At 72.0% G+C, this 55678-nt stretch carries 58 protein-coding genes (1 of these 58 only partly in view); 38 read left to right on the top strand and 20 right to left on the bottom strand.

The window, feature by feature from the left end; all coding sequences use genetic code 11:
• Positions 1-163 precede the first annotated feature (163 nt).
• Together AB0C87_RS25745 and AB0C87_RS25750 are read right to left on the bottom strand one after the other, a co-directional pair.
• The gene (locus tag AB0C87_RS25745; protein ID WP_360579913.1) at positions 164-943 is read right to left on the bottom strand and encodes an ABC transporter permease; all 780 of its coding nucleotides are present in this window, start codon (positions 941-943) and stop codon (positions 164-166) included.
• A gap of 68 nt (positions 944-1011) precedes the next feature.
• The gene (locus AB0C87_RS25750) at positions 1012-1968 is read right to left on the bottom strand and encodes an ATP-binding cassette domain-containing protein (RefSeq protein ID WP_353835874.1); all 957 of its coding nucleotides are present in this window, start codon (positions 1966-1968) and stop codon (positions 1012-1014) included.
• A 93-nt stretch (positions 1969-2061) separates the two neighbouring features.
• Between AB0C87_RS25750 and AB0C87_RS25755 the strand changes: the two genes are divergently transcribed.
• A complete protein-coding gene (locus AB0C87_RS25755) occupies positions 2062-2811 on the top strand; it encodes a TetR/AcrR family transcriptional regulator C-terminal domain-containing protein (RefSeq protein ID WP_353835875.1) in 750 nt (249 codons plus the stop codon).
• Here the strand turns inward: AB0C87_RS25755 and hrpB are convergent.
• On the bottom strand, positions 2798-5305 hold the full coding sequence (gene hrpB / locus AB0C87_RS25760) for an ATP-dependent helicase HrpB (protein WP_360579915.1): 2508 nt from the start codon (positions 5303-5305) through the stop codon (positions 2798-2800). The genes AB0C87_RS25755 and hrpB overlap by 14 nt on opposite strands.
• A gap of 287 nt (positions 5306-5592) precedes the next feature.
• On the opposite strand from hrpB, the gene AB0C87_RS25765 reads away from it, so the two are divergent.
• A complete protein-coding gene (locus AB0C87_RS25765; RefSeq protein ID WP_345183554.1) occupies positions 5593-6360 on the top strand; it encodes an NERD domain-containing protein in 768 nt (255 codons plus the stop codon).
• A gap of 55 nt (positions 6361-6415) precedes the next feature.
• Here AB0C87_RS25765 and AB0C87_RS25770 read toward each other — a convergent pair whose 3' ends face one another.
• Both AB0C87_RS25770 and AB0C87_RS25775 read right to left on the bottom strand, forming a co-directional pair.
• Positions 6416-6823, bottom strand: a complete 408-nt coding sequence (locus AB0C87_RS25770; RefSeq protein WP_345183670.1) for a hypothetical protein — start codon at positions 6821-6823, stop codon at positions 6416-6418.
• A 190-nt stretch (positions 6824-7013) separates the two neighbouring features.
• Positions 7014-7379 (bottom strand): hypothetical protein, encoded by a 366-nt coding sequence (locus tag AB0C87_RS25775; protein ID WP_345183556.1) that lies wholly within the window; start codon positions 7377-7379, stop codon positions 7014-7016.
• 99 nt (positions 7380-7478) lie between these two features.
• Here AB0C87_RS25775 and AB0C87_RS25780 point away from each other — a divergent pair, with 99 nt between their 5' ends.
• Positions 7479-8201: a histidine phosphatase family protein gene (locus tag AB0C87_RS25780; protein ID WP_360579917.1), complete on the top strand. Its 723-nt coding sequence runs from the start codon at positions 7479-7481 to the stop codon at positions 8199-8201.
• Here AB0C87_RS25780 and AB0C87_RS25785 read toward each other — a convergent pair.
• Positions 8185-9675, bottom strand: coding sequence for a GAF domain-containing protein (locus AB0C87_RS25785; RefSeq protein ID WP_345183560.1), 1491 nt, complete (start codon positions 9673-9675; stop codon positions 8185-8187). The two genes, AB0C87_RS25780 and AB0C87_RS25785, sit on opposite strands and share 17 nt — an antisense overlap.
• A gap of 228 nt (positions 9676-9903) precedes the next feature.
• Here AB0C87_RS25785 and AB0C87_RS25790 point away from each other — a divergent pair, with 228 nt between their 5' ends.
• From AB0C87_RS25790 to AB0C87_RS25815, 6 genes are all read left to right on the top strand, one after another.
• On the top strand, positions 9904-10089 hold the full coding sequence (locus tag AB0C87_RS25790; protein ID WP_345183562.1) for a hypothetical protein: 186 nt from the start codon (positions 9904-9906) through the stop codon (positions 10087-10089).
• A 74-nt stretch (positions 10090-10163) separates the two neighbouring features.
• Positions 10164-10727 (top strand): hypothetical protein, encoded by a 564-nt coding sequence (locus AB0C87_RS25795; RefSeq protein ID WP_353833162.1) that lies wholly within the window; start codon positions 10164-10166, stop codon positions 10725-10727.
• 34 nt (positions 10728-10761) lie between these two features.
• Positions 10762-11820 carry a low specificity L-threonine aldolase gene (locus tag AB0C87_RS25800; protein WP_360579920.1) on the top strand — a complete coding sequence of 353 codons (1059 nt, stop codon included), beginning with the start codon at positions 10762-10764 and terminating at the stop codon, positions 11818-11820.
• Between the two features lie 100 nt (positions 11821-11920).
• Positions 11921-13114, top strand: a complete 1194-nt coding sequence (locus tag AB0C87_RS25805) for a beta-ketoacyl synthase N-terminal-like domain-containing protein (RefSeq protein WP_345183568.1) — start codon at positions 11921-11923, stop codon at positions 13112-13114.
• A 201-nt stretch (positions 13115-13315) separates the two neighbouring features.
• Positions 13316-14236: an oxygenase MpaB family protein gene (locus AB0C87_RS25810; protein ID WP_345183570.1), complete on the top strand. Its 921-nt coding sequence runs from the start codon at positions 13316-13318 to the stop codon at positions 14234-14236.
• A gap of 91 nt (positions 14237-14327) precedes the next feature.
• Positions 14328-15374, top strand: coding sequence for a lysylphosphatidylglycerol synthase domain-containing protein (locus AB0C87_RS25815; protein WP_360579923.1), 1047 nt, complete (start codon positions 14328-14330; stop codon positions 15372-15374).
• 108 nt (positions 15375-15482) lie between these two features.
• Here AB0C87_RS25815 and AB0C87_RS25820 read toward each other — a convergent pair whose 3' ends face one another.
• The 3 genes from AB0C87_RS25820 to AB0C87_RS25830 form a co-directional block, all read right to left on the bottom strand.
• The gene (locus AB0C87_RS25820; protein ID WP_345183574.1) at positions 15483-16256 is read right to left on the bottom strand and encodes a hypothetical protein; all 774 of its coding nucleotides are present in this window, start codon (positions 16254-16256) and stop codon (positions 15483-15485) included.
• Positions 16257-16393: 137 nt separating this feature from the next.
• Entirely contained in the window at positions 16394-17203 is an 810-nt protein-coding gene (locus AB0C87_RS25825; RefSeq protein WP_345183576.1) for an amidohydrolase family protein, read from the bottom strand.
• On the bottom strand, positions 17193-17765 hold the full coding sequence (locus tag AB0C87_RS25830) for a TetR/AcrR family transcriptional regulator (protein WP_345183578.1): 573 nt from the start codon (positions 17763-17765) through the stop codon (positions 17193-17195). The genes AB0C87_RS25825 and AB0C87_RS25830 overlap by 11 nt, the downstream gene beginning before the upstream one ends.
• Before the next feature lie 270 nt (positions 17766-18035).
• Between AB0C87_RS25830 and AB0C87_RS25835 the strand changes: the two genes are divergently transcribed.
• The gene (locus tag AB0C87_RS25835) at positions 18036-19205 is read left to right on the top strand and encodes a Cmx/CmrA family chloramphenicol efflux MFS transporter (RefSeq protein WP_345183580.1); all 1170 of its coding nucleotides are present in this window, start codon (positions 18036-18038) and stop codon (positions 19203-19205) included.
• Here the strand turns inward: AB0C87_RS25835 and AB0C87_RS25840 are convergent.
• Both AB0C87_RS25840 and AB0C87_RS25845 read right to left on the bottom strand, forming a co-directional pair.
• Positions 19151-19966, bottom strand: coding sequence for an SGNH/GDSL hydrolase family protein (locus AB0C87_RS25840; protein WP_360579926.1), 816 nt, complete (start codon positions 19964-19966; stop codon positions 19151-19153). The genes AB0C87_RS25835 and AB0C87_RS25840 overlap by 55 nt on opposite strands.
• A gap of 374 nt (positions 19967-20340) precedes the next feature.
• Positions 20341-20646 carry a PGPGW domain-containing protein gene (locus tag AB0C87_RS25845; protein WP_345183584.1) on the bottom strand — a complete coding sequence of 102 codons (306 nt, stop codon included), beginning with the start codon at positions 20644-20646 and terminating at the stop codon, positions 20341-20343.
• A gap of 146 nt (positions 20647-20792) precedes the next feature.
• Between AB0C87_RS25845 and AB0C87_RS25850 the strand changes: the two genes are divergently transcribed.
• Positions 20793-21287: an NUDIX domain-containing protein gene (locus AB0C87_RS25850; protein ID WP_353833155.1), complete on the top strand. Its 495-nt coding sequence runs from the start codon at positions 20793-20795 to the stop codon at positions 21285-21287.
• A 17-nt stretch (positions 21288-21304) separates the two neighbouring features.
• Complete coding sequence (locus tag AB0C87_RS25855) at positions 21305-21697, top strand: PPOX class F420-dependent oxidoreductase (protein WP_345183588.1); 393 nt, start codon at positions 21305-21307, stop codon at positions 21695-21697.
• 17 nt (positions 21698-21714) lie between these two features.
• Here the strand turns inward: AB0C87_RS25855 and AB0C87_RS25860 are convergent, their stop codons facing one another.
• Complete coding sequence (locus AB0C87_RS25860; RefSeq protein ID WP_360579927.1) at positions 21715-22278, bottom strand: hypothetical protein; 564 nt, start codon at positions 22276-22278, stop codon at positions 21715-21717.
• Between the two features lie 239 nt (positions 22279-22517).
• Between AB0C87_RS25860 and AB0C87_RS25865 the strand changes: the two genes are divergently transcribed.
• Positions 22518-23456, top strand: coding sequence for a hypothetical protein (locus tag AB0C87_RS25865; protein ID WP_360579929.1), 939 nt, complete (start codon positions 22518-22520; stop codon positions 23454-23456).
• A 26-nt stretch (positions 23457-23482) separates the two neighbouring features.
• On the opposite strand, the gene AB0C87_RS25870 is transcribed toward AB0C87_RS25865, so the two are convergent.
• Positions 23483-23743 (bottom strand): hypothetical protein, encoded by a 261-nt coding sequence (locus AB0C87_RS25870; RefSeq protein ID WP_360579931.1) that lies wholly within the window; start codon positions 23741-23743, stop codon positions 23483-23485.
• A 143-nt stretch (positions 23744-23886) separates the two neighbouring features.
• On the opposite strand from AB0C87_RS25870, the gene AB0C87_RS25875 reads away from it, so the two are divergent.
• Positions 23887-25311, top strand: a complete 1425-nt coding sequence (locus tag AB0C87_RS25875; protein ID WP_345183596.1) for an alpha/beta hydrolase — start codon at positions 23887-23889, stop codon at positions 25309-25311.
• Positions 25312-25395: 84 nt separating this feature from the next.
• Here the strand turns inward: AB0C87_RS25875 and AB0C87_RS25880 are convergent, their stop codons facing one another.
• Together AB0C87_RS25880 and AB0C87_RS25885 are read right to left on the bottom strand one after the other, a co-directional pair.
• Complete coding sequence (locus tag AB0C87_RS25880; protein WP_360579933.1) at positions 25396-25962, bottom strand: hypothetical protein; 567 nt, start codon at positions 25960-25962, stop codon at positions 25396-25398.
• Positions 25959-26384, bottom strand: a complete 426-nt coding sequence (locus AB0C87_RS25885; RefSeq protein WP_360579934.1) for an ATP-binding protein — start codon at positions 26382-26384, stop codon at positions 25959-25961. Before AB0C87_RS25885 ends, AB0C87_RS25880 begins: the two co-directional genes overlap by 4 nt.
• Positions 26385-27075: 691 nt before the next feature.
• Between AB0C87_RS25885 and AB0C87_RS25890 the strand changes: the two genes are divergently transcribed.
• The 7 genes from AB0C87_RS25890 (at position 27076) to AB0C87_RS25920 (ending at position 32557) form a co-directional block, all read left to right on the top strand.
• Positions 27076-29043: a hypothetical protein gene (locus tag AB0C87_RS25890; RefSeq protein ID WP_360579936.1), complete on the top strand. Its 1968-nt coding sequence runs from the start codon at positions 27076-27078 to the stop codon at positions 29041-29043.
• On the top strand, positions 29030-29476 hold the full coding sequence (locus AB0C87_RS25895) for a hypothetical protein (RefSeq protein ID WP_360579938.1): 447 nt from the start codon (positions 29030-29032) through the stop codon (positions 29474-29476). The genes AB0C87_RS25890 and AB0C87_RS25895 overlap by 14 nt, the downstream gene beginning before the upstream one ends.
• A complete protein-coding gene (locus AB0C87_RS25900) occupies positions 29476-29982 on the top strand; it encodes a hypothetical protein (protein ID WP_360349944.1) in 507 nt (168 codons plus the stop codon). The genes AB0C87_RS25895 and AB0C87_RS25900 overlap by 1 nt, the downstream gene beginning before the upstream one ends.
• 404 nt (positions 29983-30386) lie before the next feature.
• A complete protein-coding gene (locus AB0C87_RS25905) occupies positions 30387-31268 on the top strand; it encodes a helix-turn-helix transcriptional regulator (RefSeq protein WP_360579940.1) in 882 nt (293 codons plus the stop codon).
• On the top strand, positions 31265-31459 hold the full coding sequence (locus AB0C87_RS25910; RefSeq protein ID WP_360579942.1) for a DUF397 domain-containing protein: 195 nt from the start codon (positions 31265-31267) through the stop codon (positions 31457-31459). Before AB0C87_RS25905 ends, AB0C87_RS25910 begins: the two co-directional genes overlap by 4 nt.
• 294 nt (positions 31460-31753) lie before the next feature.
• Complete coding sequence (locus tag AB0C87_RS25915; protein ID WP_360579944.1) at positions 31754-31921, top strand: hypothetical protein; 168 nt, start codon at positions 31754-31756, stop codon at positions 31919-31921.
• Between the two features lie 153 nt (positions 31922-32074).
• Entirely contained in the window at positions 32075-32557 is a 483-nt protein-coding gene (locus AB0C87_RS25920; RefSeq protein ID WP_360579946.1) for a GtrA family protein, read from the top strand.
• Positions 32558-33612: 1055 nt separating this feature from the next.
• Here the strand turns inward: AB0C87_RS25920 and AB0C87_RS25925 are convergent.
• On the bottom strand, positions 33613-34275 hold the full coding sequence (locus AB0C87_RS25925; protein WP_360579948.1) for an NUDIX hydrolase: 663 nt from the start codon (positions 34273-34275) through the stop codon (positions 33613-33615).
• Between the two features lie 390 nt (positions 34276-34665).
• On the opposite strand from AB0C87_RS25925, the gene AB0C87_RS25930 reads away from it, so the two are divergent.
• From AB0C87_RS25930 to AB0C87_RS25940, 3 genes are all read left to right on the top strand, one after another.
• Positions 34666-35226: a hypothetical protein gene (locus AB0C87_RS25930; protein WP_345183615.1), complete on the top strand. Its 561-nt coding sequence runs from the start codon at positions 34666-34668 to the stop codon at positions 35224-35226.
• Positions 35227-35240: 14 nt separating this feature from the next.
• Positions 35241-35768: a hypothetical protein gene (locus AB0C87_RS25935; RefSeq protein ID WP_353833140.1), complete on the top strand. Its 528-nt coding sequence runs from the start codon at positions 35241-35243 to the stop codon at positions 35766-35768.
• 199 nt (positions 35769-35967) lie between these two features.
• On the top strand, positions 35968-37092 hold the full coding sequence (locus tag AB0C87_RS25940; RefSeq protein ID WP_360579950.1) for a methyltransferase domain-containing protein: 1125 nt from the start codon (positions 35968-35970) through the stop codon (positions 37090-37092).
• Positions 37093-37232: 140 nt separating this feature from the next.
• Here AB0C87_RS25940 and AB0C87_RS25945 read toward each other — a convergent pair whose 3' ends face one another.
• Complete coding sequence (locus tag AB0C87_RS25945; RefSeq protein WP_360579952.1) at positions 37233-38195, bottom strand: zinc-dependent alcohol dehydrogenase family protein; 963 nt, start codon at positions 38193-38195, stop codon at positions 37233-37235.
• Between the two features lie 153 nt (positions 38196-38348).
• Between AB0C87_RS25945 and AB0C87_RS25950 the strand changes: the two genes are divergently transcribed.
• From AB0C87_RS25950 to AB0C87_RS25960, 3 genes are all read left to right on the top strand, one after another.
• Entirely contained in the window at positions 38349-38987 is a 639-nt protein-coding gene (locus AB0C87_RS25950; RefSeq protein WP_360579954.1) for a helix-turn-helix domain-containing protein, read from the top strand.
• Positions 38984-39892 (top strand): hypothetical protein, encoded by a 909-nt coding sequence (locus tag AB0C87_RS25955; protein ID WP_360579956.1) that lies wholly within the window; start codon positions 38984-38986, stop codon positions 39890-39892. Before AB0C87_RS25950 ends, AB0C87_RS25955 begins: the two co-directional genes overlap by 4 nt.
• A gap of 154 nt (positions 39893-40046) precedes the next feature.
• Positions 40047-40412: an Mth938-like domain-containing protein gene (locus AB0C87_RS25960; protein WP_360358101.1), complete on the top strand. Its 366-nt coding sequence runs from the start codon at positions 40047-40049 to the stop codon at positions 40410-40412.
• A gap of 30 nt (positions 40413-40442) precedes the next feature.
• Here the strand turns inward: AB0C87_RS25960 and AB0C87_RS25965 are convergent, their stop codons facing one another.
• Positions 40443-41888, bottom strand: a complete 1446-nt coding sequence (locus tag AB0C87_RS25965; protein WP_360579958.1) for a serine/threonine-protein kinase — start codon at positions 41886-41888, stop codon at positions 40443-40445.
• Between the two features lie 105 nt (positions 41889-41993).
• Complete coding sequence (locus AB0C87_RS25970; protein ID WP_345183631.1) at positions 41994-42446, bottom strand: hypothetical protein; 453 nt, start codon at positions 42444-42446, stop codon at positions 41994-41996.
• A 300-nt stretch (positions 42447-42746) separates the two neighbouring features.
• Between AB0C87_RS25970 and AB0C87_RS25975 the strand changes: the two genes are divergently transcribed.
• The 9 genes from AB0C87_RS25975 to AB0C87_RS26015 all read left to right on the top strand — a co-directional run bounded on the left by AB0C87_RS25975 (position 42747) and on the right by AB0C87_RS26015 (position 52666).
• A complete protein-coding gene (locus tag AB0C87_RS25975) occupies positions 42747-43304 on the top strand; it encodes a hypothetical protein (RefSeq protein WP_353833133.1) in 558 nt (185 codons plus the stop codon).
• 260 nt (positions 43305-43564) lie between these two features.
• Entirely contained in the window at positions 43565-44086 is a 522-nt protein-coding gene (locus AB0C87_RS25980; RefSeq protein ID WP_360579960.1) for a hypothetical protein, read from the top strand.
• A gap of 242 nt (positions 44087-44328) precedes the next feature.
• Entirely contained in the window at positions 44329-44697 is a 369-nt protein-coding gene (locus tag AB0C87_RS25985) for a hypothetical protein (RefSeq protein WP_360579962.1), read from the top strand.
• Between the two features lie 289 nt (positions 44698-44986).
• A complete protein-coding gene (locus AB0C87_RS25990; RefSeq protein WP_360579964.1) occupies positions 44987-48073 on the top strand; it encodes a BTAD domain-containing putative transcriptional regulator in 3087 nt (1028 codons plus the stop codon).
• 68 nt (positions 48074-48141) lie between these two features.
• On the top strand, positions 48142-49680 hold the full coding sequence (locus tag AB0C87_RS25995; protein WP_360579966.1) for an MFS transporter: 1539 nt from the start codon (positions 48142-48144) through the stop codon (positions 49678-49680).
• Between the two features lie 126 nt (positions 49681-49806).
• Entirely contained in the window at positions 49807-50721 is a 915-nt protein-coding gene (locus AB0C87_RS26000; protein ID WP_345183672.1) for an SPFH domain-containing protein, read from the top strand.
• Between the two features lie 12 nt (positions 50722-50733).
• Entirely contained in the window at positions 50734-50976 is a 243-nt protein-coding gene (locus AB0C87_RS26005) for a hypothetical protein (protein WP_360353632.1), read from the top strand.
• A 94-nt stretch (positions 50977-51070) separates the two neighbouring features.
• Positions 51071-51760, top strand: coding sequence for a lysophospholipid acyltransferase family protein (locus AB0C87_RS26010; protein WP_345183648.1), 690 nt, complete (start codon positions 51071-51073; stop codon positions 51758-51760).
• A gap of 63 nt (positions 51761-51823) precedes the next feature.
• On the top strand, positions 51824-52666 hold the full coding sequence (locus AB0C87_RS26015; RefSeq protein ID WP_360579968.1) for an ATP-binding protein: 843 nt from the start codon (positions 51824-51826) through the stop codon (positions 52664-52666).
• A 4-nt stretch (positions 52667-52670) separates the two neighbouring features.
• Here AB0C87_RS26015 and AB0C87_RS26020 read toward each other — a convergent pair whose 3' ends face one another.
• Positions 52671-54101 (bottom strand): MFS transporter, encoded by a 1431-nt coding sequence (locus tag AB0C87_RS26020; protein WP_345183652.1) that lies wholly within the window; start codon positions 54099-54101, stop codon positions 52671-52673.
• A 107-nt stretch (positions 54102-54208) separates the two neighbouring features.
• Here AB0C87_RS26020 and AB0C87_RS26025 point away from each other — a divergent pair, with 107 nt between their 5' ends.
• On the top strand, positions 54209-54823 hold the full coding sequence (locus AB0C87_RS26025) for a TetR/AcrR family transcriptional regulator (protein WP_345183654.1): 615 nt from the start codon (positions 54209-54211) through the stop codon (positions 54821-54823).
• Positions 54824-54892: 69 nt separating this feature from the next.
• Positions 54893-55678, top strand: the 5' portion of a protein-coding gene (locus tag AB0C87_RS26030; protein ID WP_360579970.1) for a lipase. The gene runs 459 nt beyond the window's last position; the window shows 786 of its 1245 coding nt (coding positions 1-786); the start codon lies at positions 54893-54895; the stop codon falls past the right edge of the window.

Genomic DNA, 55678 nt, shown 5'->3' on the forward strand with positions numbered 1-55678 from the left:
CTCCTGTCTTGTTATTGTTTAACACACCGTACGGGGCGGGCTGGGGGCCGTGGGGCGCCCCGTCTTCGGGGCCGGGGGGGTGTTGTTCGCGGCGCCCGGAGCCCCTGCCCGAGGCGTGCTACCCGGCGCTGGCGCTGGCCCGGCACCGGGCGTCCCTCCTGCCCTAGCGGCCGAGGGCGCGGTAGCGGCGGACCGACAGCGGGAAGAACACCGCCGCGATCACCAGCGGCCACACGACCGCCATCAGCACGCTGTGCTGCGCCGCCCACGACCCGCCGGCCACGGGCTCGCCGAACAGCTCCCGGCACGCCGTCACGGTCGCCGACATGGGGTTCCACTCGGCCACCGCGCCGAGCCAGCCCGGCATCGTGCTCGGCGCCACCAGGGCGCTGGACAGGAACCCGATCGGCCACACCAGGATCTGCACGGCCGCCACCGACTCCGGCCCCTTGGCGACCAGGCCGAGGTAGACGCCGAGCCAGACCAGCGAGAAGCGCAGCAGCAGCAGGAGGCCGAGCCCCGCGAGGGCCCTGCCCGCACCGTCGTGGACGCGCCAGCCGATCAGCACGCCGCAGGCCGCCATCACGGCCAGCGCGACGACCGAGTGCAGCATGTCGGCGGTGGCCCGGCCCACGACGACCGCGGACGAGGCCATCGGCATCGACCGGAACCGGTCGGTCACCCCCTTGTTCGCGTCGCTGGCTATCGCGGCGAACGTCGTCTCGACCCCGAACGCCATCGTCAGCGCGAACATGCCGGGGACGATGAACGCCCGGTAGCTGCCGCCGCCCGGGACGTCCATCTGCCCGCCGAACAGGTAGCCCATCATCAGCACGACCATCACCGGGAACAACAGCCCGACGGCGACCTCGCCCGGCTTGCGCGCCCAGTGGGCCAGGGCGCGGTTGGTCAGCACCCACCCGTCGGCCGCGGCCCACCTCATCGTCCGGACGCTCAAAGAACGGCCTCCTTGTGGGGGGACGACCCCCCACGCCCCCCGGCTCGCTTCGCTCAAAGAACGGCCTCCTTCTTCTCCGTGAGGTGCAGGAACACCTCGTCCAACGTCGGGCGGCGAAGGCCGATGTCGGCGACCGCGACGCCCGCCTCGTCCAGGGCCCGGACGGCCTCGGTCAGCGCGGCGGCCCGCCCCGACACCGGCGCCCCGACCCGCAGGGCCTCGGCGTCGACGTCCGCCTCGCCGTTCGCGACCCGGCCGACGATCTCGGCGGCGGCGGCGAGGTCCCCGGGGTCGTCCACGACGACCTCGACGCGGTCGCCGCCGAGCCGCGCCTTGAGCTCGTCGGGGGCGCCCTCGGCGATGACGCGGCCGTGGTCGATCACCGAGACGCCGGAGGCGAGCCGGTCGGCCTCCTCCAGGTACTGGGTGGTGAGCAGGACGGTCGTGCCGCCGTCCACCAGGTCGCGGATCGCGTCCCACACCTCGCCCCGGCTGCGCGGGTCGAGGCCGGTGGTCGGCTCGTCCAGGAACAGCACGGGCGGCGCGAGGATCATCGACGCGGCCAGGTCGAGGCGCCGCCGCATGCCCCCCGAGTACTCCCCCGCGGGCTTGGCGGCGGCGTCGGTGAGCCGGAACCGCTCCAGCAGCTCGTCCGCCCGCCGCCGCGCCCGCGCGGCGCCGAGGTGGTGCAGGCGGCCGAACATGACGAGGTTCTGCCGCCCGCCGAGCACCTCGTCGACCGCCGCGTGCTGCCCGACGAGCCCGATGCGGCGCCGCACCTCGACCGCGTCGCGGACCACGTCGTGCCCGGCGACGCGGGCGACGCCGCCGTCCGGCCGGGCCAGCGTGGTCAGGATCCGGACGGCGGTGGTCTTGCCCGCGCCGTTCGGGCCGAGCAGGCCGTGCACGGTCCCGGCGGGGACGCGCAGGTCCAGCCCGGCGAGGGCCTCGGTGCCGCCGTAGCGCTTGCGCAGCCCCTCGGCGACGACCGCGAACCGTGGTTCCGTCACCCGTCCTCCAAAACTATGTACGCAGTACGGATTTGCCATCGCGGCCAATATAACGTACGCAGTACAGAGTTTCATCCCTGAGAGGATCGGCCGGTGACCGAGTACAGCGGGGCGGGCGACCCCAGACGCACCCTGGAGCTGCTGTGGGGGGTGCGGGAGCGCCCCAGGCGCGGGCCCAAGCCGCGGCTGACCGCGGAGGAGATCGTCCGGGCGGCGATCCGGCTGGCCGACGCCGAGGGCCTGGACGGGCTGTCGATCCGCCGCATCGCCGAGGACCTGGGCGTCTCCCCCATGTCGATCTACACCTACGTGCCGGGCAAGGCGGAGCTCGTCGACGTCATGGTCGACCGCGCGTTCGCCGAGCTGGAGCCCCCCGCCCACGACTCCTGGCGGGCCCGCCTGGAGCACATCGCCCGCGACAACTGGGCGCTGTTCCACCGGCACCCGTGGCTGCTGCAGATCACCACGGTCCGGCCGCCGCTCGGCCCGAACACGTGCGCCAAGTTCGAGTACGAGCTGCGCGCCGTGGACGGCCTCGGCCTCAGCGACGTGGAGATGGACTCGGTCGTCGCGCTCGTGACCGGCTTCGCCGAGAGCGCCGCCCGCGTGTCGGTCAACGCCGCCGAGGCCGAGCGCCGCAGCGGCATGACCGACGAGCAGTGGTGGGAGGCGAGCGCCCCCCTCCTGGAGACGCTGGTGAACGAGGACGACTACCCGCTCGGCACCCGCGTGGGCGCCGCCGTCGGGTACGAGTACGGCTCCGCCGTCGCGCCCGGGCGCGCCTTCGAGTTCGGCCTCGCCCGCGTCCTGGACGGCATCGAGGCGCTGATCAGCTCCCGCTAGCCCGCCGGGTCCGCTTCGTCGGCACGGCCCGCGCCGGGTCCTCGGGCCACGGGTGCTTGGGGTAGCGGCCGCGCAGCTCGGCCCGGACCGCCCGGTACCCCTCGCCCCAGAACGAGGCCAGATCCGCGGTGACCGCCGCGGGGCGCCCCGCCGGCGACAGCAGGTGCACCACCAGGGGCACCCGCCCCCCGGCGAGCCGCGGCGCCGCGTCCCACCCGAACAGCTCCTGCAGCTTCACGGCGAGGACGGGGCGCTCGCCCGAGTAGTCGACCCGGATCCGCGACCCCGACGGGACCTCGATCCGCTCGGGCGCGTACTCCTCCAGCCGCTTCGCCAGGTCCCAAGGCAGCAGGCCGCGCAGCAGTCCGGCGACGTCGACCCGCGCCAGGTCGGCCCGACGCCGCGCGCCCGACAGCCACTCCGGCGCCCGCTCCAGCAGCGCCGCGTCGTCGACGGCGGGCCACGGCTCCCCGAGGGCCGCGCGCAGGAACGCCAGCCGCTCGCGCAGCGCGACGGCCGCCGGCGTCCAGCGCAGCAGCCCGAGCCCCTCCGCGCGCACCCCGTCCAGCAGGGCGGCGCGCACGAGACCGGGGTCGGGGTCGCGCAGCGGCCGCGCCTCCAGCTCGATCGCGCCGAGCCGCTCGACGCGGCGCGCCACCACGTCCCCGTCGCGCCACACGACCTCCTCGGCCGTCTCCACCAGCGGCGCCGCCGCGGACCGCGCGACCTCCTCGTCGATCACCACGGCCTGCCGCACCCGCGCCGACGCCGACCCGGCGGGACGGTCGGCCGCCGCGACCGCGAGCCAGCCGGGCCGCGCCCCGGCCAGTGCCGACCCCTCCGCCAGCTCGGCCCCCGTCCCGGAGGCCATCAGGTAGCCGCTCCCCCGCCGCGCCCGCGCGACCCGCTCCGGGAACGCCAGCGCCACCACGGTCCCCGCGACGCGGTCGTCGCCGATCCCCGGCGGGGCCCCGGCGTCCGCGGTGAGCGACCTCTGGAGGCGGGCCGCCTCGTCGCGCCAGCGCGCCGCGTGCGGGTCGGCGGGGCGGCTCCGGCCGCGCAGGCCGCGCCAGACGGCGGTGAGGTCATCGCCCGCCGATCGGGGCGGCGGCTCGGAGAGCAGGGCGACGATCTGCGCCGCGTCGCGGGCGCCGACCCGCGGGGCGCCGTCCAGGAGGGCGCGGGCCAGGCGGGGGTGCAGGCCGACGCGGGCCAGCCGGCGGCCGCGGTCGGTGGCGCGGCCGTCCTGCAGGGCTCCGAGGGCGTGCAGGGTGGAGCGGGCGGCGTCCATCGCGGCGGCCGGGGGCGGGTCGGGCAGGGCGAGGCCGGTCGCGCCGGGGTCGCCCCAGCAGGCCGCCTGGAGGGCGAAGCCGGTCAGGTCCGCCAGCTCGATCTCGGGGCGGGGACGGGCCGGAAGCCGGTCGTGCTCGGCCTGCGTCCAGCACCGGTAGACGGCGCCGGGGGCCTCGCGCCCGGCGCGCCCGGCGCGCTGGTCGGCGGTGGCGCGGGACGCGCGGACGGTGGTGAGCGAGCCGAGGCCGCGGGCGTGGTCGGTGCGCGGCTCGCGGGCGAGGCCGGAGTCGACGACCGCGCGGACGCCGGGAACGGTGAGGCTCGACTCGGCCACCGAGGTCGCGAGGACGATCCGGCGGCGCGACGCGGGCGCGAGCACCTCGTCCTGCACGCGCCCCGGCGCCTGGCCGTGGATCTGCAGGATCTCGGCGGGCGCGCCGGCCAGCAGCCCGGCGACGCGGGTGATCTCGCCGACCCCCGGCAGGAAGCACAGGACGTCGCCGTCGCGCTCGGCCAGCGCCCGGCGGGCGGTCGCGGCGACGTGCGCGAGGAACCCCGGGTCGACGCGCATGCCGTGCGGCGGCGGGAGGGGGCGCGGCGGCGGCGCCCAGACCGTCTCGACCGGATGGAGCGCCGCCGCGGTCTCCACGACCGGGGCGCCGCCGAGCAGGCGCGACCACGGGCCGGTGTCGGCGGTCGCCGACGCGGCGACCAGGCGCAGGTCGGGGCGCAGCGCGGCGCGGACGTCGAGCAGGAACGCCAGCGCGGTGTCGGCGTCCAGGTGCCGCTCGTGGCACTCGTCCAGGATCACCGTGCCGACGCCGTCGAGCTCGGGGTCGGACTGGAGGCGCTGCAGGACCACGCCCGTGGTCACGACCTCGACGCGGGAACCGGGGCGGGTCTCGCCGCGGACGGTGACGCCGACCCGGCCGCCGACGCGTTCGCCGAGGAGCCAGGCCATGCGGCGCGCGGCGGCGCGGGCGGCGAGGCGGCGGGGCTCCAGGACCAGGACCCTGCCGGGCGCGGGCGGGGCGCCCTGACCCTGCGCGAGGGCGAGCCCGGCGAGGGCGAGCGGGACCAGGGTGGTCTTCCCGGTGCCGGGCGGCGCCGCCAGGACGGCCGCGCCGTGCTCGTCCAGAGCCGCGCGCAGGGCGGGGACGGCCTGGCGGACGGGGAGGCCTTCGGCGGCGCTGAGGTGCATCGTCCCAGTCTGCCGCGCCGCTCGCGCCCCGGAGCAAACAATTGCAATGAAAAGGGCCTTGAATCTTGCGGTGATAGTTGCACCGCGCCTTTCAGCCAATCTCGGGGGGCTCTTCTCCGGTGTTCCCCGAATCGTCTCACCCAATCACACCCGAACGGGCAGGTGAGCAATGTCCCAGGCCCAAGAAGTGGCGCGGAAGTTTGATTTAAGTCACCTCGCAAAGTGTGGCGGGAATGCCGGAGCATCCCCATACTGGTGGCGTCTAAGCAGGTGCTGGGAGGACGGACATGTTCGGCAGCTCCATCTACCTCAGGGACCGCCCCGCTTTCACCGGCGGTTCGCCGCAGGCGGTGTACGAGGAACTCTGGCAGCGGGGCCGAAAAGGACGATTGCGGACACGCGCCTTTCTGGCGGCGGCGACGCTCGTGCTGTGCGGGCTGCTCGTCAACGCCGTTTTCGGAATCGCGATGGCCGTTCTGGTGGCGACAGCTGACACGCTCGTCCATTGGCGCATTTACAGCGCGTCGCGGGTGTGGCGCCTCGGGCTGCGCGGCGACCAGCGCATGGACCGGTTCCTGCGCTACACGCTGGAGCGGCGCGGGCACCGCGTGCTGCACGCCCGGACGGTTCCCGGGCACGGCATCGCCGACGAACTGGTGGTCGGGCCCGGCGGCGTCTGGCTCGTGCACAACGAGGCGTGGTCGCCCGGGGCCGAGGTCTCCCAGCACGGCGGCAGGCTCTTCATCGACGGCCGGACGCAGACCAAGCTCGTCCGCGGGCTGACCGCGCGGGCCGAGGCCGCCGCGGAGGCGGTCTCCCGCGCCGCCGGGACGCCGGTGTCGGTGACGCCGGTGCTGGCCGTGCACGGCGGCAAGCTCGCCCGCACGCCGTTCACCGCCGACGGCATCGTGTTCGCCCCGCCGCTGAAGCTGATCCGCTGGATGCGCCGCAACCCGACCGCCGACCGCTCCCCCGAGGAGATCGAGGCGATCGCCCGGGCCGCCGTGCGCGCCCTGCCGGTCGGCTCCCCCAGCTCGGCGCACGCCGCGGCGTGACCGGCCCCTCTGGCAGGAGGACGGCATGACCCACAGACACCTGTGGCCGGAGGGCTCACACGCCGCCGCTCACAGGGCGCCCACCGCCCGCGGGGGTTCCGCCACCTCTGCGGGCGGTGCGGCGCAGCCACAGCAGACCCACGACGGGCAGGATCAGAGGCACGAACCCGTAACCGCGCCCGTAGACGGACCAGACGGTCTCGTCGGGGAACGCGGCGCGGTCGGCGATGCTGAGCGTGCCCACGGCGAGCACGCCCGCCAGCTCCGTCGCGCAGGCGGCGACTGCGATCCGGAACGAGGTCCGGCCGCCCCGGGCCAGGGCCACCGTCGCCACGACGTAGACGGCGGCGGCGACCGCCGACAGCAGGTAGGCGACCGGCGCGTCGGAGAAGCGGGTGGCGATCTGCACCCCCGCCCGCGCACCGGCCGCGAGCGCGAAGACCGCGTAGACGGCGACCAGCAGCCGTCCCGGCCCACCGGCGGTGGCGCCGGGCCGGGCACCGCCGCCCGTGCGGGCCTCGGCGCCGGCGCGGGCGCCGTCGTCCGCGCGGGCCAGCGGCTCCCGGACCGCGGTCTCGGGGACGGGCGCGTCCTCGGGGACGGGCGCGTCCTCGCGGACGGGCTCGGTCTCGCGGGCGGTCTCGTGTTCGGGGTCAGGCACCGGTGCCGCTCCACAGCTGGTTCATCCGCACGATCATGACGGCGACGGCCACCCCGGCCACGACGAGCACCGTGGGGCCCCACCGGGTGCGCTCCAGCAGCCCCCACCCGGCGCCGGCGACGGGGATCAGCAGCGACCCCAGCAGGTAGCCGACGAAGGTGGCGGGGCCCTCCGGCCCCTCGCCGCCGGAGAGCTTGACGAAGGCGACCACGGCCTGCGCGACCAGCAGCACCTCCAGGACGCCGAACGCGCCGAGGTCGGCGGCGCCCATCGCCCGGCCGCGCAGCGCCGTCACCAGCGCGTAGCCGGCGGCCAGGAGCGCCACCACGATGGTCGTGGCGGACAGCACGTTCGTCACGGCACCAAAGAGTACTACCGGCTGTAGAGCAACCGCGCCGCCGCCCGGCGGGCCCCCGCTCCGGCGGCGCGGGATCGGGAAGCCGCCGGGCATGGCAGCATGGCGGGCGTGAACGCGCTGCGATGGCTGACCCTGACCCGGCACGGAGAGAGCACCGGCAACCTCGCCTACCAGGCCGTCCTCGGCACCGACGCCGAGGAGGTCGACATCCCCGAGCGGGACGCCGACGTCCCGCTGTCGGACACCGGGCGGGCGCAGGCGGCGGCGCTCGGCCGCTGGCTGGAGGACCTCCCCGAGGACGAGCGCCCCACGACGGTGATCGCCTCCCCCTACGTGCGCGCGCTCGACACCGCCCGGATCGCGCTCGCCGAGACGACCTTCGCCGCCCCGCGGATCCAGGTGGACGAGCGGATCCGCGACCGCGAGCAGGGCATCCTGCAGGGGCTCACCCCCCGCGGCGTCCGCGCGCGGTTCCCGGAAGAGGCCGACCGGCTGCGCCACCTCGGCAAGTTCTACCACCGCCCGCCCGGCGGCGAGTCGTGGGCCGACCTGGCGCTGCGGCTGCGCAGCTTCTACCGCGACCTGCACACCGGCGCCCCCGGCGGCCGGGCCCTGGTCGTCGCCCACGACGCGATCATCGTGATGACCCGCTACCTGGTGGAGGAGCTGACCGAGGCGGAGGTCATGCGGATCGAGAAGGAGCCCGTCGCCAACGCGTCGGTCACCCGCTGGCGCCACGACGGGAGCGGCCTCGCGGCCGTCTGCTACAACGACTGCGCCCACCTCGCCGCCGCGGTGCCGCCTCCTACGGCTCGCCGCTGAGCAGCCGGGCGCTGCGCGAGGTCACGGCGGCCAGCCGCGGATCCCCCGGCGGCAGGACGCCCCGCAGCCGCTCCAGCGCCTCCAGGTCGCCGCGCCCCGGCTCGGTCTGCGCGTAGGCCCACAGCACGTCGGCGCCGCCGCCGTCGAGCACCTGCCGCCGGACGCGCACCGTCAGCTCGTCGCGTTCCGCGCGGACGGCGGGCGCGTCCGAGCGCGGCAGCAACTCGCCCCCGTACAACCGCACGGCGCCGGCGACGTCCCCCTCGTCGAGCATCCGCCGGACGGCGAGGAAGTCGGCGTCGACGGCGCAGCCCAGCCGGTAGGGGCGGGCGCGCACCACGTCGCCGAACTGGTGGCGGAGCCGGTGGATCTCCGGGCGGACGGTCGCCGCGCTGCCCTCGTCGCCGTACAGGCACAGCGACAGCCGGTCGCCGCTGAGGCCCCGCGGATGGAGCGCCAGCAGCGCGAGGATCTCGGCGTGCCGCAGCGTCAGGTCGAACCGCCGCCCGTCCAGCAGCGCGTGCGGCCCGTCGCCCAGCAGCGCCAGCGTCAGCAGCGGCGCCTCGGCGACCACGGGCCTGGCCGCCAGGCCGCGCCCGGACCGGGCGCCGTCGTCGACCCGGCCCCGCGCCCCCGGGATCCGCAGCAGGAACGCCTCGCCCAGGGGCTCGGCGACGGCGGTGCGGCCGTCCGGCAGCTCGACCGTCCCGCCGGGCTCGGGGACGGCGACGCGCCGGCCGACCAGCCCGCCCGCCGGCGCGGCGAGGATGCGGCCGGTGACGGTGGCGAGCACGCCGGTGCCGCGCAGCCCCCGCAGATGCGGCAGGAGCCGCTCGCGCAGCCGCTGGTCGCGCACCAGCATCTCGTTCTCCAGCCGCGCCTCGGCCAGCCGCGCCGCGGCGGCGACGAGCGCGACGGTCGCCGGGTGCAGCGCCTGCACCGTCGCGCTGACGTCGATGCAGCCGACCACGCGCCCCGAGTCGGGGTCGGTGATCGGCGCGCCGGCGCACGACCAGCGGTGCAGGACGTGCGCGACGTGCTCGGCGGCGTACACGTACTCGGGCCGGCCGGAGGCGAGCGCGGTGCCGATGCCGTTGGTCCCGACGGCGTCCTCCGACCACAGGAAGCCCGCGGTCAGGCCGATGGCCTCGGCGGCGCGGCGGGCGAAGGCCGGGCCCTGCGTCCACAGCACGTGCCCGGCGGCGTCGGTGATCACCATCAGGTGCTCGGTCTCGTCGGCGACCCGCCGCAGCAGCGCCTGGAGCATCGGCAGGTGCGGTTCGAGGGGGTGGACGCCGCGGGCGTCGGCCAGGGAGTCCCGGTCGAACACCAGGGGCGCCGCGTCCATGCCCGCGTCGACGTCGGCGTCTTGGGAGCGCCGCCACGACTCGGCGATCGGCGTCCGGACGGTCCCCGGCTCGCGCACCACCATCAGCCCTTTCTCCCGGAGCGACATCCGGCTCCGTTCGAGCATCGGTCCATCGCCTGGGCGGTGCAACCGATTCGCCGGATCCCGCCTGACCGGATCACGGCACGGTCCGTGACCGGATGATCGCAACGTGCATGCAACGTGGGAGCGCCTACCGTGAGCGGCGCCGGGGAGCCGGAGGACCATCCCGTGGGTCCGCCGTCCCGCACGCGTCCGGGGGGAATGCGTGCGGGACGGCCTCCGCTCCCGGCGCTACGGGGGGAGAACCGACCCATGCTCTGCCTGACGTGCCACCGCGTCCGACCGGCCGCCAGCCGGGCGGACTACACCGCCGAACGCGCCTCGCTCATCGTGCGGCAGGGGCTGTGCGCCTGCGGCGCTCCGCCCGGCCCGCGCGCCTTTCCGGACGAACGGCCGCCCGTCCGCGAGGCCGCGCGGACCGCCGAGATAAACCGGTGAGTTCACAAAACGTTCACGGTCGATTCGCCTACAGTTTAAGGAGATTCCACCCGCCGGCCCCGGAAGGGAGCGCCATGACCGTGATACCGGGTCTCGTCCGCCGCGCCGCCGCCGAGGTGGAGCGCCATCTGCGCGAGGGCGCCGGCGCCCTCGTCAGGGCCGGTCGAGATCTGGAGCGGTCGGCGGAGATCGTCCTGCTGCTCCCCGCCCTCGTCGAGCGTCTGTCGATCCTAGAGCAGTCGGTCCGCGTCCAGGACGCCGAGCTGCGCACGATCCGCACCGAGCTCGACTCGCTGGTCGGGCAGCTCAACGACCGGCTGCTGCCGCGCCTGGACGAGCGCATGGACGACACCGAGCGCGACCTGGCCGCCATCGCCACCAGCCTGATCCGGACCGGCCGCGAGTCCGCCGGCGACCACGCCCGGCTGGAGGCCACCGAGCGGCGCGTCGCCGACCTGCGCGCCAAGGTCGCGGCGCTGGAGCAGCGGACCGGGCTGTGGCGCGACCTGCAGTCCACCGTCACCCGGTTCGGCGACGACCTCGACGCGATGCGCGCCCGGATGGCGCTGCGCACGGCCGAGCCGCCGCCGGACGCCGCGCCCGCCCCGCTCCAGGACCTCACCGACCGCCCAGCATAAGGGGACATCGGCGGACGTCCTGGAGAATGGGGGCATGACTCAGCCGTCCGACATCCGTCCGTCCGCCGCGCGCGGTTTCGCCAGCGACAATCAGGCGAGCGTCCACCCGGAGGTCCTCGCGGCCCTGGCCGAGGTCAACACCGGGCACCAGCCCGCCTACGGCGACGACGCCGTCACCGGCCGGCTCCGCGAGGTCGTCCGGCGCCACTTCGGCGAGCAGGCCGAGGTATATCCCGTCTTCAACGGGACGGGCGCGAACGTGGTGTCGCTGCAGGCGATGTCGGAGCGGTGGAGCGCGGTGGTGTGCCCGGAGTCGGCGCACATCAACACCGACGAGTGCGGCGCCTCCGAGAAGATCGCGGGGCTGAAGCTCGTCACGGCGCCGGCCCCGGACGGCAAGCTCACCCCCGAACTGGTGGACCGGTACGCGACGGGCTTCGGCAACATCCAGCGGCGGGAGCCGGCCGTCGTGTCGATCACCCAGAGCACCGAGCTCGGCACCGTCTACACCGCGCGGGAGACGGCGGCCGTGGCGGCGGCGGCGCACGAGCGCGGCCTGTCGGTCCACATGGACGGCGCCCGCATCGCCAACGCCGCCGCGTCCCTCGACCTGCCGCTGCGCGCCCTCACCACCGACGCGGGCGTGGACGTGCTGTCGTTCGGCGGCACCAAGAACGGGCTGCTGCTCGGCGAGGCGATCGTCGTGCTGAACCCGGGCGCCGTGCGGGGGCTGGCCTACCTGCGCAAGTCGAGCATGCAGTTGGCGTCCAAGATGCGGTACGTGTCGGCGCAGCTCATCGCGCTGCTGGACGGCGACCTGTGGCTGCGCAACGCCGCGCACGCCAACGCCATGGCCCGCCGCCTGGAGGACGCCGCCCGCGCCGTCCCCGGCGTCGAGATCACCCAGGCCGTGCAGGCCAACACGGTGTTCGCGCTCATGCCGAAGGACGCGGCCGAGCGGCTGCGCAAGCGGTTCCCCTTCTACACCTGGGACGAGGCGACCGGCGAGGTCCGCTGGGTCTGCTCCTTCGACACGACCGAGGACGACGTGGACGCGTTCGCCGCCGCGCTCGCCGAGGAGACGGCGGGCTGACCGGCCCGGCCATCCCGATCATCGGGAGCGCCCCCGCCCGCCGGCCGGGCCGCGGGCTATGGTGTGACCGAACAGGATTCGGTTACAGGAGGCGAGCCCGATGGCCAACCGCACCTTCGTCGTCGGCGTGGGCATGACCAAGTTCGAGAAGCCCGGCTCTCGCGACTGGGAGTACCCCGACATGGCCAAGGAGGCCGTCGGCCACGCCCTGGAGGACGCGGGCGTCGGCTACGACGCCGTCGAGGCGGCCTACGCCGGCTCGATGTACGGATCGATGGGCCAGCGCGCCCTCTACGAGACCGGCATGACCGGCATCCCCGTCATGACCGTCATGAACGCGTGCGCGACCGGGTCCAGCGCGCTGTACCTCGCCCGCCAGGCCGTGCGCGGCGGCCTCGCCGACTGCGCGCTCGCGCTCGGCATGGAGAAGATGAAGAAGGGCTCGCTCGGCGCCGGCATGGGCGAGTCCAAGGTCACCATCATCGACCACCACCTGCGCTCCATGACCGCGGGCCGCGAGTGGGAGCTGGACAAGGCGCCCATGCCGCAGATGTTCGGCAACGCCGGACGCGAGCACATGGAGAAGTACGGCTCGACCCCCGACCACTACGCCTGGATCGGCTGGAAGAACCACAAGCACTCGGTCAACAACCCCTACGCGCAGTTCCAGACCGAGTACTCCCTCGACGACGTCAAGAACGCCACGATGATCTTCGACCCGCTGACCAAGCTCCAGTGCTCCCCCACCTCCGACGGCGCCGCAGCCGCGCTCGTCGTCAGCGAGCGGTTCCTGGACGAGCACGACCTGTGGGACCAGGCCGTCGAGATCGCCGGCCACCACATCGCGAGCGACACCGGGGAGAGCTTCGCCGACCACTCCTCCATCCAGGTCGTCGGCTTCGGCGTCTCCCAGCGCGCCGCCCGCAAGGCGATGGACGAGGCCCAGGTGTCCATCGACGACGTCGACGTCATCGAACTGCACGACTGCTTCAGCGCCAACGAGCTCATCACCTACGAGGCGCTCGGCATGGCCGAGGTCGGCGAGGGCCACAAGCTCGTCGACGACGAGGCCACCACTTACGGCGGCAAGTGGGTCGTCAACCCCTCCGGCGGCCTCATCTCCAAGGGCCACCCCCTCGGCGCCACCGGCCTCGCCCAGTGCGCCGAGCTGACCTGGCAGCTGCGCGGCAAGGCCGGCGCCCGCCAGGTGGACGGCGCCCGCGTCGCCCTCCAGCACAACATCGGCCTCGGCAGCGCCTGCGCCGTCGCCGTGTACAAGCCCGCCACCGCCTGACCCCGCGGGACAGGCACAGGGCCAGGGCCGTTCGCCCCGTCCCTCCGCACGAGGCTCGGCTAGGCCTCACGTGGAAGGGCGGGGCGAACCCGTCCCGGGCCGCGCGGCGGCCAGCGGCCGGGCGCGCGATTGTGCGACAAACATTGACATTTGTCTCACAGTCGTTACGGTGACGGTAAGCAACCGCCGGCAGGAGGTGCGATGCCCGCCCCGCCCCCGCCCCCCACGGTCGTCGCCGCCGCCGCCCGCAGGCCCGCCCGCACGGCCGCCCGCGCCCCGCTCGGCCCCGGCACGCTCCTCTGGCGGCACGCCGCCGACCTGCGCTCCCTGCTCCCCGGCGCCGCCGCCGGGCTGATGCAGCTCATGCACCCCGGCATCGGCGCCGGCGTCACCGAGCACTCCGCGTTCTTCGACGCCCCCTTCGACCGGATCCACCGGTCCGTCCCGCAGATCTGGGCGACGATCCTCGCCCCGGACGGCGCCGCCCGCGCCCGCACCATCCGCGACCTGCACCGCGCCATCGGCGGCGTGGACGAGCGCGCCCGCCGGTACCACGCCCTCGAACCCGAGACGTTCTGGTGGGCGCACGCCACGTTCACCTGGGAGATCTTCAAGGCCGCTGAGACCTTCCACCCCGGCACGCTCACCGCCGAGGACCACGAGCAGATGTACGCCGAGACCGTCACCTGGTACTCCCGCTACGGCGTCAGCATGCGGCCCGTCCCCGCCGACTACGCCGCCTTCCAGTCCAGGTTCTGGCACATCTGCACCCGCACGCTCGAACTCACCCCCGCCGCCGCCCGCGCCCTGGAGATCGCCAAGCACGGCTCCGACACCGTCACCCTGCTGCCCGTCGGCGGCCCCCGGATCGACCGCGCCGGGCGCCTCGCCATCGAGCGCCCGCTCCGCCTGATCACCTTCGGCTGCCTGCCGCAGGTCGTCCGCGACCGCTTCGACATCCCCTGGTCCCCGCTCGACCAGGCCCGGTTCGCCGCCCTCGCCCTGGCCAACCGGCAGGGCTACCGCATGATGCCCACCGGACTCAACCACTGGGCCCTGCGCAGCATGCTCCGCTACATCGGCGCCCAGACCCGTCAGGACCGCTACCGCCCGGCCGCCTGAGCGGCGCCTCCCTCCCGCAGGTCACGCAACGTTCTTGTCGAAGGGGTCCGGAGGTCGCATGCGCTTCAGCCGGGTCATCGGACACTGAGGCGTGGAGACGATCACAGCCGGCGCCGTCCCCGCGACGGTCGCCAAGCTCCCAGGCCTCGGCGCCGACGCCGCGGCGCCGTCCCTCGTCCGCCGGATCCACCGGGCCCGCTGGGCGGTCGCCGGACTCCTTCTGACCGTCCTCACCGCCGCCCTCCTGACGACCGCCGGGCCGCTGCGACCGGCCCTCGCCGCCCTCGGCCACATGCGCTGGGGGTTCCTTCCGGTCCTGGTCCTGCTGTCCCTGCTGCACTACGTCTGCTCCGCGGTCGCGCTGCGCGGCGCGGCGGGCCGCCCGCTCCCCCTGGTCAGGACGACGATGACGCAGCTCACCGCGTCGGCCGCCAACCGCGTCACGCCCGGGGGCCTCGGCGCCGCGGCCGTCAACACCCGCTACCTCGTGTGCCGCGGCCTGCCGCTGCCCCGCGCCGCCGTCGCCGTGGCGGTCCTCCAGGTCGCCGGCGTCCCCGCCGACCTTCTGCTGACGGGCGCGGTCCTCGGCCTCGGCGCCGTCCTGGCCCCGGGCGGCGGGAACGACCGGATGCTGGACGCCCTCGGCCACCACGCCTCCCGGGCCGCCGGCCTCGTGCCGCCCCTCCCGCTGCTCATGGCCGTCGGCGTGCTGCTGCCGGCCGCCGTGCTGTGGGGGCGCCGCGCGGTCCGCTCCGCCGCGGCCCGCAGCGCCGCGGCCGGGCTCGCCGACCTGTGCCGCCGCCCGCGCGACCTCGCGGTCACCCTGGCCGCGTCCGCGGGGACCACGCTCGTCCTCGGCGTCGCGTTCGCCCTCGGCGTCCTCGCCGTCCCCGGGACGGCGGTTGGCCCCGCCGACGCGCCGGCGCTCATCGCCGCCTACCTGGTGGGGGCCGCGGCGGGCTCGGCCGTCCCGACGCCCGGCGGCGTCGGCTCCACCGAGGCCGCCCTCGTCGCCGCGCTCGCCGCCCTCGGGATCGCCGCGGGCCCGGCCCTGCACGCCGTCCTGCTCTTCCGGGCGGTCACGTTCTGGGCGCCCGTCCCGCTGGGCATCCTGGCCTGCCGGACGCTCCGGCGGTGACTCCCTCATCGTGCTCGGCACGCGTGCGGCCCTCCCTCGTCGCGCGAGGAAGGGCCGCCGGTCGGGGCCGGAGGCCCGGCGCGGTGCCGGGCCTCCGGTTCTGTGCCGCTACCCGACGACCCACCTGAACCGCGCGGGTCGCCTGGCGAAGTGGCGCCGAGCGCCGGCGCGGTCCTCATCGGCGGAGTCCCCCGCGGCCTCGACGACCGCGCTGACGGCCCCGCCGACGAAGCCCGGCTCGAGATCGCTGCCGAACCAGCCGGAGACGCGGCCCGCGGCGCTCGCCGGCAGGACGACCACGCCGAAGCGGAGAAGGACGCCGGCCTTGCCGAGGAACTCGTCGATCTTGACGCTGCCGCCGCAGACGACGATCCGGCTGCGCCCCTTCGCCTTCTTGACGAGCCCGGTGCCGCCGTCGCTGAGACCGCCGTCAATGGGCGCCCTCTCGACGACGCAGGCTTCGCTGGTGACCTCATCGATGATGACGAAGGCGCGACCGCTGGCGTTCTCGTAACAGCCATTGCCAGCGAGTTCGTCGATGGTGACGGTGCCGTTGCCTTCGTTGTGGACACGACCGCGGCCGGTGACCTTGCCGATGGTGACGGTGCCGGCCTTGAGGACGCCGTCGCCGCCACCGTTCCAGTTCCGGACGTAGCCATGGCCGGTGACCTTGCCGATGGTGACGGTTCCACCACCCGGGTTGAGGAGGCGGCCGCTGTCGGCGACCTCCTCGATGACGAGGGTGCCGAGGCCTGCGTTGCACACCTCGCCAGTGACCTTCTTCACGGTGATGGTTTCGCCACGCGCGGGCGTGAGAACGAAGCTGCCGTCGAAAGGGCACTCCCTGTAGGAGATGGTGCCGTAGCTTTCACGGTGACCCACGATTTCCTCCTGCGTGTTGTTTGTCGTTGACGCCCCCATCCGTGTGGAAGCGCCGTGTAGAACCGTCCAGATCGCGGACGGTCGCGCAAGGCGGCGGGCGGCATCGCCGCGGCCGCCGCCTTTACATTGTAGATCAATTACAGGCGGAAGACCCTGCGGGCGTTGCCCGCGAGGAACGCCTCCCGGGCGTCCTCGCCCAGGCCGAGGTCGTCCAGGCCCTTGAGCGCCCGCTCGGCGGTCAGCATCGGGTAGTTGGTGCCGAACATGACCTTGTGGTGCCGGTCCTGCGCCATGTACCGGACGAGCTCAGGCGGGTACCTGCGGACCGTGTACGCGGACGTGTCGATGTAGACGTTCGGGTGCTTCCGGCACACCGCGACCATCTCCTCCGTCCACGGGTAGCCGATGTGCCCGCCCACGATGACGAGCTCGGGAAAGTCGAGCGCCACCTGGTCGACGTACGGGATGGGCCGGCCCGTCTCGCTCGGGCGCAGCGGCCCCGTGTGGCCGACCTGCGTGCAGAAGGGGACGCCCAGCTCCACGCATTCGGCGAACAGGGGATAGAACCGGCGGTCGGTGGGCGGCAGCTCCCACAGCCACGGCACCACGCGCAGGCCCTTGAAGCCCAGTTCGCCCACGCACCGCCTGAGTTCCCGCACGGCCTCCATCGGCTTGCGCAGGTCGACCGAGGCGATGCCGGCGAGCCGGCCGGGGGCCTGCCGGACGAACGACGCGACCTCGTCGTTGCTCACGAGGTCGCCCTCGGGCCCGTACCAGGCGCTGATCAGACCGAGGTCCACTCCCCCGGCGTCCATCGCCGCGACCGTGGCGCCGACCGGGACCTCCTCCGCCGGCGGCTCCTGCCCCGTCCACCTCCAGAGCGAGTCGAGCATCTCGTGCCGCAGGAACCGCACCGTCCCGTGCTGCATCCACGCGTCAATCACCATGGGGACCTCCCACCGACCGCCATGCGGCCTCGCTCAGCGATTCGACCTGCCCGCCGTCCGGTTCGGGGCACTGGCCGTTCAGCCAGAGCCGGCACAGTTCCTGCGCGGGCCCGAGCCACAGGACGAACGCGGTCACCGCGTCCACGTCGAGCAGCGCGCCGTGCCGCGCCTGCACGCGCCACCAGCTGCGCACCTCGCGGAAGAACGCGCCGTTGCGCTCGGCCAGCCCCGCACTTCCGGCGGGACGTTCGGTGAACATGAACCGGGCCCGGCCCGGATGCTCCCTGCACCACCGGACGTGGAACGCCACGACCGAGGCCACCGCCTCCCGCGCACCGTCGTGCGCCTTCAGTTCGGCGAGGAAGGCGTCCTGGTACATCCCGATGCTCTCGACGAACAGCGCCTCCGCCACCTGCTCCTTGCCGGAGAAGTGGTGGTAGAAGCTGCCCACGCTCACCCCGCTCGCCGCCCTGAGCCCGCTCAGCGTGGTCCCGGCGACCCCGTCGCGCCCGAACAGCTCCAGCGCCGCCCGCAGGATCCGCTCCCGTCCGGCCTCCGTCATAGAACATTATTCTGCCATGCCAGAACAATGTTCTGTACGGGGGCCTCCAGGGCCCTGCTAGCCTCATGACCATGTCCAGCCCCGAGTCCGACAGACGCTGACTCCCGGGCGGCTCCCCTTCGTGCGGGCCGCCTGAGGCGGGCTGCCTTCCTCGCCCTCGCATTCGAGGGATCTTCTTTCTGCCGTCGCCGTCCGTGCCGACGCCGGACGGCCTTCTCGGCGCAGCCCCCCATCGACAGCCGACCTGTTCGCCGTCTCGGGAGTCTCCCCTTGCCTTTCGCCGTCTACGTCCTCGGGCTCGCCGTGTTCGCCCAGGGCACCTCCGAATTCATGCTGTCCGGGCTCGTCCCGGGCATCGCCGCGGACCTGGGCGTGTCCATCCCCGCCGCCGGCCTGCTCACCTCCGCCTTCGCCGTCGGCATGGTGATCGGCGCCCCGTCCATGACCCTGCTGGCCCGCCGGTGGCCGCGCCGCCGCGCGCTGCTGGCGTTCCTGGTCGCCTTCGTCGCCGTCCACGTCGTCGGCGCCCTCACCACCAGCTACGCGGTGCTGCTGGCGACCCGCGTCGCCGCCGCCCTGGCCAACGCCGGGTTCTGGGCCGTCGCGCTCGCCACCGCGACCGCGCTCGTGCCGCCCGCCGCCCGCGCCCGCGCCACGTCCGTCGTGGTCGGCGGCGTCACCGTCGCCTGCGTCGCCGGGGTCCCGGCGGGCGCGGTGCTCGGCGGGGCGTGGGGCTGGCGGGCCGCCTTCTGGGCGGTCGCGCTGGTCTCGCTGCCCGCCGTCGCCGCGATCGCCAGGGCGATCCCGGAAGAGCGCCCGTCCGCGGGCGCCGCCCGCAGCGAACTGCGCGCCCTGGCCAACGGCCGCCTGCTGCTCACCCTCTCCGTCAACGCGCTGTTCCAGGGCGCGACGTTCTGCACGTTCACCTACCTCGCGCCGCTCGCCACGAACGTCGCCGGTTTCGGCTCCGCCTGGGTGCCGGCGCTGCTGGCCCTCTTCGGCGCCGGGTCCTTCGCGGGCGTCACCATCGGCGGACGGATCGCCGACGCGCATCCCGCCGCGCTGATCGCCGCGGGCATGACGTCCCTGACCGCCGGGTGGGCCGTCCTCGCGCTGACGGCCGGAAGCCCGGCGGCGGTCGTCGTGCTGGTGTTCGTGCAGGGGATGCTGGCGTTCGGCACGGGCCCGGCGCTGATCTCACGCGTCCTGGAGCAGGGCTCCGCGGCGCCGACGCTGGCCGGCGGGTTTGCCACCGCGGCGTTCAACGTCGGCGGGACGCTCGGCCCGTGGCTCGGCGGCGCCGCGATCGGCGCCGGCCTCGGCTACCGCTCGCCCGTGTGGGTGAGCGCGACGCTGATGGCCGGCGCGATCGCGGTCCTCGCCGGTCAGGTCTGCTTCTGGAGGGCCAGACTGGCCGAGCCCGTCAGCGCCGGCAGGTAGCCGGAACGGTGGCCCAGCGCGGTCGGGTGGTAGGACGAGCCGATCGGGATCGTGACCGCGTTGAGCCAGTCGTCGCCGGAGCACAGCTCGTGCCCGGAGAACTCGTCCCGGACGTCCGACCACGTGAACCCGGCGCGCCCCGCGGCGGCGGAGACGACGGTGTCGAGGGTGTCGGCGGCGTGGTTGAGCGCGGTGCGCTTGGTGTTGCTCAGCCCCGCGCACCAGTCGACGATGATGTAGAGGCGCGGGTACCCGAGCACCACCACCCGCGCCGACGGGGACTTCGCACGGACCTGGCCGTACAGCGAGTCGAGCTGTCCGGGGAGCGTGTTCTTCATGTAGGTCTCGGCCTGCGTCACCCTGCTCTGGCACGAGGCGTTCGACTGCAGGACGCACGTCTGCATGACGTCGGCGAACCCGGCGTCGTTGCCGCCGGCGGTGATGCTCACGAGTGTCGTGGAGGAGCTGAGCGCGCCGAGCTGGCCGCTGGCGACGGTCGTGGTCGTCGCTCCGGAGCAGGCGACGAACTTGTACGACGACGTCGCGTGCGACGCCGCCCACAGGTTCGGATAGGCGTTCGCGCTGCGCTGGCACGTTCCGCTGTTCGGATCGTAGTTCCCGGCCCCCGTGCCGGACGAGTAGGAGTCGCCGAGGGCGACGTAGTTGGGGCCGGCCGCCGAGGCGGTGCCGGACCCGAGCAGTGAGGCGGCGGCGAAGGTCGCCGCACCGAAGGCGACCAGACTGGGGCGGGAAAGACGCATCGGCACACTCCGGGCGACGTATCGAATTGTGTCTTCCGTCCTATACCCGAAGCGCCTTTACGCCAAGCTCAATTCTGATCAACTTTGTTTGGCATGATTCGCCATTGCCATCCGAAATATCCAGAAAACCGGGCCGGTCGCCCTCAAGATCTGACTACCATTCCGGCACGCTTCCCGGCGGCCCCAGGAGCCCGTCCAGCACCCTCCGCCCCCCGTCCGCCGCGGCGGCGGAAGGCGGCACAGCCCTCCCCTGAGAGGAATGACCGGCACGGGGACATTTACCTATCTCGCGGCGATTCGCGACGGCAGAAAAAGCGGATGGGGCGGGACGTCCGAAAGACGTCCCGCCCCATCCGCCTCGGGGCGGCCCGGGCTCAGCCCTTGCGGCCGAGGCGGGAGGCTCCGCCCCGGATCCGGTGCCAGGCGGCGCGCGCGTGGCCGTTCACGCCGGCGCTGATGCGGCGGGCGGTCGGGAACTCGGTCCCGAGAAGGCCGAGCCCGGCGAGGATCGCGACGATGCCGGGACCGGGCAGCACGAGCATGGCGACGCCCGCGACGATCAGGGCGGCTCCGGCCACCGCGACGCCGATCTTGCGGAGCAGGCGGACATGCGCGCCGCGGCGGCTCGCGGGCGCCGCGTCGGCGTCCGTCCCGGCACGGTCCATGGCGGTCGTGGTCACATCGTCCCCCGATCTGCGTACACGGCTTTCTTCTGGGACGAACCGGCATGGCGGCGAAGATCCCCGATCCGGCGCGGTGTGGCCAGAGTCACACCCCGTCCCCCGGGGCGGCCGCCCGCCGTCCGCGGGCCGCTAGCATCGCGGGAATGAAGATCCCGTTCGGCGCGCGGGCCCGTCTCGGGAGCCTGGCCGCGCCGGTGTGGAGGCGGCTGAGCGGCCGGACGCAGTGGCGGCTCGCGCGGCTCCGGCACCAGACGTTCCTGGTGTACGCGGGAGGGATCGTCCAGGACGAGCGGGGCCGGATCCTGCTGCTCCGCCACCGGCTGTGGCCCCCGTACCGCGCCTGGGGGCTGCCGGGCGGATACGTCGACGCCGGCGAGCGCCTCGAAGACGGCGTCGCGCGCGAGGTCCGGGAGGAGACGGCCCTGGAGGTCGAGGTCACCGCGCCGCCGCTCCACGTCGCGAGCGGGTTCCGGCACCGGGTCGAGGCCTACTACGCGGCCCGGATCGTCGGCGGGCGGCTCGACCTGGACGCGGGCGAGATCCTGGAGGCCCGCTGGTGGCCCCTCGACGCGCTCCCCGAGGAGATGTCGCCCCGGCTCCGCGGCGTCATCGCCTCCCTTGACCTCAGCCGCGGTTGAGGTTGCACCCTGGTGGCATGAGCCTCACCGACCTCGAACGCGACTACCTCTCCACCCAGCGCCTCGGCCGCCTCGCCACCGTCGGGCCCAAGGGCGACCCGCAGAACAACCCCGTCGGGTTCGCCTACAACGCCGAGACCGGGACGATCGACATCGGCGGCTGGAACCTCGCCGAGTCCCGCAAATACCGCAACCTCCGCCACAACGACCAGGTCGCCTTCGTCGTGGACGACCTCGTCTCCGTCCAGCCGTGGCGGGTGCGGGGCATCGAGATCCGCGGACGCGCCGAGACCGCGGTCGCGGAGAACTCCCGCTTCAGCGGCGACGTCATCCGCGTCCACCCGCACACCGTCTTCACCTGGGGCATCGACCCGGGCGCAAAAGGGATGACCAAGCGCGTCGTCGAGTAGCCGCCCGGCTCCGACCGTCAGATGCCGACCTCGTCGGGGCCGAAAGGAGGAAGGTAGATCTCGTCGCGGCGGACCACCCGCAGGCCGGGGCGCGCGGCGGACAGGTCGACCTCCCCCTCCGCGTACAGGACGACCTCCGCGAGCCGGTCGAGCGGCGGCAGCGGCCCGAAGTCGCCGTGGGCGAGGGTGAGGGACTCCAGGCCGATGATGTCCTTGAGGCTCGCCAGACCATCGACGTCGACGTTGGACAGGATGAGGCGGCGGACGGGGGTGCCGCTGAGCTGCGCCAGATCGATGTTGGCGGCGGGTCCGGCGAGTTGGAGCAGCTCCCACGGCCGGCCCGCCAGCGGCCCCAGGTCCATGCCGTTGTCGTCCCAGAGCAGGGCCTCGGTGACCGAGGTCAGCCAGCGGACGGGCTCGAACGTCCCCACCCACGCGTAGTCGGTCGTGAGCCGGCGCCGCCGCAAGATCGGCTCGGCGGGCGGCGGCTCCTCGGCGTCGGTACCGGCCAGGACCCGCCGCCACACCGGCCAGAGATTCCCCCAGAACTCGTCCCAGACGAACTCCTCGTCATCGTCCACCCCGGCATTGTCGCCCCCGGACGGGCGCACCCGCAAAGCCAGGAGCGAGACGTCCCCAGTCGCGCACGTGCGGGATTTGCACACCAGTCACTTACACGGGCGATACGCGGGTCATCCGAATTCCATACAAGACCATTTCCCATCACCCCTCAGGCCATTGACGGCCAATAGCCGCTACAGGCTCGGAGTACGTGATAAAAATCTGACGGCCGCAACGAGACGACTGTCAGGAATCCTTTGTGGACGAGAAACGCGAGACGCCCCCGCCGTGGTCTCCGACGATCAGCACCGAGTGCCCGGTCGGTGTCGCGCAGCAGGCGTGGATCGAGGCGTCGATCACCTGGTTCGTCCAGGAGTTCGGCCGGGACCCGGTGATGCGGCCGATCGTCCTGCCCCAGCCGGATCTGCGGGCCGCCGGCTACACCGGCACGCCGAAGCAGATCGACGACGTGGTCGCGCGGACCTGCGAGCAGATGGGGATCGACCGATCCGAACTCACCGTGGAACTTTTCGACCGCGAGGACGAGGACGCGACGGCCCGCGACGGCAAGCGCGCGGTCGGGCACTACTACGTCGAGGACGGCCGGGCGGTCATCGGGCTCGACGTGACGGAGGCGTCCGACGCCGCCTACCTGATCGCCGTGATCGCACACGAACTGTGCCATGTCCGCCTCCTCGGCGAGGAGCGGATCACTACCGAACGCAAGGACCACGAACGGCTCACCGACCTCCTCACCGTCTATTTCGGATTCGGCGTCTTCAGCGCGAACGCGGCGCTGAGATTCGGCGAGGCGACCCGGGGCTTCTCCATCCAGCCCCTGGGGGATCTGGACGAGCGCACCCTGAACGCCGCCCGCAACGACGGCTATTCGCGGCTCGGGTATCTGACGGAGCGCGAGTTCGGCTACGCGATGGCCTGCTACGCCTGGCTGCGCGGCGAGACCGACCCACCGTGGGCGGCCCGCGTGGACCCGGGGCCGCGCGCCCTCCTGCGGCAGGGCCTCGCCTACCTGTCCCGGTCCGCCATGCAGGGCGAGTTCCCGACCCGCCGGACCGGAGACGTCCCGGTCACGGTCCGCGTGACACCGAGGACCGGCCCCGTATGGCGCGGCGGCCTCCACCTGACGCTCCAGCCGACGGCCTGGCCGCCGACAGCGCCCAGGCACCGGCCGACCTGACCCGGCGCGGCCCCCCGGCACCGGTTTCAGCGCGCCTCACCACGCTGGTTCGCCAGCAGTTCCTGAGCCTCCCGCCAGTGCAGATGCGAATGCTCCTTGCCCAATGCCAAATGCTCGTCGCAGAACCAGTACACCTCCGGAGGATGGCCGACCCAGCCCTCCCGATACTGTTCCTGGCGGACCGCCTCCTCTTCAGGGGTGAGCGCGAACCGAACAGTTTCGAACGACGAGAACGGCACCCCGTCGCGAAGGGTCCGTAGACAAACGAAGCACATCGGCGGCATCAAAGCGACTCCTCAGGTAAGGGGAAACCCTTCCGAACGGTAGCGCCGCAGCGGCCTTGCCTCCTCCGAATGGTCGAGTCCCACCCGCAGGGATGCGACCGTCCGGCCGATGCACCGACCGCGCCGCATCAGCAGGATCAGCAGGCATGAACCGAACTTTTGTGCTGGCGGCCTTCGCCCTGACCATTCCACCCATGATGGCCGTCCCAGGGAGCGCGACGGCGAGCACGATCGCCTGGCGGGCCTGCGGGGACACCGGCGCCGAGTGCGGGACCGTCACGGTACCCGTGGACTGGTCTCACCCGGACGGACGGAAGCTGTCGCTGGCCGTGACCCGCCGGAAGGCGGCCAAGGCCCGAGCCGGCACGTTGCTGTACAACCCCGGCGGCCCCGGAACCGGCGCTGCCGACCTGGTCCGAGACTGGGCACCGCAGTTCTTCTCACCCCGGTTGCGGGACCGGTTCGACATCGTCGGAATCGACCCGCGCGGAGTCGGCGGCAGCGAACAGATCTCCTGCAAGAAGCCCGTGCACGACCCGGAAGTGACACAGTTCCCCAGCACCAGGCCTGAGTACGAGCGCATGGTGGCCCATAACAAGTCGGTAGGGCAGAGCTGCGATCCGCTCATCCGGTACGTCGACACGGTGAGCGTGGCGCGTGACTTCGACGCCGTGCGCGCCGCCCTGGGAGAAAGAAAAGTCAGCTACCTGGGCCGCTCGTACGGCAGCATGCTCGGCACCCAGTACGCGCGACTGTTCCCCGACCGTATCCGCACCATGGCCTTGGACGGCGTCGTCGACCACGGCATGCCGTCCCGCCGCATGGTGGTCGAAGCAGCATCGGCCGTGGAGGACTCCTTCGACCGGTTCGCGGCCTGGTGCGCGCGGACAGCCGACTGCGAACTGCACGGACGCCCGGTCGGAAAGGTGTGGGACGGGCTCGTTCAGCGGGCCGAGCGCCGTCCCCTGCCGGTTCCCGGCGGCCGGCCACTGACGGCCGAGGAACTGCGCTACAGCGTCTACGCGATGCTGACGCTGTTCCCCGAGTTCGGGCACGGACTCGCGCGCGGCATCGCCGAAGCCGACGGAAACAACGCCTCGCTGCTAGGCCAGATGCGCGACCAGGCACTGTACGACCCGGCGAGCACGGCCGCCTACCGGGCGATCCTGTGCCAGGACATCGACCCGCAGGTGCCTGACTTCGGCGAGTTGCGCCGCCGTGAACACCTGATCCGGCGGCGGGCCCCGCACATGGGCGGGACGTCGGAGTTCTGGGACATGACGACCGGGTGCATCGGCTGGCCCGTCCGCCCGGCCGCCCCCCAACGCCCGGTGCACGTCCGCGACGCACCACCCGTCCTGCTGGTGGGCAACACCCACGACCCGGCCACGCCCCTGGCATGGGCGAAAAGCCTGGGCCGCGGCATCCGAGGCTCGAAGGTCCTGGCCTACGACGGCGACGGCCACACCGCCTACCTCCGCAACCGCTGCGCGACCACCGGCATCGACGACTACCTGATCAACGGCACACTCCCGACCACCGATTCCTGCCCCACCGACCCACCGAAATAGGCCGACAGAGCGGCACATGAACGACCAGGGACACAGACCGATCGCAGGCCAGCGCGCCAGGTGCGCCTCACGCGCATGGGCTGTCTAGAGGCCCGCTCGGTAGCGGGTGTATTCGCAGGCGAGGACGTCGAGGGGCATGGACGGCCAGCGACTCAGCGCGCCCGTGTGGCGGTCGATGATCAGCAGTGGGGCCTCGTCGTCGCCGAGGTCGCCGGCGGGGCGGGCGACGAAGCCGTCCGGGAGCTCTTCGATGATCAGCGGCACGGGTCGGCCACCGCGCCAGAAGTGCGCGTCCGCGCGGCGCCATGCCTCGGCCCGGTCGACCAGCGCCGGGCGGACGCTGTAGGCGGCGAGGACGTGTGCGAGGCCGCGCAGCGTCCGGCATTCAGGCGTCCCGCAGCCTCGGCAGACGGGCTCGCCGTGCGGTCCCTCGCCGGGGCGGTGGGAGGCGAGGACGCAGGTCAGCGCGGCGGTGCAGGCGAGCACGAGGCGCCGCGACTGCGCGACGAACTCCCGACTCGCGGAATCGAGGCTTCCCGCCTGGACGAGGGCGGCGTCGACGGAGTGGGGGTCGGCGCGCATCGCGGCGGTCATCGCCGCGTGGACGCGCAGGTGGACCTGGTCGTGCGTCCAGGAGGCCGGCTCGGTCACGCGGCCCACTCCCCCGCGAACACGGCGGTGACCGTCCGCCCCTCGCCATTGCCGTGCCATCCCCAGCTCGCGGCGGTGAGCGAGACGGTGCGCAGGCCCCGGCCGGACTCTGCCAGCTCGGCGGCGTCCAGCGCCGCGGGCTCGCCGGGGCCGCCCTGGTCGGTGACCGACACCGACACCAGGCCGCCGTCCCGCACGACCTCCACGGTGAACATGCCGCCCACCTGGCCGGACTTGGTGTGCCGCAGCGCGTTGACGACCAGCTCGTCGGCGGCGAGTAGGACGTCGTCGAGGAACGGGCAGCCGTCCAGCAGGCAACCCACGAACCGCCGGGCGTTGCGGGCCTGCTCGGGTCCGCCGGGAAAGGAGCGCCGCCAATACAACAGCGCCGGCTTTACTACCGGAAGCAAGGTCAGGGACATCAGAGCACCTCGAATCGCGATGGACGTCAGTGATGCGGAACTGACAGGTCTCCCCCGTCGTCCGCACGCACATCGTCACACTCGGTCGCCAGTCGAGCACGGAGGATTAGAGCTCTACCTGCCCCAGCAAGGGATTCAGCACAAGCGCTGGTCTAATATCCGATCTCCGCACACGCGGAATTCACGCGCCCAGAGCTTGCACGTGCGGGCGAAGCGGTGAGGAAACGCCTTTCTCCTCGACGGCCACGTCACCCGCGTCCGCCTTGCCCGGACGGCCGAGTCGACCCTCGGGCGAACGCTGCTGGACAGTGGCGGCGGGCGGCGCCCAAGTCGTCCACCGTGAGCACCGTCGCCCCGAAGACATGGCGGGTCCAGCACGACTCCACGGCAGCCCAGAACACCCATCTAGGCATGAAAGCCGCACCACCGGAACACTTGAATGACCTGTCTTGGGATGCCACACCGTCCCTGCACGTCCAGAAATGCAAACGGAACCAGCGCGAAGCCCACATGCAGTCACGCGATACGCGCGCCTACTGGATGTGAGTGGATTATCGGCACGTGCAAAGTTCGCACGTGCGCGATTACATAGGGGCCGGTGTGATCCGACGTTGGCCCCGCACGTCATGGACATGCCCGGTGAGCCGTCTGGTCGGCCGGTTCACCTCCCCCCATGGAAAGGGCTGCGAGCGTGGGCTTGGACAATCCCCCCGGCGGGCCGGGCAAGGGCCCCGAGACCCCCGACAAGCCCACCCCGCCACGCACCGAGAGCAAGCCTCCGGCCGACGCTTCCGGCGGATCGCAAACGCCTCGCATAGACAGCTATGTGGCAGCGGGCCAGCCGGTTCCAGGTCGGCCGGAAGCCGGCACCGAACGGCGAGGCGACCGCGAGGCGCAGCCCAACGGATCCTCAACCGATTCCTCCTCCAACGGCCCGGCCGCGGAGAAGCCGCAGACCCCCGGTGACCCGCCGTCCGAAGCCGAAGCGAAGACCGAGAAGGAACCAGAGACCGGCAAGACCGAAATCGGCTCCCAACTGGGCGAAGAGCGTGACCACGACGCCGACCCAACTCAGCCCGACAACGCTGGCGCGGAAGCGGAAAAGCCCGGCCAGGCCAAGCCCGAGAGCCCGCGGCAAGACGAGGGCGAACTGGGCACCGGCGACCGCGGCTCCAAGACCGAGCAGTCCGAGCCAGGCAAGGCGAAAGAGCAGGATGGCGGCAAGGACAACGGCAGAACTGCCGACGACCTTGCGCCCTCCGAGCAGCCGAGCACCCGCCCGGACGAGGCTTCTCAGTTCCCGCCCGGCTCCCGCCGAGCAAGCCTCGCCGCCACCCGAGAGCAACAAGCGGAAACCGCGGAACATTGGCGAGCCATATTCCAGGACACCCAGCCCGCCGATGGCACCGGAGAGGGAACCGTTGGCGGAAGCGGCGACAGCGGAGCTCAGCCGCAGAACGAGAACGCAGGATCGGACGGGCGCGGGCCGGAAGCACACCCCCCAGCCGCTGAGACACCGCCCGGCACTACCGCCGACGGTGGCACTTCCAGCGGCGAGGCGCCCGGCGACGGTGAAGGGTCCAGCGGCCGCGATCTGCCCCCGTCCGGGACCCCCGAAGTAGAGGCGGAGCCTCCGACGCAAGAGGTAACGCGCCCGCAAGATCAGGAGCACGAGCCCATCCCGCGACTGGACTCGTCTGGCTCGGGCAACGACAGTGGCGACCCGCCGACTGGACCACCAGCAGACAGCGCATCGCCCGCCGACGACCAGCCCCAGGGCGGGAACGACGAGACGCCGCCGGGCTCGGAGGTCGGCCAACCCATCGAACCCGCCGCCGAGGCCGACCCCGCCGTCCCCGAACCCGGCCGCGAAGCATCCCCCATCGGCCCAGAAACCCCAGACCAAGGCAGCGAGACTCCCGAGGCTAAGGCTGCCGACGGAACTACGGGCGACGAGACAGACAATCCGAAGCCCGCCGACGAGACCGCGCTCCCTCCCGAGGGAACTGGCGAGAACGTCACGCCCCCAGAAGCTTCCGGTGACCAGAGCGACGGCCATGGTAGAACTGCCGAAGGCCCGGAGCCCACCGAGGCCACTGACGAAAGCAACCCACCCGATCGCGAGGCCGAACAGGCCGGCGAAAGAGAGGAATCCGGCACAGAACTAACGCCTCACGAAGAAGAATCGACGGGCATAGAAACAAGTCGGTTCGCCGGGCAAGTCACGATAACCCTCGACCGCGACGGAAGACCGATCCCGCCAGACCGACCGGACGCCGACACCGAGACCTCGGGCCGCGGCGAACTCCGCCGCCCAGAAGACGACCGCGCCTCTCGCGATTACCAGGAAAGAAAACCCGATAAACTATCTCGACTTCGCGGTGAGCTGAAAAAATTCGTTGACAAATCAGACGACACGAAAGAATTTGTAGAGAAATTCTCCGCACCAGCTCAAAAGAAACTGGAACGAGTAAAACCGACAGGGCAATTGTGCGGAGCCCGTCTCAACACTGACCACATAAAGGCACCCGACGAGAAAGTCAAGGCCGGGGATACCGTCCTAGGCGCCGTAGGCACGGCGATCGTCGTGACAGAGATCATTCGTTTCGGTATCAATATTGCAAGGAACTCAAGAAGGAGAGAGCATGCCGATCACTGACGAACAGGTCGCAGTATTGCGAGCCCAGCTTAAAGGAAATCGCGCCGAGCATCTCAGACTTATGGAGCAACTTGACTCCAATGAAGCCAACGAATATTATCCAGCGCTCCTAGCAGCAGCTTTCATTGAAGCCGCCGAACAATACTTCATAAAAGACGGTGAAGTTGCAGATGATTCTCAGATCATCGACTTTGTTGCTCAAATGCGAGAAAGAAGCGACGAATCCTCCGATCTAATTAATCCCAGCCTTGCGGAAAGCATGATACGAGACTTGCTCGGAAAAGGCGAGATGATCGACGCTGAACCGGGCGTCAAATTCGGACACCAAATCGTTATAGTGGCAGCTATAGTGGGCGAGAGACAGTTCACTCCAGCCGAACTCGAAGCGTTCTTGCAGAGCGCGCGTTCGCTCGCCGAAGAGTTGCTCAAGTAATGGATTTTTCAAAAATTCGTATTGGTGAGGAGAATATTCTCGCGTTGCGGTCGTTTCTTTTGGAGGGACCTGAAGCTTGGGTTCCTCTTCAGGACGAAATGCAGGTAAATGATGAGACGGCGGCCGGGTACATGTCGCTGCTCTTCTGCGCATTCGAAGTCGCGGTACGTCGAAAGTTCGCCCCGACTTACATTGTCGGTCAGCTCGTTCGGTTCGTCGCCGATGTGCGGATCGCGGCCGGTGAGGACGCAGACCTGATCAATCCGCTCGTCGCCGAGGACATGGTACGGCGTGCCGTCGACGCGCCTCCGCTGAAGGAAACCGTCCCGGACGATCTGTCGGCCACTCTGCATGCCCAGGTCTTCATCCTGCTCTACCTCGTCGCTGAGATGGATCTCGATCGGGCTGGGCTGGAGCAGTTCATCGACGAGGTCACCTCCTATACCGAAGAGTGGCTTGCGGCGCGGCGAGATGAAGCCTCCGCTTCGGCCTCTTCATCGTCCTGACGAACGCAACTGGATGGTCGCCATCCGCATAGGTCGCGTTCATGACCCGTTCATGGTGGTTGCGACCGTTGCAGGAGAGCCGTACGGGCCATGACGCCTTGATGAGCCTCTCCTGGTGCCACGAGAACCCGAATTAGCTCCCTGGAGGAGGCAGCTCGCCCCCTCGAGACTTGTCGCGCGTTTCCGGTACGCCCAGGTATGAGCTTTAACAAACTGGTCTTTTGTGACCGAATCGGGCTGGCGAGGGCTGCAACTTCCATTTGTTGCACGTGCGGATTTTGGCTCTCGCGTTGGCGTGACGGAGTTTTGTCGGGGCGTGACTCTACTATTGCCGGGCAACGTTCGATTGCAGTGAGTTAGCGATCAATACGGACTGTGTCCGACGCGATATCGGGAGGACGGCCATGCCCAGCCCCTACGTCCGCCGCCGCCGGCTGGCGGCCGAGATCCGCGAACTCCGCGAGAGCCGCGGCCTCACGACAGACGGTCTCGCACGCCTCGTCTTCCACTCCCGGACGAAGATCACCCGCCTCGAGAACGCCCAGATCCGCCCAGACTTGGCCGAGATCATGAACATACTCGACGCTCTCGACATCACGGGCAGCCAATACGATCGGCTGCTCAAGCTAGCCCGTGAGGCAGCTCAGAAGGGCTGGTGGGACCGCTACGGGATGTCCATGGGACCTCGCCAAAAACTCGCGGCCGACCTTGAATACAACGCTAGTACCGTCCGCAGCTACGACCAGACCGCGATGCCGGGCGCCTTACAGTGCCGCCCGTTCATCGAGGCTCTTATCAAGCTCGACGAGAACCAGGGGACGCTCGAATACCAGCCTGAGAGAATGACCGAAGCGCGCGAGCATAGGCAGCGCGAGCTGTTGCGGGCTGATGGACCATTCTACGAAACCGTCCTGGACGAGTGCTTGATTCATCGGCTGGCGGTACCACCCGAGGCGATGTCGGCTCAGCTTCGTTACATGATCAAGCTAGGCTCGGAGGTAGACCGAATCACAATTCGGGTGCTGCTGCACGACGCCCGCATCCCCGGGGGCTTCCTGCCGAAGTCGTCGTTCTACCTCTACACGTTCGCCGAGTCCGGCGATCCTCCGATGGCGATCGTCGACACTGTGACCACAGACCTCGTTGTCACGCAGCGGGGCGAGGTCGTTCGGTACACGGAAAGATATGACCGCCTGCGTGAGGCTGCACTGTCTGCGGAGGACAGCATCTCCTTCCTTGATCGGGTGGCCAACAGGCTTGCCGACCAGACAGGATCGGTTACATGACCAAGCTCTTCCACGGCTGGCGCAAATCTGGCCACAGCGAACCCAACGGCCACTGTGTCGAGGTCGGTCGGGCCGCCGACGGCACGATCGGAGTCCGCGACACCAAGCACTACGGCGAGAGCCCAATTCTGGAGTTCACCGGCGGGGAGTGGCGGAAGTTCCTGGACGAGATCCGCGCGGAGATCCCCTGACCTCTGCAAACTAAACGGCCTTGAGACGACGGCGTCGTCTCAAGGCCAGGGGTACTCATCATGTCCTCCACGTGGCATCGTCCCTGTCGAGAGGCAACTCCGGCCCGGCTCGGGCGGCTTGCCGGGAGGCAATGCGAGCGTGAACGCGTCATAGACCCCGAGGTCTACGCCTTCGTTCGGACGAACCGTTCGGGTCGCTGTGTCTGCAATCCCTGAATCAGGCCGAAGCAGGATACGAGAACCAAGCCTGTTTTGACGGAGATCGCTATTGGCGACCGGGTTTCGGATGCGCTCTTGCGAAAGATCAAGGACATCGGTTCGGCGGCCGACCTCGATGACGCCGTCGGCTTCCTCGGCGAGGATCTCCTGTCCGCGGCGGATCAGCGCCGGGGCGGGCGGTCCGTCCGCGGGTACCGCCCCACCGACGACGCCGCGGCGAGGCTCAGGAACAGGCGCGGGTGACGGCCAGCCGTATGCTCCTGCCGCCGAGCTTCTCTATGGTGTTGGGTCTGATTAGCTTGCGCCGGTTCGCGGAGCCTGGACGGTCGTCACTGGCGTGTAGCCGTCGCGCACCCCTTCGGCGGCCTGCCTCATCAGAGAATCGGAGAGCGGAACTTGTTCAAGGGATTGGCGCGGCACCTGTCGGCGTTCGCTGTGATCGGCGCACTGTGCACGGTCGCTTGGCTTCTGCTCTATCTCGTGTTCCGCACCGTGATGCCGTCGCTGGCCGCCAACGCCCTCTCGCTGGTGGTCACCACTGTCGCGAACACGGCGGCGAACCGCCGCTACACGTTCGGGGTCGTGGGGTCGGAGGGGGCGCTACGGCACCAGATCGAGGGCGGCGTCGTCTTCCTGATCGGGCTGGGGCTCAGCAGCGCCGGGCTCGGCCTGGTGCATCTGCTCGCGCCGTCCGCCCCTCGTGCCGTGGAGGTCGGGGCGATGCTGGTCTCCTACGCGGTGGCTACCGTGGTGCGGTTCGTGCTTTTGAGCGGCTGGGTGTTCCACCCCCGTCGGCACGCTGCTCCGGCCGATTCCACGGCGAAGGAGGACGCTCCCGCGCTCCCAGTGGAGGCTCTGGAGGCACCGCAGTCCTCTTGATGTGATCGCACACCAGCAGCGGATCGCTGAGGGACGGGCTGGGGGGGCCGTGCCAGTGTTGTGGACGGCGACCTTGGCGATAGCGGTCCTGGTCAGGTCCAAGTGAGGCCTGTCGAAGGCGCGGGCCGGAATCCATAACGGACGTGAACGCGAGCAGCGCCTCGATCAGCCGTCCAGGTGCCCGTAGATTTTTTGGTCTCAACCGCGAGCAGGTGGGCCACGTCGCCGTGCCGTCCAGGACCGACGGCATACCGAGGGCAGGTAGCGCGGGCCATCTCGCAGATCAGCTCGGCTTGCGCGGGCTCCTTGGTCTGGGACGGTAGGGCCCAAGCGTTCTGCGCATCCGGCTCGCGGCGCCTTTTATCAGAGGTTCTTACAAACCAGATTGGAAATTTGTGATGGAAAAGCAGCAGACATGCCAAGTCGTCCTCGGGCGGGGTGACGCCGTGCACGGGAACAGACGTATCCGGTGCGGCCGGGATCTGGAGCCGGTGACCAAGGTGGTCAGCGGAAAGGAGACCACCGTTTGGGGTTGCCGCACGCACAACCCGTGGATGTTCAGCCGCTGAAGACACTGACCCGCAAGCACGAGGTCTCGCCAGCCGGAGGCGAATGACCAGGTGCCTAGCTGGGGGCCGGTCGGCTACGGCCGGTCCCCTGGCTACTCGGCCCCGCGGCCTGAAGCTCGCGGGGTGACGGCCAACACGTCGCCGGGCCCTTCAGGCTCGGCGACGCCCCTTCTCAAGCCCGTCAGGTGTCCGGCCGCGAGGAACCGAGTTGCGCGCGCTGCTGACCGATGCGATGAGTGCGGCGTCTCCGCCCTGCGCAATGCACCGGTCGACACCAGGAGCTCTACACCCATCCGGCCGGCGACGGACTGGGGATGCCTCGGGTCGGCTTCAGCGAGAGATTTTCGAGGAGAACGTCAGGGCCCGGCGGTGCACGCCGGGCCCTGAATCGCGCATGGATCAGCCGACGACCTCAGAAGAATGAGGAAGCCGGCCCGGTGGTGCCAGGAAGGTCGGTCACCCGCCCCTCCTGCTCGATCGCGGTCTTCAGGCTGCCGCGAACCAGTCGGTGAGCATCCCGGCGTGGTTCTTGGAGGTCACCTCGCCCCCATGGACGGCCTTCAGATCGGTGGTCAGTTCCTGGAGGGTGTTGGCACGTACCCAGGCCGCCTTTTTCGCGTCGGACCGGGGAGTGGTCCGCGGGAAGTCGGCCCGGTTCAGGGTCCCCAGGTCCACCGTGCACAGGACGGTGACGTTCCACGCCTCGTCGGAAGCGCGCTTGCTGTGCACGTAGCGCGGCGGTGTCGACCGCCACGCCAGGCCCCGCAGGTCCACGCCTGCTTCTTCTCCCAGTTCGCGGCACGCCGTGTCCACGGCGGTCTCCCCCGGGTTCTGGAAGCCGCCGGGCAGTCCCCAGCCGCGACCGCGGTTCCGGTCGACCAGGAGAACCCAGCGGTCGCCGAATTCGTCCAGAACCGACGCGAGCCCATCGCCGGTCAGGTTCTCGCCCCAGCGGCCCAGCTTGTTGCGGCCACGCTGGATGGACGTCTTCTCGCAGGGGTTGACCGGACGGCCGTTGATCACCTCGAAGGGGATCGCGGCCACGCGCTGCCGGATCGTCCAGTTGATCTCGGTCGGATCCTCTTCGCGATCCGCCCAGCCCTCCGCGACGCCCACGGTCAGCACTATTTGGTCTGTGTACTCACGCATATGATTTCACTCCTTGTTTGTCCCGTTCTTTCCGGTGGGGAGCGCAGCTCAGCCACCCCAGCGGTACAGTCCGGAGAATCCGATCAGTCGCAAGCCGCGCACATCGGGTCACCCGGCCTCCCGCCCCTGACGCTCTGCGAGAGCTGCTCAGCCGCCGCCGGCCGGGGGCGTTCTCAGAACCGGCTGGACGCGCGGGACGATGGGGGAACGGTCTGAAAAGGTGCAGACAGGACGGTTCGTCGTGCAGCATTAGCGGCGCGGCACAGCCGGCACTCGCGGCGGCAGGCTCGAAGCGGAGGTCCGGGCTGTTCGAACGGCAGATCGTGAAACCGGATGGGTGGGCGAGGAGTCTCACCACCATTCCTTGATCCCACTGGACGGAAGGTGCCCGTGACCGAGCAGCTCGACCAGGTCTTCGGCCGGTTGGTCAACCGCAGCTGGCAGCGTTTCTCCGAAGAGCTCCACACCCGCGAGATCGACGATCTGCTCGTCGGCGCCGTGATCACCGCGGCGGTCGCCCAGGGCAACGCGCTCATCGATCTGAACTCCGACGGCAACCACCACTACCTGCGGTTCCAGCACCGGCAGCACAAGCACCGGCTGATGTTCCAGCTCACGCACCGGGCCGGCACCGTCATGGCCGCCAAGACGCTCGGCCAGCACGCGGCCGTGACGATCGCCTACGGCGAGTACGTGCGGGACGCGCGGACGGTGTGGCAGGCGCTGAAGTCCGAGGTGAAGAGCGGTTTCCTGGACGTCGGGGAACCCGGCGTGTTCACCGTCGACGCGGATCTCGCCACCGGCTACGTCTACGTGCAGGTGCCCCTGCTGCTGGACCTGGAGCCGTACTTCGCCGACCACTACACGGTGAAGTACCCCGTCCTGCAGGAGCACATCGCCGCCGTCACCCAGGCCTGCGCGAAGTACCTGCACGGCCGCATCGCCGCCTGAACCGGAGGAACGACATGCTCTCGATGATCAACAAGTTCAAGAACAACGCCGAGGAGCGGGAGAGCAAGGACGAGGCCCTCATCGGCGAGATGGTGTTCACGATGGCGCACCTGGGATGCCCCGTCATCGGGATCAAGTCCGGCGGGGACCTGCAGTACGTGCGGTTCAAGCCCGTGGGCGACCCGGTCCTCTACAGCTTCACGATCGTGCTGGACCGCAAGACCGGGGACGGCGTGCTGCAGCAGGCCGTCCTGGGCAGCAAGGCGACGCTGACGTTCGTCGCCGAGGTGAAGAACCACATCGCCGACCCCGACGATCTGGTGGCGATGTTCCGCACCGACATGGCGAACATGCTGCGCAGCCCGTGGTTCGGCGACGTCAAGCTGGACCACCAGCTCAACTCGATCACCGCCACCAAGAAGCAGCTCATCGACATCGACGACTACGCCGACGCCGACGGCACCGACCGTGACCGGCTCAGGCAGCTCCTCCAGGGCACCATGCAGGAGCTGCGCGAGAAGGTGGCCCCCTACAAGAAGTGATCCGCCCTGAGAGGTCGTAACAGAATCAGCGGACGAGGCGTCGGGAGGCGGATGTGGAGAAGGGCCTAGACTGCCGCTCATGACGTTCTTCTTCCACCTGCGTTAGCACGCCGTCGGCGAAGCGAGGATCACCCGTCGTCGGCGAGGCGGGGCGGCGGAGCGCTGCCCCGGGTGCTGACGTGGGAGAAGAACGATCATCATGCGCATTCCGCGCGCCCGCCTGGTCGCCCGCTGCGTGCGTGGCCTGGAGCCCGAAGTCGCCGCCGAGATCCTGGAGTCGGGGCTAGGTTCCGTCACCCGCCTCGGTCATCGCGAGGTCCACTTCCGTCTGCGCTCGTCGAGGCCGGAGCCGATCCCGGCGCTGCGCACGGCCGACGACCTGTTCCTGTCGGCCGCGCGCGGACCCGACATCGGGACGACCAAGCATGACCTGCACGCCCTCGCCGAACTCGCCGCCCTGGCCGACACCGATCTACTGGTGCGCCTGCGCCGCGCGCTGACGCGGGCGCCGGCCGAGGTGCCGGGCATCGATGTCTCCGCCTCCTTCCTGGGGCGGCGCACCTTCAGCCGGTACGACGCCGAGGACGCCGTGGGCATGGCTCTGGCCGGGCGGCTCGGCGTCCCCTACCACTCGCGGCGAACGGGCTCCGCGCCTCCGCCGGGGTCCTGGGGGTGGCGGCTGACCCTGGACGGCGCGCACGCCGCGCTCATGATGCGGGTCGGCGACCGGCCGCTGCACCGCCGCGCCTACAAGCAGCGGATGATCAAGGGAACCCTGCACCCGCCGCTGGCCGCGGCCATGGCCCTGCTGGCAGGCATCCGCCCGGACCACACCGTCCTGGACCCGTGCTGCGGCGCGGGAACCCTGCTGATCGAGGCCGCGCTCGCCCGGCCCGGCGCCCGCCTGTACGGCTTCGACCTTTCTCCCGACGCCGTCGCGGCGGCGCGGGCGAACGCCTCCGCCGTGCCCGTCCGCGTGGACCGCGGCGACGCCGGCCGCCTTCCCCTCCCCGACGCCAGCGTCGACCGCGTCCTGTGCAACCCGCCCTGGGGCGCCCAAGTCCACCCCGGCGGGCTGCTCGCCGACTCACCGTCCCGCTGGTGGACAGAGCTTCGCCGCGTACTGGTTCCGGACGGCAAGGCCGTGCTCCTCCTGCCCACCTCCGAAACACTGACCGATGCCATCCGGCACGGCCTCGTCCCGGTCCACGTCCAAGGCGTCCGTGTCTCCGGCGCTGAGTCCTTCATCGTCGGCCTGCACCCGGCAGCGTCCTTGAAGGCCCGGAGACGCACAACGAGCCGGACGGAACGGAACCCTCGTTGAGACAACGAACGCACCCGCCCACACCAAACCCGGACATCACGCCGTGTCGCATCGCATGCACATTTTGTGATGACCTCTAAGCGGGGATCCGGTGATCGGTGAGCGCGGAGTGGCTGGACCGCGTTCCCGTTCTGCCCGGCTCAGGGGGTCAGGACGATTCTGCCGAACACCTCGCCCGCGTCCATCTTCCGGTGGGCTGACGCCGCCTGGTCCAGTGGCAGCACCTCGTGGACGGCCGTGCGCAGGTCCCCGTTCGCGGCCTCGGCGAACTGGGACGTCCGCACGGCCTGCCTCTCTGGGCCGGGGACGGTGTCGGAGCTGAAGGTGGCGAATGACAGGGACCTGCGGAAGGCGTCCATCAGTCGCATGCCGAAATCTGCCGGCGGGTGTCCGCCGACCACTCCGACGGCTATGAACCGCCCGTTGGGGTGCAACATGTCCAGGAAATGAGGAAGGCGGGGTCCGCCCACGACGTCGAGCACCACGTCGAAGCCCGACGGCGCGCCAGGGCCGCCATCTCCGGATCGGTCGAGGACGTGGGTCGCGCCCAGGTCCCGCAGGCGGGCGCCGCGCTCGGCCGACGAGGTGGTGACCGCCACCGCGCCGGCCCCGATCCTGGCCGCGAGCTGGACCGCCGTGATGCCGATGCTGCCCGCCGCGCCGCGCACGAGCACCGCCTCGCCGGGCGCGAGGCGGGCCCGGTCCAGGGCGAAATGGGCGACCACGCCGGAGCCGCCGAGCGTCACCGCGTCGGCGCCGGTCAGGCCGTCGGGGAGCGGCAGGACGTCCTCGACAGCGGCGACGGCCTGCTCGGCGTACCCGCCGGCCAGGCCGGTGAACGCCCACACGCGCCGCCCCGTCCACGAGGCGTCCACGCCCTCTCCGAGGGTGGTCACGCGTCCCGCGACCTCGCTGCCGAGGAGATGGCCCTCGCGGAAGCCGTGGGCGGCGAGCGTCCCCCGGCGGATCACGGCGTCCACGCCGCCCACCCCGATGGCCTCCACGGCGATCCGTACCTGCCCCGGGGCGGCGACGGGCACGGGCAGGTCGACGACCTCCAGCCCCTCGGGGGCGCCGAACTTCCTGATCACGACGGCTTTCATCCTGGTTCCTCCGGGGGATGCATGGGACGGGTCACGGCCGTGGCGGCCGTGGACGGCGAACCTGCCCCAGGCCGGGCGGGCTCTGGGGTGGGGCGCGCCACCGGCTTCGGAACGTAATGGGCGCACCCGTCCGACTGGTTAAAGTGAGAGGCGATGACCGGCCGTTTGCCTCACACCGCGCGTTCCGACGCCCGCGACAACCGGGCCCGCATCCTGGCCGCCGCCCGCGCGGTGTTCGGCGAGGAGGGCCTCGGTGCGCCGATGCGGGAGGTCGCCCGGCACGCGGACGTCGGCCCGGCCACGCTGTACCGGCACTTCCCGACCAAGCGGGCGCTGATCGTGGAGGCCTTCGACGAGCAGCGGCGGGCCTGCCAGGCCATCGTCCGCGACGCCCTCGCGGACCCGGACCCGTGGCACGGGTTCCGGAGCCTGGTCGAGCGGATCTGCGAACTCCACGCCCGCAGCCGGGGGTTCGCCGACGCCTTCATGGCGGCCTTCCCCGAGGCCATGGACTTCGCCGCCGACCGGGAGCGGACTCTGCGGGCGGTCGCCGAGTCGTCCCGCCGCGCCCAGGAGACCGGCCGCCTGCGCCCCGGGTTCGTCGTCGACGACCTGGTCCTCATGCTCATGGCCCACCGAGGCTTGCCGGACGCACCGCACGACGCCCGGCTCCAGGCGTCCCGCCGTTTCGCCGCCTACGTCATCGAGGCCTTCCACGCCGTCCCGGAGACGGAGGCGCCCGCGCCCCTGCCGGAGATGCGGCACCGGAAGCAGACCGGGCGGTCATCGTGAGCACCACGGCAAGAAGCCCGCTGGACGGCCTGAAGGCGGTCGACTGGGCTGGCCTCCACCACGCGTACGGCCCGGCTGACGACGTCCCCGGCCAGCTCGCAGCGCTTCTGTCGGCAGACGCCGAGGAACGTCACCAGGCTCATGCCCGGCTGAGGGGGAACGTCTATCACCAAGGAACCCGCTGGCAGGTGAGTTGTCATGTCGTTCCGTTCCTGACCGAGCTGGCGGACGATCCGGCAACGCCTGATCGTGCGGCGGTGGTCGATCTGCTCCGCGCCGTCGCGCTCGGAGACCGCGACGACACCTGCCTCCCGTTCGAGCCCGACCGTGCGTTCGCGCAGGCCGACAACGTGACCAGCACCGACGTGGCAACGGTCGTGGGCTGGCTCTATGACGAGGACGCCGAGCCCGGGGAGTGCGATGCGGTCGCGGTGTCCTGGGACCGCGACGCCTACCTCGCGGCCGCCGCGATCAGCGACCGGTTCGTCGCCTGGACCCGGGATCCCGACCCGATGATCGCCGCGATGGCGGCTGAGCTGCTGGCCTGGTTTCCCGCCACCCGGCCCGTGGTCACGCACCTGATGGAGATCCCCGAGACCGGGGAGCACCGGGTGGCGCGCGCGAGCGCCAACCTCAGCCTCGGCTATCTCGGCCCGGACGAACCGGCGATCGACGACCGGTTGACGACCTTGCTCACCGCCGGGACCTTCGGCGTCCGGCTCACCGCGGCCGTCGCTCTCGCGATCCGGCTCGGCGATCGGATGCCCGATGCCGGATTGCAGGTGCTCGCCGAGGCGCAGGACCGTGCCGATGAGATCAGTACGACCGCGTTCCCGCTCCCCTGGGATCGGTCACTTCTCGGATTCGCCGCCCTGGCGCTCTACCGGATCGGGCTGTCCCCCTAGCTTCAGTTCACGGCGGAATCCGAGCGCCATCGGCGCTGCCTGACCCATGTCCGCGCGAAACGGCAACGACCTGACCGCGCGAAGGGCGCCCGAGCGCGGGTCCGGCCATACTGCCCTGAAGATCGGACATGCCATGGGACGGAGAGAATCCGCGATGACGACATCACCTCAGATCACACATGTCTCATGGGGCCGCATGGAAGTCGAGGGCCTCGAACCGGGCAAGGATTTCAAGCTTTACCCCGGCGGCGGCCGCGCCTGGGACTGGTCGGAGACCGGGACGGGTCACCAACCCGGGATCCAGCCCGCAGACGTCCAGGAACTCCTTGACCACGGGTGCACGGTCATCGTGCTCAGCCGCGGCATGGAACTACGTCTGCAGACCATGCCGGAAACTCTCAGGCTGCTGGAGGAAGCGGGGGTCGAAGTGCACGTGGAGGAGACCACGGCCGCCGTGAGGCTCTACAACGAGCTAGCCCGGTCCACGGCCGTCGGCGGCCTGTTCCACTCGACGTGCTGATCCGGCGGTATGCCCGCGGATCCGATGGGTTCAGAGCTTCTCTCTGAGGGCCCTTTCGATGATTTCGGCGATCTCGAGGACCTTGGCTCGCCGTTTCTCGTCCGTGCGCAGCGAAGGGGCCTCGCTGAGGTAGACGCCTATCTCGGCGTTCCGGAGGGTGAAGATGACCATTTCGGCGTGCCAGCCGCTCTGCCCGTCACCAAGGCGACTTTTCCGGACCGCCTCGTCTCCGAGGCCGGGGACCTTGGTCCACGTCAGCAGGTCGGCCACCGTGGCTCTCCGAGGGAGCGAGGCACGGATCGCGAGCGTGCCATCGACGGTCTTGGAACTGCCGTTGTCGGTGACGACGTCGCTCCACGTGCAGGCGTCGGCGTCTTCATGATTCTGGTAGGGGCCCCAGTCCAGGATCTCGCTCTCGTCGGGGTTGGACAGGGTCTCCCTGAGGGCCGGGCCCTCGCTGACGATGGCACAGGCGTCCGGGATCGACTCGAACTCGTCCTTCGAACCCGAGTCGGACGACCCTTGGAAGGGGAGCTTCACCCCGCCCGCCATCGTGACGATGACGAGGGGAATGAGAAGGACGAGAAGGCCCGCGATGGCCAGGGCGCCCTTTCCCGGTTTCCCATGTCCGGCATTCCTCACCAGCGGCCTTGTCGGAGTTCGCCCGTCCCGGACGGCCTTCAATTCCTGCGCGGCCTGCACCGAGGTCCAGCGTTTGCCGGGGTCTCTTTCCAGGAGGCCCCTCAAGACCGGCTTCAGCGCGCCGGACCGGACGAACGCGGGGTCGTCCCCCATGAGGAGCTGGCCGATGAGAGCCTCCAGCTCATCGGCCCGGAACGGCGGATGGCCCTCCACCGCCATGTAGAGGGTCGCCCCCAATGACCACAGGTCCGATGCCGGGCCCGGCGTGCCGGTCCGGAATCGTTCCGGGGCCATGAAGACGGGCGTTCCGACGAAACCGCCCGTCCTGGTGTACGCGGTGGCGTTGGAAACGGCCGCGATCCCGAAGTCGGTGAGGACGACACGGCCGTCATCGGCGATCAGGACGTTGGCGGGCTTGACGTCGCGGTGCAGGATGCCCGCCGCATGGGCGCGGTCCAGCGCCTCCAGCACGGCGAGCCCGATCTGGGCGGCCCTGGCGACGGGGACCGGACCGTCGTCGCGGACGATCTCCTCCAGGGAGCGGCCCTGGACGTACTGCATGACGATCCACGGGCCCGCCGCGTCGTCGACGACGTCGAACACGTTGATGATCGCGGGGTGCTCCAGCCTCGCGGCGGCGCGGGCCTCCCGCAGGAACCGGCCCTTGAGGTCGTCCCGGTCCTCCTCGGCCAGGCCGTCCGGGACCTGGAGCCGCTTCATCGCCACGTGGCGTTCCAGCGATTGGTCGAACGCCTTCCAGACGATCCCCATCCCGCCCCGGCCGATCTCGTCGCCGAGCCGGTACCGGCCGCTGATCACGTCCCCTCGCACCACAGCGCCGACCCTATCTCGTACAGACGCGGCCGTACGTTTGAACGCTCGAGGCATGCCGGGCGGGACGGAACGGGGGCCTGGCGTCGCCAGGCCCCCGCGGGTCGTTCAGAAGTCGGCGAACGCTTCGCCGACGACGATGCCGGCGGCGAAGCCGCCGATGACGGTGAAGGCGGCGAGGAGACCGAAGCCTCCGGCCGCGACGAGGACCGCGACGCCGCCGACGACGGCGAAGACGAGACCGCCTGCGACGATGCGCCCGCAGTTGTCCCTGGGCCTCGCCGCGCCGTAGGCGGCGCGGTAGGCGTCGCGGACGATCGCGCCGACGAAACCGGCGAAGCCGCCGAGGGCGCCGGCGATGAAGCGGTCGGAGGCGCCGGGGCCGACCATGTCGGCTATGTAGCCGGAGCAGGCGGACCCCGCCGGAGCGCCGCCGAAGCCGTGAAAGATCTCGGCGAGGTAGGAGGTGTGGAACAGGTGCTCGACGAGCCCTCCGCCGAACACGCCGGCGAAGGCGCCGATCACGATCGCGAGCAGCCCGTTCAGGACGAATCTCTTCATGGTTGTTCCCGGTTTGCGTTGGGGCGCTCGTGCTTCACGAGCGCCGGTCGGTTGTAGGAGACCCCGTGCTTCACCACGGGTGCTGGGCTCTACCGTGCCGGACCCGGCCCGCTCGGCAAGGCGGCCGCGGCCGGAGTCCGGCCGGATCGGGCCGAGGGCGTGCGCCTTGACCATGCGGTTCTCCCCCAGATCCGGTCAGCGGTGGTCAACGCGGCCCGAGGCCGGACGGTCCTTCGCGAAAGGGTCAGTGGCATACGCGTGTCCGGCGTCGCGTCGGACCTGTCAACTGACACACAAACCATGAACGTATTTCTCGGTATCCGGCTCGGTTCCGCACTCAAGGTCCTCAGGGCCACCGCTGTAGCGGCGGCGCTCGTCGTAGCCGGAGTGGCCGCCGGATGCTCCTCCCAGTCCTCCTCGGGGACTCCGGACAACGAGCGGCCGCCGTCCTCGGCGACCGCCCCCGCCGGGCCCGCGACCACCGTCGCGGACCCGAGCACGACCGCGACCGCGACGCCGTCCGCGTCGCCGTCCACCAGCCAGCCGGAGGCCACGGCCTCCGACACCTCGGTCCGCCCGGGCAAGGTCGTCGCCGCGTTCGAGGACGGGCCCGAGGGTCCGTTCCTCGTCCTCGCGCCGATCGACGAGGACCAGGGCGACCTGGAGTACGCGTCGGCGCACAAGGACTCCCTCCGGAACCTGGACGTGACGGCGCTGCCGATCTCGGAGGCCTGGAAGGTGAACGTCCCGGCCGACGTGCTCCCGGCGTGCCGGCCCAACCTGACGCGCATGGTGTTCAAGGACTACCCGTCCTGCACGGGTTCCGCGGACGCCACGCCCAGCACGACCAACCGGTGACGAGCCGGCCGGTCTGAGGTCGATCCCCGGGGCACGCCGCCCCGGGGATCACTTCTTTCGCGCGGTGGACGGCGCCGGCGGCGATGGTGTGGAAGACGAGCCCTCCGCCGCACACTCCGGCGAACCCGGACCAGGCGGTTCCTCCCTGCGTCCGGTCAGCGGTGGTCAACGCGGCCGGAGCCCGGACGGTCCCTCGCGAAAGGGTCAGTGGCATACGCGTGTCCGGCGTCGCGTCGGACCTGTCAACTGACAAACAAACCATGAAGGTACGCAAGCTCCTCAGGGGCGCCGGAGTAGCGGCGTTGTTCCTCGCGGTCCTCGTGGCCGCCAGGTGCTCCTCCCAGTCCTCCTCCCAGTCCTCCTCGGAGACCCCGAACAACGAGTGGCCGCCGTCGGCGACCGCTCCCATCGAGCCCACGACCCCCGTCGCGAGCACGACCGCGACCGCGGAGCCGTCCACCAGCCAGCCGGAGGCCACCACCTCCGACGTCTCGCTCCGCCCCGGCAAGGTCGTCGGCGCGTTCGCGGACGGGCCCCAGGGCCCGTTCCTCGTCCTCGCGTTGCCGGACGAGGACCAGGGCGACCTGGAGATCGCGTCGAAGGACAGCGACGCCCTCCGGAAGCTCGACGTCACGGGGCAGTCGATCTCGATGCTCTGGAAGGTGAACGTCCCGGCCGACGTGCTCCCGGCGTGCCGGCCCAACCTGACGCGCATGGTGTTCAAGGAGTACCCGTCCTGCACGGGTTCCGCGGACGCCACGCCCAGCACGACCAACCGGTGACGAGCCGGCCGGTCTGAGGTCGATCCCCGGGGCACGCCGCCCCGGGGATCACTGTTTTCCGGCCTTCTCCGCGCACCCATACTTCCGCGCTCTGCGCGCTCCACCGGCCCCTCCGAAACGCCTTTCGGAATTGACTTCGAAGTGCGGGGCCGGACGGTCAACAGCGTGACGGCTGTCGGAGCCGCCGCCGCGTGGCACGCCGTTTGGCGCGCCACGTGACAACGCAGAGGAAGGGAGCAGAAGTGGACCAGGAAACCGAAAGGGTGGAGAGCATCCCCCTCCCGGCCATGACAGGTCCCCGCGAACTGGCGGAAATCGGCTTCAACGCGGTGGAGAACCAGAACCGCCCCGTGCTGCTCGAACTCGATCGAGGAGTGACTTTCCTCGTTCGTCCGGGCATGAGCCTGGAGCTGGTGACCGCGGAGCTCGAATGGCTGTGGCCGCGCGAGCGGACGCCAGAGGAGTTCGTGGAGCTCGCCCACCGGCTGGCTCTGCTTCGGGACGCCCCGGTGCCCGTGCACGGGATCAGCGTCGAGCCGGGCCAGACCTTGGAACAGGTCTTCACCGCCTTGCTGGAGCAACAGCAGAAGCGGGATCACCCCAGAATCTGATGGATGCGTCACCGCCCGAGACGGGCCGTGACCAGGAGTGAACGACCTCCGGTCCGGCGGCCCCCACGGCCACCGGACCGGAGGAACCCCCGCCGAACACCACAAGAACAGCATTCACCCCCGAAAAGCCCGGGAACGTCGCTTCCGGTTTGTCAGGGTCGAGTCACCCGCCTGGCGGCGGGGCTTGCGGTGAGCGCGTCAGTAACCACTGGGGAATCGTGTCGGCGCTTGGTCATGGCGGGTGCCTCCGGAGGTCCGTGGAACCGCCGTAATGCGGAAGAATCGGGGGATGCAGTTCGGCGTTCTGGGGCCCGTCGAGGTCCGAGCGGACGGGGCGGTCGTCCCGGTGGGCGGGCCGTTGGTGCGGGCGCTGCTGGCGATGCTCGTCCTGGACGCGGGGCGGCTCGTCCCGGTCGAGCGGCTCATCGACGGGCTGTACGGGGAGGAGCCGCCGAGCGGGGCCGCCAACGCGCTGCAGTCGCAGGTGTCGCGGCTGCGGAGGGGGCTGGGCGATCCGGCGCTGGTCGAGGGGACGCCCGCCGGGTACCGGATCGCCGTGCGGCGGGAGGACGTCGACGTCCACCGGTTCCAGCGGCTCGTGGCGGACGCCAAGGCCGCGGGGCGGCACGAGGCGGCCGGCCTGCTCAGGGAGGCGCTCGGGCTGTGGCGCGGCCCCGCGCTGGCGGGCGTGGGCGTGCCTTTCGCGGCGGGCCAGGCGGCGCGGCTGGAGGAGGAGCGGGCCTGCGCCGTCGAGGAGTACGGCGAGGCGCTGCTCGCGGAGGACCCCGGGGCGGCGGTCGCGGCGCTGCGGGACCTGGTGGACGCGCAGCCGCTGCGGGAGCGGGCGCGGGCGCTGCTGATGCGGGCGCTGCACCGGAGCGGGCGGCAGGCCGAGGCGCTCGCGGTGTTCGAGGACGGGCGCGAGGTCCTGGCCGAGGAGCTCGGCGCCGACCCGTCGCGGGAGCTGGCGGACGTCCACCTGGCGATCCTGCGCGGGGAGGCCCCGGCGGCCGTCCGGGCGAACCTGCCGGCGCAGCTCACGAGCTTCATCGGGCGGGAGGAGGAGCTCCGCCGCGTCGGGAGGATGCTCGCGGACGGGCGGCTCGTCACGCTGCTCGGGCCGGGCGGGGCCGGCAAGACGCGGCTGGCGATCGAGGCGGCGGCGCGGGACGGCGGCGAGGTCTGCTTCGTCGACCTGGCGCCCGTCGTCTCCGGCGACGTCGGCAAGGCACTGCTCGGAGCGCTCGGGCTGCGCGAGGCCGGGATGCGTCCGGCGCCCGGCGAGCAGCCGCCGGACACGGTGGAGCGGCTGGTCACGGCGCTGGAGGGGCGGCGGGTCCTGCTCGTCCTGGACAACTGCGAGCACGTGGTCGCGGCCGTCGCGGAGCTGGCGCACCGGCTGCTGAGCGCCTGCCCCGAGCTGCGGGTGCTGGCGACCAGCCGGGAGGCCCTCGCGATCACCGGTGAGGCGTTGCGGCCGTTGCCGCCGCTGGAGCTGCCGCCCCCGGGCGCGGCGCTCGCCGAGCTGCCCCGGTATCCGGCGGTGCGGCTGTTCCTCGACCGGGCGGCGGCGGTGCGCCCCGGGTTCGCGGTGGACGAGGGCAACGCGGCGGCCGTCCTGCGGATCTGCCGGGCGCTGGACGGGCTGCCGCTGGCGATCGAGCTGGCGGCGGCGCGCCTGAGGTCGCTGCCGGTGGCGGAGGTCGCGACGCGGCTGGACGACCGGTTCCGGCTGCTGTCGCGCGGCAACCGGACGGCGCCGCCGCGCCACCAGACGCTCCGGGCGGTCGTGGAGTGGAGCTGGGACCTGCTGGACGAGGCGGAGCAGACCCTCGCGCGGCGGCTGACGGTGTTCGCCGGGGGCCTGACGCTGGAGGCGGCGATGGGCGTGTGCGGCCTGGACGACGCCGACGAGCTGCTGGTGGAGCTGGCCGACAAGTCGCTGGTGCAGAGCGACGGGTCCCGGTACCGGATGCTCGACACCGTCCGGGCGTTCTGCGCCGAGCGGCTCGCCGCGGCCGGGGAGGCGGAACGGTTCGAACGGGCCCACGCGGAGTACTTCGCCGAGCTCGCCGGGCGCGCGGAGCCGCACCTGCGGGGCGCCGAGCAGCTGGAGTGGCTCGAACTGCTCGCCGCCGACCACGGGAACCTGCACGCGGCGCTGCGGCGGACCGTCCGGTCCGACCCGGCGACGGCGCTGCGGATGATCGCGCCGCTGTCGTGGTACTGGTGGCTGCGGGGGCGCGTCGAGGGCGCCGCGCTGGCGTCGGACCTGCTGGACGTGGTCGGCACCGACCCGCCGGAGGGGCTCGACGAGGAGTACGTTCTGTGCGTCACGAACGCGGTGTCGGGCGGTGTCACGGGCGAGCGCGCGGTGGCGTGGCTCGACCGGGCCGCCGAGCTCCTGCGCGCCATCGACCGTCCCGTCCGGTACCCGGCGGTCATCGTGCTGTGGGCGCTGACGGCGGGCCCCGAGCGCACCGACATCGAGGTCTTCCAGCGGCAGGTCGGGGACGACCCGTGGACGCGGGCGCTGGTGCGGATGAGCGACGGCTTCCTCGCCCAGTTCGGCGGCGACCTGGCCGAGATGGAGAAGGCGTGCGAGGAGGCGGTGCGCGGTTTCCGGGCGTGCGGGGACCGCTGGGGCACGGCCAACTCGCTCGACCCGCTCGCGCAGCTCGCCTCCCTGCGCGGCGACCGGGAGCGCGCCCGCGCGCTGCTGGACGAGGCGCTGGACCTGGTCGGCCAGCTCGGCGCCCTGGAGGACACCGCCGACCTGCTCTACCAGCGCGCCGTCGTCCACATCCGCGCCGGCGACCTCGACGCGGCGCGGGCGGACTACGAGCGCGGCGCCGAGCTGGCGCGCCGGGCCGGCACCCCCGACAAGGTCGCCGGGGGCTGCCTGGGGCTCGGCACGGTCGCGCGGCTGCGCGGGGACGCGGCCGGGGCGCGGGCCCTGTACGAGGCGGCGCTGACCGGCTACGGCTCCGAGCGGTTCATCGCCGCCGCCGTGCGGGGCGCGGCGCTGGTCGGGCTGGGGTGGCTCGCGGCGGACGAGGGCGACACCGGACGGGCCCGGGCGCTGCTGCGCGAGGCGGTGGACATGTCGTTCGACCACCCGATCTTCGGCTACCAGGCGGACGCGGCGACCGCGCTGGCGGGTCTGGCCGCGCGGGAGGGCGACGGGGAGCGCGCGGCGCTGCTGCTCGGCGCGGGCCGGGCGCTGCGGGGCGTCGCGGTGTCCGGCGACCCCGACACCGAGCGCGTCCTCGGCCGGGTCCGCGGCCTGCTGGACGACGACGCCCGCGAGGCGGCCTTCGCGCGGGCCGCGGCCCTCCCCCGCGACCGGGCCTTCGCCCTGCTCGGCGGCGGCTGACCGGGCCCCCGTCCCGCCGTCAGCGGACGGTGCGCGGACGGTCAGCGCGCCGCGCGAACCTCCGGGGCATGAACTCCTCCGCCCGCAAATGGGGCACCTTCGCGACCTGCCTGCTCGTCGCGCTCGTGCCGAACATCGACCTGACCGCGCTGAACCAGGCCGTCCCGCACCTGTCCGCCGACCTGAACCCCTCCGCCACGCAGATCCTGTGGATCGCCGACGCCTACGGGTTCGCGCTGGCCGGCCTGCTGATCACCATGGGCGGCGTCGGCGACCGCATCGGCCACAAGAGGCTCCTGCTGATCGGAACCGCGGTGTTCGCCGCCACATCCGCCCTCACCGCCTACGCCCCGAACGCCGAACTGCTCATCGCGGCCCGGGCGCTGCTCGGGGTCGCGGGGGCGACGCTGATGCCGTCCTGCCTGTCGCTGCTGCGGCGCGCGTTCACCGAGCCGAAGGAGCGGACGATGGCGGTCGGCGCGTTCAGCGGCGTCGCCGGCCTCGCGGTCGGGCTCGGGCCCGTCGTCGGCGGCGCCCTGCTCGACCACTTCTGGTGGGGCTCCATCTTCATGATCAACGTGCCGCTGATGGCGGTGGCGTGCGTCGCGGGCGCGCTGGTGCTGCCCGAGTCGCGCACCTCGGCCCCGGGCCGCCTCGACCTGATCAGCGTGCCGCTGTCGGTCGCCGGCGTCCTCGGCGTCGTCTACGCGGTCAAGGAGGCCGCAGCGCACGGCGTGGACGAGCCCGCGGTCTACGTCTCGGCGCTGGCCGGCCTGCTCGCGCTGGCGGCGTTCCTCGTCCGGCAGGGACGGGTGGCCGAGCCGCTCATCGACATCCGGCTGTTCCGAAACGCCGCGTTCTCCGGGTCGGTCGGCACCAACATGTTCGCGATGTTCACCCTGGTCGCCCAGTCGCTGATCTTCTCGCTGTTCTTCCAGCTCGCGCTCGGCTGGTCGCCGCTGCGGGCGGGCCTGGCGGGCCTGCCCGGCGCCGCGGGCGCCATGATCGGCGGCGCCGCGCTCGCCCCGCCGCTCATCAACGCGCTCGGCCGCGCCCGCGCCGTGGCGGCGGGCATGGCGCTGTCGGCCGGCGGCTTCGCCCTCTACATGGCGATCGGCCTGCACACGTCCTACTGGACGATGGTCCCGGCGATGCTGCTGTCGGGCATCGGGATGGGGCTGGCGATGACGGTCACCGCCGACACCGTCCTCGCGTCGGTGCCGAAGGACCGCTCCGGCGCCGCGTCCGCGATCTCCGAGACGGCCACCGAGCTCGGCGGCGCGCTCGGCATGGCCGTCCTCGGCAGCGTGCTGAACGCGGTGTACCGGAACGTCCTGGACCTGCCCGCCGGCGTCCCGGCCCCGGCCGCGTCCGCCGCCCGCGACTCCCTCGGCGGCGCGCTCCAGGCCGCCGCGAACCTGCCCGGAGCGCTCGGCGCCCAGGTCGCCGCCGCCGCCCGCGGCGCCTTCGTGGACGGCATGCACGCCGCCCTCACCTGCAGCGCCGGCCTCGCCGTCCTGGTCGCCGTCTTCGCCCTGATCACCCTCCGCAACGTCCCCGCCCTCATCCCCGACACCGAGGAGCCGGAGCTCGTCTCCGCCCGCTGACCGCGGTGATCCCGCCCGGAACCCGGGCGGGATCACGGCGTTCTCAGGGGGATCGACGTGGTCTGTCCCGAATAAATGTGATATCACTTTGCTATGTCGGTGATGGCACGGGAGAAGGGGGACGGGATGGTGGACGCGGCGGCGAAGGTGGACATGCCACGGCCGAAGATCACGGAGCGGGCGGCGGCGGACCGGGGCGGGTGGGGGATGCTCGGGGTCGCGGTGGCGCTGATCCTGGCGGGGACCGCGGCGGCGCTCGGCGGGGTCGCGGCGGGCGGGAGCGCGGCGGTCGCGGCGGGCGTGGTCGCCGGGTCGCTGCTGGCGCTGGCCGGGCTGGTCGTCGCGGCGGGGCTGACGCCCGTGGCGCCCGGGGAGGCGCGGGTGCTTCAGCTTCTCGGTAGGTACAAGGGGACCGTCCGCGACGACGGGCTCCGGTGGGTGAACCCGCTGACGGAGCGGCGCAAGGTCTCCACGCGGATCCGCAACCACGAGACCGGGCGGGCGAAGGTCAACGACCTGGACGGGAACCCGATCGAGATCTCGGCCGTGGTGGTGTGGCAGGTGGCCGACACCGCGCGGGCCGTGTTCGAGGTGGACGACTTCGTGGAGTTCGTGGCGTTCCAGACCGAGGCGGCCGTCCGGCACATCGCGGGCAGCTTCCCCTACGACGCCCACGACCGGACGTCGCTGCGCGACAACGCCGACGAGATCACCGGGCAGCTGTCGGACGAGCTGGCGCAGCGGGTGGCGTCCGCCGGCGTGAAGATCATCGAGTCGCGGATCACCGGGCTGGCGTACGCGCCGGAGATCGCGCAGGCGATGCTGCGCCGCCAGCAGGCGGGCGCGGTGGTGGCGGCGCGGCAGCGGATCGTGGAGGGCGCGGTCGGCATGGTGCAGCTCGCCCTCGACCGGCTGGACGAGGAGAACGTGGTCGACCTGGACGAGGAGCGCAAGGCGGCGATGGTCAGCAACCTGCTCGTGGTGCTGTGCGCCGACCGCGACGCCCAGCCGGTGCTCAACACCGGCTCGCTCTACCAGTGAGCGCCGCGACCAGTGGCGGAGCGCAAGAAGATCCTGCTGCGGCTCGACCCGGCCGTGCACGACGCGCTGGCGCGGTGGGCCGCCGACGAGCTGCGCAGCACCAACGCGCAGATCGAGTTCCTGCTGCGCAAGGCGCTCGCGGACGCGGGGCGGATGCCCGGGACCGCGGGGCGGATGCGCGGCCCCGGGCGGCCGCGCAAGGCGCGGGACGACGAGGACGAGGGCGGTCCACCAGGGAACGGGGGCGAGGGCTAGCGGGGCAAGTGGTGATCCCTACAAGATCCGCAGTGCCGAACTTGTATCGGGCGCCAGCGGCGACCGGGGGGCGCGCCCCATAGCCTGCTCGGACATGGACCCCGAACGCCTGATCTATCCCCTCATGAAGCACGTGGTCATGGGACCCGCGATGCGCCTGGCCTTCCTGCCGAGGGTGAGCGGCCTGCGGCACGTCCCGCGGATCGGGCCGGTGATCCTCGCGGCGAACCACCTGGGGTTCCTGGACTCGTTCGTGCTGCCGCTGATGGTGCCGCGCCGGGTCCACTTCCTCGGCAAGCACGAGTACTTCACCGGGGCGGGCCTGAAGGGCCGCGCCACGGCGACGTTCTTCCGCAGTGTCGGCGCGATCGCGGTGGACCGGTCCGGAGGGCGGGCCGCGTTCGACGCGCTCGACACCTCGGCGGCGGTGCTGGAGGGCGGCGGGGTGTTCGCCATCCACCCCGAGGGGACGCGGTCGCCGGACGGGCGGCTCTACCGCGGCCGGACGGGGGTGGCGCGGCTGGCGATGCGGACCGGGGCGCCGGTCGTCCCGGTGGCGATCGAGGGCACCGACAAGGTGCAGCCCCGGGGGCAGGCCGTCCCGCGGCCGGGCCGGATCGGGCTGCGCATCGGCGCGCCGATGGACTTCCGGGGACGGGACGCGGGCGTGCCGCGCGGCCGGGCGGCGCGGCAGATCACCGACGAGATCATGGAGGCCATCCGGGGGCTGTCGGGCCAGGAGTACGTGGACGACTACGCGCCGAGGCCCGCCGAGCCGCGCTGACCGTCCGCCCCATGTTTCAGCGTGACCGATTGGGCACCATTCATGGGGACGGATGGAGATGATGTGGAAATCACCATGGACCTCGTGCTTCCGCGCGACGTGGCGAGCGTTCCGGCGACGCGCAAGCTCCTGGACGCGGCACTGGCCGCGCTCGGTGTCGAGGGCCACATCCGCGACGACATCGAGATGATGCTGACCGAGGCGTGCACCAACGTGATCAAGCACGCCGAGCACGGGGCGGACTACACCGTGCGGGCGATGATCCAGGACCGGCGCTGCGTGATCAAGGTGATCGACTCGGGGACGGGCTTCGACGCGGCGCGCGTGCCGACCCCCGATCCGGCCGCGGAGCAGGGGCGCGGTCTGATGATCATGAGGGCGCTGGCCGACGACGTCCGGTTCGCCTCGTTCCCCGAGGACGGGGCGCTGGTCGCGCTGGAGAAGCGCCTGTCCTACAGCGAGGACAGCCTCGGCGGGCTCCTCACCGCCGACAGCGAGACCCCGGACGGTTTCCGGCCCGGTTCCGGCGAGCTCGCGGCCCGGCTGTTCGAGATGGCCCGGGTCGGCGACACCCAGGGGATCCTCTCGTACGTGAACGACGGGGTGCCGGTGAACCTGTCCGACCACAGGGGCGAGACCCTGCTGATGCACGCGGCCTGCCACGGGCACGTGGAGACCGTCCGGGCGCTCACGCTGCGGGGCGCCGACCCGGACCGCGCCGACGACCGCGGCCACCGCCCGCTGACCGGCGCGGTGTTCAAGCGGGAGACCGAGGTCGTGCGGGTCCTGCTGGAGGCGGGGGCCGATCCGCGGGCGGGGTCGCCGTCGGCCGCCGACACGGCGCGGCTGGTCGGCGACACCGAGCTCCTCGCGTGGTTCGAGGAGACCGCTCCCCCGCCCGCGTGAGCGCTCAGCGCCGGACGCGCAGCACGAGCAGCGCCACCAGAAGCGCCGCGGCGGCGAACCCCGCGCCGGTCGCGAACGCCGCGTCCATGCCGTCGACGGCGGCCGCGGGGCCGTGGCCGGACGCGGCGGACCCGTAGGCCGTCACCATGACGGCCGAGCCCAGCGACCCTCCCGACCACAGCATGGCCTGGGCGACCCCGGCCGCCGCGCCCGACTGCTCCGGCTCGACGCTGCCGAGGATCGTCGCGTTCAGCGGCAGCATCGACAGCCCGCCGCCCGCGCCCATCAGGAGGAAGGGCACCAGCACCGCGCCGGCGTAGCCGTCCCCCGGGGAGAGCCGGGTCAGCCACAGCAGCCCGACGGTGAGGAGGGCGGTGCCGGCGACGACCAGGGGGCGGGCGCCGGCGCGCGCCAGCAGGCGCGGCGCGGTCCGCACGACGGCGAACTGCATCCCCACCATGGGCAGGAAGGCGGCCCCGGCGCGCAGCGGCCCGTAGCCGAGCACCTGCTGCAGGTACTGGGTGAGGAAGAAGAACGAGCCGAACATCGCGGCCGCCAGGCACAGCTGGGTCAGGTAGGACGCGGCCCGGTCGCGCCCGGTCAGCAGCCACAGCGGCATGAGCGGGCGGCGGGCGCGGGCCTCGACGGCCACGAAGGCGGCGAGCAGCGCGACCGCCGCGCCGAACGCCGCGAGCGCCCGGCCGTCGGCCCAGCCGTCCGACCCGGCCCGGATCAGCGCGTAGACGAGGGCGGTCATGCCCGTCGTGGAGGCGAGGGCGCCGACGACGTCGAACCGGCCGGGGCGGCGCGGCGTCTCGGTGAGGACGCGCGGCGCGGCCAGCGCCAGGACCAGGCCGACCGGGACGTTGACGAAGAACACCCAGCGCCACGACCCGGCCTCGGTCAGCACCCCGCCGGCGATCATGCCGACGGCGGCGCCCGCGCCGGTCACGGCGGAGAAGACGCTCAGCGCGCGGACCCGGGCGGCGCCCTCGAAGTTGGTGGCGATGAGCGCCATGGCGCTCGGCGCGGCGACGGCGGCGGCGACGCCCTGGGCGGCGCGGGCGGCCAGCAGCCACCAGCCCGCGTCCGCGAACCCGCCGGCCAGCGACGCGGCGGTGAACAGCACGATCCCGGCGGTGAAGGCGCGGCGGCGCCCGAACACGTCCCCGGCGCGCCCGCCGAGCAGGAGCAGGCCGCCGAATGCGAGCATGTAGGAGTTCTGGATCCAGGCGAGCCCCCCGGTGGTCAGGCCGAGGCCCTCACGGACGTCCGGGAGCGCGATGGTGACGACGGAGGTGTCGAGGCCGATCATGAGCTGGCAGCCGACGATGACGGCGAGGACGGTTCCTGCACGATGATGGAGGGGCGGCGCGGCCGCGCCGGGAGGTGTCGACTCCCGGGTCGCGGCCGTCCGCCCGCTGGCTGCGGTCAAGGCGAACCTTCCCAGAAATAAGGAACGGCGAAGTACACTATGTGGGGAACGTACCACCGACGCACGCAAAAGAGAACGCTAGCGTTCACTATTTTCGGGATCGTGCCGTGACCCGTGCCGACTCCGGCGCCCCCGCCGACCCGGGGCCCGCGGCCACCCGCCGCCGCGGCGGCGACCTGGAGGCCGCGATCTTCGACGCCGTGTTCGCCCAGCTGGAGGCCGTCGGCTACCGCGGGCTGACCATGGAGGGCGTCGCCAACGGCGCCCGCACCGGCAAGGCCGCCCTCTACCGGCGCTGGCGGTCCAAGAACGAGCTGATCACCGACGCGCTCAAGCACGTCCTGCCCGAGCCGCCGACCGCGCCGCGGACCGGGTCGCTGCGCGAGGACATGCTGCGGATCCTGGGCTGCCTGCGCGACACCCTGATCGCCTGCCGCGGGGCGGCGTTCCGGATGCTGAAGGAGGAGAGCGAGGAGGGCGTCGGCCTCATCCACGACGTCGTGCGCGACCGGCTCTCCAAACCCGTCCGCGACCTGCTCTACGAGGCGCTGCGCGAGGCCGCCGCGCGCGGGGAGATCCGGCCCGAGGCCGCCACCCGGCGGATCGCGAACGTGGGCCCGGCGGTGATGGTGTACGACAACCTCACCGAAGGCGGCCCGATCACCGACGACGACCTGGCGTCGATCGTCGACGAGGTCCTCATGCCGATCGTGCGACCCTGACGAAGGTCGGGGTGCGCGGCGGCCGTTCGACCATGATCGGAAGCGGCCCGCGGCCGGGAGGCTGGGGCGATGCGATCATCATCCGCCTCCCACCGCCTGCTCGCGGCCGCGGCCGTCCTGCCCCTCGCCCTGTCCGCGTGCGGCACCTCCGCCCACGCGGCGAAGACCGCCGCCGCGGCGCCCGCCACGTTCGGCCTGCCCCGCCCGACGGGCCCGCACCAGGCCGTCGGGACGACCGAACTGCACCTCGTGGACGCCGGGCGCGCCGACCCGTGGGTGCCAGGCCGGACACGCGAACTCATGGTCAGCGTCTGGTATCCGGCCGTCAAGGCCTCCGGGCCGAAGGCGCCGTACCTGCGTCCCGCGGTCGCCAAGGCGCTCTCGGAGGTCGACGCGCTCGGCGTGTTCAAAGCCGGGACGGTCGACTGGGCGGGCGCCCGGACCCACGCCGCCGAGGGCGCCCCCGCGGACGCGCGGCGCCCGAGGCCCGTCGTCCTGTACTCCCCCGGTTTCGGCGTCCCGCGCGCGCTCGGCACCACGATCGCCGAGGAGCTGGCCAGCCGCGGGTACGTGGTGGTGACCGTGGACCACACCTACGAGACGGCCCCCGTGGAGTTCCCCGGCGGGCGCGTCGAGCTCCAGCACATGCCCTCGCAGGGGCCGCAGCGGCTGAAGACCGGCCTGGACGCGCGCGTGAAGGACGCCCGCCTCGTCCTCGACCGGCTCGCCGCGCTGCGGGCCGGCCGCAACCCCGACGCCGAGGGGCGGGCCCTGCCCAGCGGCCTCGGACGGTCGCTCGACCTGTCCCGGGTCGGCATGGTCGGGCACTCCGCGGGCGGGATCGAGGCCGCCGAG

This window comes from Actinomadura sp. NPDC048021 (genome assembly GCF_040653135.1).
In the GTDB taxonomy this organism is placed as follows: Bacteria; Actinomycetota; Actinomycetes; order Streptosporangiales; family Streptosporangiaceae; genus Spirillospora; species Spirillospora verrucosospora.

Coding starts and splice junctions, on each gene's coding strand:
- AB0C87_RS25790 (WP_345183562.1), top strand. CDS start 9,904: ATGCTCTGCCTGACGTGCCACCGCGTCCGACCGGCCGCCAGCCGGGCG.
- AB0C87_RS25780 (WP_360579917.1), top strand. CDS start 7,479: ATGGCGGGCGTGAACGCGCTGCGATGGCTGACCCTGACCCGGCACGGA.
- AB0C87_RS25945 (WP_360579952.1), bottom strand. CDS start 38,195: ATGAAAGCCGTCGTGATCAGGAAGTTCGGCGCCCCCGAGGGGCTGGAG.
- AB0C87_RS25905 (WP_360579940.1), top strand. CDS start 30,387: ATGCCCAGCCCCTACGTCCGCCGCCGCCGGCTGGCGGCCGAGATCCGC.
- AB0C87_RS25910 (WP_360579942.1), top strand. CDS start 31,265: ATGACCAAGCTCTTCCACGGCTGGCGCAAATCTGGCCACAGCGAACCC.
- AB0C87_RS25975 (WP_353833133.1), top strand. CDS start 42,747: ATGAACGTATTTCTCGGTATCCGGCTCGGTTCCGCACTCAAGGTCCTC.
- AB0C87_RS25950 (WP_360579954.1), top strand. CDS start 38,349: ATGACCGGCCGTTTGCCTCACACCGCGCGTTCCGACGCCCGCGACAAC.
- AB0C87_RS26000 (WP_345183672.1), top strand. CDS start 49,807: ATGGTGGACGCGGCGGCGAAGGTGGACATGCCACGGCCGAAGATCACG.
- AB0C87_RS25830 (WP_345183578.1), bottom strand. CDS start 17,765: ATGACGGAGGCCGGACGGGAGCGGATCCTGCGGGCGGCGCTGGAGCTG.
- AB0C87_RS25885 (WP_360579934.1), bottom strand. CDS start 26,384: ATGTCCCTGACCTTGCTTCCGGTAGTAAAGCCGGCGCTGTTGTATTGG.
- AB0C87_RS25970 (WP_345183631.1), bottom strand. CDS start 42,446: ATGAAGAGATTCGTCCTGAACGGGCTGCTCGCGATCGTGATCGGCGCC.
- AB0C87_RS25785 (WP_345183560.1), bottom strand. CDS start 9,675: ATGCTCGAACGGAGCCGGATGTCGCTCCGGGAGAAAGGGCTGATGGTG.
- AB0C87_RS25810 (WP_345183570.1), top strand. CDS start 13,316: ATGCCCGCCCCGCCCCCGCCCCCCACGGTCGTCGCCGCCGCCGCCCGC.
- AB0C87_RS25745 (WP_360579913.1), bottom strand. CDS start 943: ATGAGGTGGGCCGCGGCCGACGGGTGGGTGCTGACCAACCGCGCCCTG.
- AB0C87_RS25800 (WP_360579920.1), top strand. CDS start 10,762: ATGACTCAGCCGTCCGACATCCGTCCGTCCGCCGCGCGCGGTTTCGCC.
- AB0C87_RS25840 (WP_360579926.1), bottom strand. CDS start 19,966: ATGCGTCTTTCCCGCCCCAGTCTGGTCGCCTTCGGTGCGGCGACCTTC.
- AB0C87_RS25795 (WP_353833162.1), top strand. CDS start 10,164: ATGACCGTGATACCGGGTCTCGTCCGCCGCGCCGCCGCCGAGGTGGAG.
- AB0C87_RS25850 (WP_353833155.1), top strand. CDS start 20,793: ATGAAGATCCCGTTCGGCGCGCGGGCCCGTCTCGGGAGCCTGGCCGCG.
- AB0C87_RS25935 (WP_353833140.1), top strand. CDS start 35,241: ATGCTCTCGATGATCAACAAGTTCAAGAACAACGCCGAGGAGCGGGAG.
- AB0C87_RS25805 (WP_345183568.1), top strand. CDS start 11,921: ATGGCCAACCGCACCTTCGTCGTCGGCGTGGGCATGACCAAGTTCGAG.
- AB0C87_RS25925 (WP_360579948.1), bottom strand. CDS start 34,275: ATGCGTGAGTACACAGACCAAATAGTGCTGACCGTGGGCGTCGCGGAG.
- AB0C87_RS25940 (WP_360579950.1), top strand. CDS start 35,968: ATGCGCATTCCGCGCGCCCGCCTGGTCGCCCGCTGCGTGCGTGGCCTG.
- AB0C87_RS25855 (WP_345183588.1), top strand. CDS start 21,305: ATGAGCCTCACCGACCTCGAACGCGACTACCTCTCCACCCAGCGCCTC.
- AB0C87_RS25900 (WP_360349944.1), top strand. CDS start 29,476: ATGGATTTTTCAAAAATTCGTATTGGTGAGGAGAATATTCTCGCGTTG.
- hrpB (WP_360579915.1), bottom strand. CDS start 5,305: ATGCACCTCAGCGCCGCCGAAGGCCTCCCCGTCCGCCAGGCCGTCCCC.
- AB0C87_RS25895 (WP_360579938.1), top strand. CDS start 29,030: ATGCCGATCACTGACGAACAGGTCGCAGTATTGCGAGCCCAGCTTAAA.
- AB0C87_RS25875 (WP_345183596.1), top strand. CDS start 23,887: ATGAACCGAACTTTTGTGCTGGCGGCCTTCGCCCTGACCATTCCACCC.
- AB0C87_RS25995 (WP_360579966.1), top strand. CDS start 48,142: ATGAACTCCTCCGCCCGCAAATGGGGCACCTTCGCGACCTGCCTGCTC.
- AB0C87_RS25765 (WP_345183554.1), top strand. CDS start 5,593: ATGTTCGGCAGCTCCATCTACCTCAGGGACCGCCCCGCTTTCACCGGC.
- AB0C87_RS25960 (WP_360358101.1), top strand. CDS start 40,047: ATGACGACATCACCTCAGATCACACATGTCTCATGGGGCCGCATGGAA.
- AB0C87_RS25990 (WP_360579964.1), top strand. CDS start 44,987: ATGCAGTTCGGCGTTCTGGGGCCCGTCGAGGTCCGAGCGGACGGGGCG.
- AB0C87_RS26010 (WP_345183648.1), top strand. CDS start 51,071: ATGGACCCCGAACGCCTGATCTATCCCCTCATGAAGCACGTGGTCATG.
- AB0C87_RS25980 (WP_360579960.1), top strand. CDS start 43,565: ATGAAGGTACGCAAGCTCCTCAGGGGCGCCGGAGTAGCGGCGTTGTTC.
- AB0C87_RS25825 (WP_345183576.1), bottom strand. CDS start 17,203: ATGGTGATTGACGCGTGGATGCAGCACGGGACGGTGCGGTTCCTGCGG.